At 72.3% G+C, this 55864-nt stretch carries 55 protein-coding genes (1 of these 55 cut by a window edge); 41 read left to right on the top strand and 14 right to left on the bottom strand.

Going from position 1 to position 55864, the window contains the following annotated elements:
* Nucleotides 1-176 carry the 5' end (the start) of an amino acid deaminase/aldolase gene (locus tag ACFXDJ_RS17140; RefSeq protein WP_384651309.1) on the bottom strand. 1027 nt of this gene lie to the left of the window's left edge, so the window shows 176 of its 1203 coding nt (coding positions 1-176); it begins with the start codon at nt 174-176; its stop codon lies beyond the left edge, outside the window.
* Between the two features lie 230 nt (nt 177-406).
* Between ACFXDJ_RS17140 and ACFXDJ_RS17135 the strand changes: the two genes are divergently transcribed.
* The 4 genes from ACFXDJ_RS17135 to ACFXDJ_RS17120 all read left to right on the top strand — a co-directional run bounded on the left by ACFXDJ_RS17135 (nt 407) and on the right by ACFXDJ_RS17120 (nt 3698).
* Nucleotides 407-829 (top strand): hypothetical protein, encoded by a 423-nt coding sequence (locus ACFXDJ_RS17135; RefSeq protein WP_384651307.1) that lies wholly within the window; start codon nt 407-409, stop codon nt 827-829.
* Between the two features lie 114 nt (nt 830-943).
* Entirely contained in the window at nt 944-1717 is a 774-nt protein-coding gene (locus ACFXDJ_RS17130; RefSeq protein WP_384849376.1) for a hypothetical protein, read from the top strand.
* Nucleotides 1714-2943, top strand: coding sequence for a type VII secretion-associated serine protease mycosin (mycP, locus tag ACFXDJ_RS17125; RefSeq protein ID WP_384849373.1), 1230 nt, complete (start codon nt 1714-1716; stop codon nt 2941-2943). The genes ACFXDJ_RS17130 and mycP overlap by 4 nt, the downstream gene beginning before the upstream one ends.
* A 2-nt stretch (nt 2944-2945) precedes the next feature.
* Nucleotides 2946-3698 (top strand): SseB family protein, encoded by a 753-nt coding sequence (locus ACFXDJ_RS17120; protein ID WP_384849371.1) that lies wholly within the window; start codon nt 2946-2948, stop codon nt 3696-3698.
* On the opposite strand, the gene ACFXDJ_RS17115 is transcribed toward ACFXDJ_RS17120, so the two are convergent.
* Nucleotides 3676-4047 carry a DUF1844 domain-containing protein gene (locus tag ACFXDJ_RS17115; protein ID WP_371615064.1) on the bottom strand — a complete coding sequence of 124 codons (372 nt, stop codon included), beginning with the start codon at nt 4045-4047 and terminating at the stop codon, nt 3676-3678. The genes ACFXDJ_RS17120 and ACFXDJ_RS17115 overlap by 23 nt on opposite strands.
* A 322-nt stretch (nt 4048-4369) precedes the next feature.
* Here ACFXDJ_RS17115 and infC point away from each other — a divergent pair, with 322 nt between their 5' ends.
* The 9 genes from infC (at nt 4370) to ACFXDJ_RS17070 (ending at nt 14410) form a co-directional block, all read left to right on the top strand.
* Nucleotides 4370-5137: a translation initiation factor IF-3 gene (gene infC, locus ACFXDJ_RS17110; protein WP_330295527.1), complete on the top strand. Its 768-nt coding sequence runs from the start codon at nt 4370-4372 to the stop codon at nt 5135-5137.
* A 102-nt stretch (nt 5138-5239) separates the two neighbouring features.
* The gene (gene rpmI / locus ACFXDJ_RS17105; RefSeq protein ID WP_030157249.1) at nt 5240-5434 is read left to right on the top strand and encodes a 50S ribosomal protein L35; all 195 of its coding nucleotides are present in this window, start codon (nt 5240-5242) and stop codon (nt 5432-5434) included.
* Between the two features lie 103 nt (nt 5435-5537).
* Nucleotides 5538-5924 (top strand): 50S ribosomal protein L20, encoded by a 387-nt coding sequence (gene rplT / locus ACFXDJ_RS17100; RefSeq protein WP_330295526.1) that lies wholly within the window; start codon nt 5538-5540, stop codon nt 5922-5924.
* A 125-nt stretch (nt 5925-6049) separates the two neighbouring features.
* On the top strand, nt 6050-6910 hold the full coding sequence (locus ACFXDJ_RS17095) for a TrmH family RNA methyltransferase (RefSeq protein WP_384650361.1): 861 nt from the start codon (nt 6050-6052) through the stop codon (nt 6908-6910).
* Between the two features lie 55 nt (nt 6911-6965).
* A complete protein-coding gene (locus tag ACFXDJ_RS17090; protein ID WP_384650359.1) occupies nt 6966-8189 on the top strand; it encodes an ATP-binding protein in 1224 nt (407 codons plus the stop codon).
* A gap of 153 nt (nt 8190-8342) precedes the next feature.
* The gene (pheS, locus tag ACFXDJ_RS17085) at nt 8343-9470 is read left to right on the top strand and encodes a phenylalanine--tRNA ligase subunit alpha (protein ID WP_384650357.1); all 1128 of its coding nucleotides are present in this window, start codon (nt 8343-8345) and stop codon (nt 9468-9470) included.
* A complete protein-coding gene (gene pheT, locus ACFXDJ_RS17080) occupies nt 9470-11998 on the top strand; it encodes a phenylalanine--tRNA ligase subunit beta (RefSeq protein WP_384650355.1) in 2529 nt (842 codons plus the stop codon). Before pheS ends, pheT begins: the two co-directional genes overlap by 1 nt.
* A 490-nt stretch (nt 11999-12488) precedes the next feature.
* Nucleotides 12489-13826, top strand: a complete 1338-nt coding sequence (locus ACFXDJ_RS17075) for a transcriptional regulator (RefSeq protein ID WP_384650353.1) — start codon at nt 12489-12491, stop codon at nt 13824-13826.
* Nucleotides 13827-13888: 62 nt separating this feature from the next.
* Nucleotides 13889-14410 (top strand): NUDIX hydrolase, encoded by a 522-nt coding sequence (locus ACFXDJ_RS17070; RefSeq protein ID WP_384650351.1) that lies wholly within the window; start codon nt 13889-13891, stop codon nt 14408-14410.
* A 33-nt stretch (nt 14411-14443) separates the two neighbouring features.
* Here ACFXDJ_RS17070 and ACFXDJ_RS17065 read toward each other — a convergent pair whose 3' ends face one another.
* The gene (locus ACFXDJ_RS17065) at nt 14444-15340 is read right to left on the bottom strand and encodes a 3-hydroxybutyryl-CoA dehydrogenase (RefSeq protein ID WP_384650349.1); all 897 of its coding nucleotides are present in this window, start codon (nt 15338-15340) and stop codon (nt 14444-14446) included.
* A gap of 151 nt (nt 15341-15491) precedes the next feature.
* On the opposite strand from ACFXDJ_RS17065, the gene ACFXDJ_RS17060 reads away from it, so the two are divergent.
* Entirely contained in the window at nt 15492-16793 is a 1302-nt protein-coding gene (locus ACFXDJ_RS17060; RefSeq protein WP_384650347.1) for a glycoside hydrolase family 10 protein, read from the top strand.
* A 19-nt stretch (nt 16794-16812) separates the two neighbouring features.
* Here ACFXDJ_RS17060 and ACFXDJ_RS17055 read toward each other — a convergent pair whose 3' ends face one another.
* Nucleotides 16813-17010 (bottom strand): DUF1918 domain-containing protein, encoded by a 198-nt coding sequence (locus ACFXDJ_RS17055; RefSeq protein ID WP_384650345.1) that lies wholly within the window; start codon nt 17008-17010, stop codon nt 16813-16815.
* Nucleotides 17011-17068: 58 nt separating this feature from the next.
* A complete protein-coding gene (locus ACFXDJ_RS17050) occupies nt 17069-18004 on the bottom strand; it encodes a DMT family transporter (RefSeq protein WP_384650344.1) in 936 nt (311 codons plus the stop codon).
* Here ACFXDJ_RS17050 and ACFXDJ_RS17045 point away from each other — a divergent pair.
* Genes ACFXDJ_RS17045 through ACFXDJ_RS17035 form a run of 3 tightly spaced genes read left to right on the top strand, consistent with a single transcriptional unit; the run spans nt 18003 to nt 20918 of the window.
* Nucleotides 18003-19445: a PLP-dependent aminotransferase family protein gene (locus ACFXDJ_RS17045; protein WP_384650342.1), complete on the top strand. Its 1443-nt coding sequence runs from the start codon at nt 18003-18005 to the stop codon at nt 19443-19445. The genes ACFXDJ_RS17050 and ACFXDJ_RS17045 overlap by 2 nt on opposite strands.
* A gap of 31 nt (nt 19446-19476) precedes the next feature.
* The gene (locus ACFXDJ_RS17040; protein ID WP_384849367.1) at nt 19477-20052 is read left to right on the top strand and encodes a histidine phosphatase family protein; all 576 of its coding nucleotides are present in this window, start codon (nt 19477-19479) and stop codon (nt 20050-20052) included.
* A 41-nt stretch (nt 20053-20093) separates the two neighbouring features.
* Entirely contained in the window at nt 20094-20918 is an 825-nt protein-coding gene (locus tag ACFXDJ_RS17035; RefSeq protein ID WP_384650339.1) for a GNAT family N-acetyltransferase, read from the top strand.
* Here the strand turns inward: ACFXDJ_RS17035 and ACFXDJ_RS17030 are convergent.
* Both ACFXDJ_RS17030 and ACFXDJ_RS17025 read right to left on the bottom strand, forming a co-directional pair.
* Nucleotides 20876-21451 carry a chitin binding peritrophin-A domain-containing protein gene (locus ACFXDJ_RS17030; protein WP_384650337.1) on the bottom strand — a complete coding sequence of 192 codons (576 nt, stop codon included), beginning with the start codon at nt 21449-21451 and terminating at the stop codon, nt 20876-20878. The genes ACFXDJ_RS17035 and ACFXDJ_RS17030 overlap by 43 nt on opposite strands.
* Before the next feature lie 113 nt (nt 21452-21564).
* Nucleotides 21565-22344, bottom strand: a complete 780-nt coding sequence (locus tag ACFXDJ_RS17025; RefSeq protein ID WP_384650335.1) for a LysR family substrate-binding domain-containing protein — start codon at nt 22342-22344, stop codon at nt 21565-21567.
* A 58-nt stretch (nt 22345-22402) separates the two neighbouring features.
* On the opposite strand from ACFXDJ_RS17025, the gene ACFXDJ_RS17020 reads away from it, so the two are divergent.
* From ACFXDJ_RS17020 to ACFXDJ_RS16990, 7 genes are all read left to right on the top strand, one after another.
* The gene (locus ACFXDJ_RS17020; RefSeq protein WP_384650333.1) at nt 22403-22807 is read left to right on the top strand and encodes a DUF5997 family protein; all 405 of its coding nucleotides are present in this window, start codon (nt 22403-22405) and stop codon (nt 22805-22807) included.
* A gap of 105 nt (nt 22808-22912) precedes the next feature.
* Complete coding sequence (locus ACFXDJ_RS17015) at nt 22913-23350, top strand: helix-turn-helix transcriptional regulator (protein WP_384650331.1); 438 nt, start codon at nt 22913-22915, stop codon at nt 23348-23350.
* 101 nt (nt 23351-23451) lie between these two features.
* Nucleotides 23452-24480, top strand: coding sequence for an N-acetyl-gamma-glutamyl-phosphate reductase (gene argC / locus ACFXDJ_RS17010; protein ID WP_384650329.1), 1029 nt, complete (start codon nt 23452-23454; stop codon nt 24478-24480).
* Nucleotides 24477-25634 carry a bifunctional glutamate N-acetyltransferase/amino-acid acetyltransferase ArgJ gene (gene argJ, locus ACFXDJ_RS17005; protein ID WP_384650327.1) on the top strand — a complete coding sequence of 386 codons (1158 nt, stop codon included), beginning with the start codon at nt 24477-24479 and terminating at the stop codon, nt 25632-25634. Before argC ends, argJ begins: the two co-directional genes overlap by 4 nt.
* Nucleotides 25631-26539 carry an acetylglutamate kinase gene (gene argB, locus ACFXDJ_RS17000; protein ID WP_384650325.1) on the top strand — a complete coding sequence of 303 codons (909 nt, stop codon included), beginning with the start codon at nt 25631-25633 and terminating at the stop codon, nt 26537-26539. Before argJ ends, argB begins: the two co-directional genes overlap by 4 nt.
* Nucleotides 26536-27765, top strand: a complete 1230-nt coding sequence (locus ACFXDJ_RS16995; RefSeq protein ID WP_384650323.1) for an acetylornithine transaminase — start codon at nt 26536-26538, stop codon at nt 27763-27765. The genes argB and ACFXDJ_RS16995 overlap by 4 nt, the downstream gene beginning before the upstream one ends.
* A gap of 22 nt (nt 27766-27787) precedes the next feature.
* Complete coding sequence (locus tag ACFXDJ_RS16990; protein WP_384849364.1) at nt 27788-28324, top strand: arginine repressor; 537 nt, start codon at nt 27788-27790, stop codon at nt 28322-28324.
* Nucleotides 28325-28354: 30 nt separating this feature from the next.
* Here ACFXDJ_RS16990 and ACFXDJ_RS16985 read toward each other — a convergent pair whose 3' ends face one another.
* The 3 genes from ACFXDJ_RS16985 to ACFXDJ_RS16975 are packed head-to-tail and all read right to left on the bottom strand — an operon-like array spanning nt 28355 to nt 31258.
* The gene (locus tag ACFXDJ_RS16985; RefSeq protein ID WP_384650367.1) at nt 28355-29023 is read right to left on the bottom strand and encodes a L,D-transpeptidase; all 669 of its coding nucleotides are present in this window, start codon (nt 29021-29023) and stop codon (nt 28355-28357) included.
* 33 nt (nt 29024-29056) lie between these two features.
* On the bottom strand, nt 29057-29638 hold the full coding sequence (locus tag ACFXDJ_RS16980; protein WP_384650319.1) for a pyridoxamine 5'-phosphate oxidase family protein: 582 nt from the start codon (nt 29636-29638) through the stop codon (nt 29057-29059).
* A 42-nt stretch (nt 29639-29680) separates the two neighbouring features.
* Nucleotides 29681-31258 carry a hypothetical protein gene (locus tag ACFXDJ_RS16975; RefSeq protein WP_384650317.1) on the bottom strand — a complete coding sequence of 526 codons (1578 nt, stop codon included), beginning with the start codon at nt 31256-31258 and terminating at the stop codon, nt 29681-29683.
* Nucleotides 31259-31418: 160 nt separating this feature from the next.
* Between ACFXDJ_RS16975 and ACFXDJ_RS16970 the strand changes: the two genes are divergently transcribed.
* From ACFXDJ_RS16970 to ACFXDJ_RS16950, 5 genes are all read left to right on the top strand, one after another.
* Nucleotides 31419-32612, top strand: a complete 1194-nt coding sequence (locus tag ACFXDJ_RS16970; RefSeq protein WP_384650315.1) for an argininosuccinate synthase — start codon at nt 31419-31421, stop codon at nt 32610-32612.
* A gap of 92 nt (nt 32613-32704) precedes the next feature.
* Nucleotides 32705-34135, top strand: a complete 1431-nt coding sequence (gene argH, locus ACFXDJ_RS16965) for an argininosuccinate lyase (protein WP_384650313.1) — start codon at nt 32705-32707, stop codon at nt 34133-34135.
* 304 nt (nt 34136-34439) lie between these two features.
* Nucleotides 34440-34991 carry a TetR/AcrR family transcriptional regulator gene (locus tag ACFXDJ_RS16960; protein ID WP_384650311.1) on the top strand — a complete coding sequence of 184 codons (552 nt, stop codon included), beginning with the start codon at nt 34440-34442 and terminating at the stop codon, nt 34989-34991.
* Nucleotides 34988-36532 carry an MFS transporter gene (locus ACFXDJ_RS16955; RefSeq protein WP_384650309.1) on the top strand — a complete coding sequence of 515 codons (1545 nt, stop codon included), beginning with the start codon at nt 34988-34990 and terminating at the stop codon, nt 36530-36532. Before ACFXDJ_RS16960 ends, ACFXDJ_RS16955 begins: the two co-directional genes overlap by 4 nt.
* 70 nt (nt 36533-36602) lie before the next feature.
* Nucleotides 36603-38090 (top strand): membrane-associated oxidoreductase, encoded by a 1488-nt coding sequence (locus ACFXDJ_RS16950; RefSeq protein ID WP_384650307.1) that lies wholly within the window; start codon nt 36603-36605, stop codon nt 38088-38090.
* Between the two features lie 23 nt (nt 38091-38113).
* On the opposite strand, the gene ACFXDJ_RS16945 is transcribed toward ACFXDJ_RS16950, so the two are convergent.
* Nucleotides 38114-38746: a lysophospholipid acyltransferase family protein gene (locus tag ACFXDJ_RS16945; protein ID WP_330295495.1), complete on the bottom strand. Its 633-nt coding sequence runs from the start codon at nt 38744-38746 to the stop codon at nt 38114-38116.
* A gap of 300 nt (nt 38747-39046) precedes the next feature.
* Between ACFXDJ_RS16945 and ACFXDJ_RS16940 the strand changes: the two genes are divergently transcribed.
* From ACFXDJ_RS16940 to ACFXDJ_RS16930, 3 genes are all read left to right on the top strand, one after another.
* Nucleotides 39047-40210 (top strand): glycerophosphodiester phosphodiesterase, encoded by a 1164-nt coding sequence (locus tag ACFXDJ_RS16940; RefSeq protein ID WP_384650305.1) that lies wholly within the window; start codon nt 39047-39049, stop codon nt 40208-40210.
* An 82-nt stretch (nt 40211-40292) separates the two neighbouring features.
* Nucleotides 40293-40844 carry an RNA polymerase sigma factor gene (locus ACFXDJ_RS16935; protein ID WP_384650303.1) on the top strand — a complete coding sequence of 184 codons (552 nt, stop codon included), beginning with the start codon at nt 40293-40295 and terminating at the stop codon, nt 40842-40844.
* Nucleotides 40845-40881: 37 nt separating this feature from the next.
* Nucleotides 40882-41388, top strand: coding sequence for a GNAT family N-acetyltransferase (locus tag ACFXDJ_RS16930; RefSeq protein WP_384650301.1), 507 nt, complete (start codon nt 40882-40884; stop codon nt 41386-41388).
* A gap of 17 nt (nt 41389-41405) precedes the next feature.
* On the opposite strand, the gene ACFXDJ_RS16925 is transcribed toward ACFXDJ_RS16930, so the two are convergent.
* Both ACFXDJ_RS16925 and ACFXDJ_RS16920 read right to left on the bottom strand, forming a co-directional pair.
* Complete coding sequence (locus ACFXDJ_RS16925) at nt 41406-41780, bottom strand: hypothetical protein (protein WP_384650365.1); 375 nt, start codon at nt 41778-41780, stop codon at nt 41406-41408.
* Between the two features lie 73 nt (nt 41781-41853).
* A complete protein-coding gene (locus ACFXDJ_RS16920; protein ID WP_384650300.1) occupies nt 41854-42222 on the bottom strand; it encodes a hypothetical protein in 369 nt (122 codons plus the stop codon).
* Between the two features lie 68 nt (nt 42223-42290).
* Here ACFXDJ_RS16920 and ACFXDJ_RS16915 point away from each other — a divergent pair, with 68 nt between their 5' ends.
* The 9 genes from ACFXDJ_RS16915 (at nt 42291) to ACFXDJ_RS16875 (ending at nt 54235) form a co-directional block, all read left to right on the top strand.
* Nucleotides 42291-42992 (top strand): HAD-IA family hydrolase, encoded by a 702-nt coding sequence (locus ACFXDJ_RS16915; protein ID WP_384650298.1) that lies wholly within the window; start codon nt 42291-42293, stop codon nt 42990-42992.
* Nucleotides 42993-43380: 388 nt separating this feature from the next.
* Complete coding sequence (locus ACFXDJ_RS16910; RefSeq protein WP_384650296.1) at nt 43381-44424, top strand: methionine ABC transporter ATP-binding protein; 1044 nt, start codon at nt 43381-43383, stop codon at nt 44422-44424.
* A complete protein-coding gene (locus ACFXDJ_RS16905; protein WP_384650294.1) occupies nt 44421-45089 on the top strand; it encodes a methionine ABC transporter permease in 669 nt (222 codons plus the stop codon). The genes ACFXDJ_RS16910 and ACFXDJ_RS16905 overlap by 4 nt, the downstream gene beginning before the upstream one ends.
* A 106-nt stretch (nt 45090-45195) precedes the next feature.
* Complete coding sequence (locus tag ACFXDJ_RS16900) at nt 45196-46059, top strand: MetQ/NlpA family ABC transporter substrate-binding protein (protein ID WP_384650292.1); 864 nt, start codon at nt 45196-45198, stop codon at nt 46057-46059.
* Between the two features lie 215 nt (nt 46060-46274).
* On the top strand, nt 46275-46994 hold the full coding sequence (locus ACFXDJ_RS16895; RefSeq protein ID WP_384650289.1) for a GNAT family N-acetyltransferase: 720 nt from the start codon (nt 46275-46277) through the stop codon (nt 46992-46994).
* 76 nt (nt 46995-47070) lie between these two features.
* Nucleotides 47071-48279 (top strand): precorrin-6y C5,15-methyltransferase (decarboxylating) subunit CbiE, encoded by a 1209-nt coding sequence (gene cbiE / locus ACFXDJ_RS16890; RefSeq protein WP_384650287.1) that lies wholly within the window; start codon nt 47071-47073, stop codon nt 48277-48279.
* 316 nt (nt 48280-48595) lie between these two features.
* Nucleotides 48596-51814 (top strand): nicotinate-nucleotide--dimethylbenzimidazole phosphoribosyltransferase, encoded by a 3219-nt coding sequence (gene cobT, locus ACFXDJ_RS16885; RefSeq protein WP_384849360.1) that lies wholly within the window; start codon nt 48596-48598, stop codon nt 51812-51814.
* Between the two features lie 295 nt (nt 51815-52109).
* Nucleotides 52110-53330, top strand: coding sequence for a uroporphyrinogen-III C-methyltransferase (gene cobA / locus ACFXDJ_RS16880; RefSeq protein WP_384650283.1), 1221 nt, complete (start codon nt 52110-52112; stop codon nt 53328-53330).
* 92 nt (nt 53331-53422) lie between these two features.
* Nucleotides 53423-54235 carry a TrmH family RNA methyltransferase gene (locus ACFXDJ_RS16875; RefSeq protein ID WP_384650281.1) on the top strand — a complete coding sequence of 271 codons (813 nt, stop codon included), beginning with the start codon at nt 53423-53425 and terminating at the stop codon, nt 54233-54235.
* A gap of 66 nt (nt 54236-54301) precedes the next feature.
* On the opposite strand, the gene ACFXDJ_RS16870 is transcribed toward ACFXDJ_RS16875, so the two are convergent.
* Nucleotides 54302-55528: a serine/threonine-protein kinase gene (locus tag ACFXDJ_RS16870; protein ID WP_384849357.1), complete on the bottom strand. Its 1227-nt coding sequence runs from the start codon at nt 55526-55528 to the stop codon at nt 54302-54304.
* Nucleotides 55529-55864 lie beyond the last annotated feature (336 nt).

Here is a 55864-nt window from a genome sequence, read left to right as displayed (position 1 = left end):
AGCAGCACGCGGCACCGTACGGACTTGCTCGCCACCCGGATCGGCTTCCCGCCGGCGCGCCGCACGAGGTCGTCGGCGTTGGCGTCGAACGCCTCCAGATCCACGAGGGCGAGCGGGGCGTCGAGGTGCGCGGTGGCCCGGTCGTATCGGGCCCGGTCGGCGGCGGGGGAGTTCATGGGCGGCAGCCTGCCAGATGGGTGTACCCGTGGGTAGGGGGCTGAGCGGGGTTCACAGGTTCCCGGGTTCCCGGCCAGGTCAGAGGCTCCAGGTGACGGACTGGTCAATGTTTGGTCTCGACCAGCGGATGCCCCATTTTGGCCGTTGAGACAGCCGTTCGAATGTGAGTACCCTCGCCCGTCCCCGGCCGACGTCCGGCGGGGAGTCACTATTCAGGGGGAAGCGCCAGATGGCGATCCGTAAGTCCACCATGCAGGAGCAGGTCGCACAGGCGATTCGCGAGATCGAGCCGACCGACCGTCCGGTGGTCACCTTCCACACCATCACCGGCCCGAGCCCCTGGCTGATGAACGAGCTCGGCCTGATCGGCCAGCTCTTCGTGAAGTACTACTTCGTCACGCTGACCGAGCAGGTCGTCGTCGTCCACCGCGCCTCCCGGGTCAGCAACCGCCCCAAGGAGCTCGTGCACGTCATCCCGCTCGCCGAGGCCCGCGACAAGGTCACCGACGTGAACCGCAACACCCTGTGGAGCTCCCTGCGCTTCCTCTTCCCGGGCGACGAGAAGCCGACCCGCCTGAACATCAACCGGTACTGGCGCAACGAGCTCGACCAGTTCGTACCGGCGCTGAGGGGCGATCAGGTCACCCAGTAGCAGACCACTCCGTGAGACCGTCCGCCCCCGCGGGCCCGCGCAGGCGGGTACGCGGGGGCGGACGCGTAAGGTTGGGGGCAGGCAGCCGTACGGAACGGGGGGCGGAGCCGCCGGATGAGCACGTCCACACCGCACGGCGAGGTCCTGTCCGCGCCCGACCGGCCCCCTGCCCCGCCCCGGCGGCGGCCCGGAAGGGTGTTCGCCGCCCTCGTGTGCGGGCTCCTGGGCCTCGGCCTCACCGGAGCCGCCGGCTACACCTCCGTCGCCGAACACCGTGCCGAGCAGCGGCCCCTGGCCGCCGGGGCCGCCTACCGCAAGGCCGCCTCCCTCTGGCACGACACCCCCGTCGACACCCTCTTCCCGCCGGTCCTCACCGGAGAGGACGCCGGGCCCGGCGGCGCCGACCGCACGTGGACCCGCATCGCGCTGGCCCCCGACGCCGGCTGCCCCGCCGCACTCGCCGCCGACTGGCAGGCCCTGCTCGCCGGAGCCGGCTGCACCCGCGTGCTCCGGGCCACCTACACCGACGCCACCCGCAGTTCGCTGGTCACCGTCGGCATGGTCTTCACCCCTGGCGACGCCGCCGCCATGAACGCCCTGCGCGGCCGGCTCACCCCGCCGCCCGGCTACGGATTCCCCGACGACCGGCGCGCCGCCTGGACCGCCTCCGTGCTCCCCGAGGCACCCGTCGTCGTCTACGGGGTCTCCGCGTTCGCCGACGGCCGGATCCTGGACGCCCCCCGCCCCGCCGAGGACACGATGGCCAAGGACGCCACCGGAGCCGTGGCCCAGGCGGGCCTCGGCCACGAGGCCATGGCCGTCGCCGACCAAGTGGCGCGCGGCGTACGGGCCCTCGCGGCCCCGCCCGCGCCGGAGCCGGGCCGATGAGCCGCGCGGGAGCCCGGCTGGTGAGCCGCGCGGGAGCCGGGCCGCTGCGGCGGCGGGGCGCCGCCGGCGCGGGGATCGTCCTCGGAGCCCTCCTCGTCGCCGTCGCCGTGCCCCCGGCCGCCGCCGACACCATCCGGGACCGCCAGTGGGGCCTGATGGCCCTGCGCGCCGAGGAGGCCTGGGGCACCACCCGGGGCAACGGGGTCACCGTCGCCGTCCTGGACACCGGGGTCGACTCCACCCACCCCGACCTGGCCGGCCAGGTCCTCGACGGAACCGACCTCGTCGGCATGGGCGCGGGCCGCGGCGACCGCGCCTGGGCCCGGCACGGCACCGCCATGGCCGGGATCATCGCCGGACACGGTCACGGCCCCAACCGCCGCGCGGGCGTCCTCGGCATTGCCCCCCAGGCGAAGATCCTCCCGGTCCGCGTGATCCTGGAGGAGGGCGACCCCGGCCGGGCCAAGGCCCGCGACAGCAAGGGCGGCGCCCTCGCCGAGGGGATCCGCTGGGCCGCCGACCACGGCGCCGACGTGATCAACCTGTCCCTCGGCGACGACAGCAGTTCCGCCCACCACGAGGCGGGCGAGGACGAGGCCGTCCAGTACGCCCTCGCCAAGGGGGTGGTCGTCGTCGCCTCCGCCGGCAACGGCGGCGAGCAGGGCGACCACGCCTCCTACCCGGCCGCCTACCCCGGGGTCATCGCCGTCGCGGCCGTCGACCGCAACGGCAAGAAGGCCTCCTTCTCCACGCGCAGCTGGTACGCCACCGTCAGCGCCCCCGGAGTCGACGTGGTCATCGCCGACCCCGACCGCTCCTACTACGAGGGCTGGGGCACCAGCGCCGCCTCCGCCTTCGTCTCCGGCGCGGTCGCCCTGGTCAGGTCCGCCCACCCCGGGCTGTCCCCGGCGCAGATCAAGAAGCTGCTGGAGAGCACCGCCTCCGACTCCCCGGCCGGCGGCCGCGACGACTCCCGCGGCTTCGGCCTGGTGGACCCGGCGGCCGCCCTCCAGGCCGCCGAGTCGCTGTCCGCCGAGCCGCCGCTCCCCGTGGCCGTCCCGGCCGGGCACCCCTACTTCGGCCCCGGCCCCGACCCGGTGCGCGGCCCCGAGCGCGGCGCCCGCCTCGGCGCCCCGGCGGGAGCCGCCGCGGGGCTGGCGCTGCTCGCGGTGGCCGCCGTACTGGCCCGGCGGCCCCGGGCCGCGCGGGGGGATAGGGTCGGGTAACTGTGGCGAACAAAAACATTCCGGACCCAGGCTTCTCCGACGACGACGGCTCCGCCGACCCCCGGCTGAGCGCGGCCCTGGCCGCCTGGGCCGAGGACAGGAGCACGGAGCCCGAGGTGCTGGCCGCCCTGAAGGGCGCCCGCCTGCTGGTGCCCGTCGTCGCCGTCCTCGGCGAGGTGGAGACCGACCCCGAGACCGGGCTGGGGCGCGAGAAGACCAGCGACATGGCCGTCCCCACCCTGCGCGCGGGGGACCGGCGGGCGCTGCCCGCCTTCACCTCCATCGCCTCGCTGGCCCGGTGGGACCCGGCCGCCCGCCCCGTGGCCGTCCCGCTGCACCAGGCCCTGGCCGCCGCGGCCCACGAGAAGGCCGACACCGTCGTCCTCGACCTGTCCGGGCCGGTCACCTACCAGCTCACCGGCCCGGCGCTGCTCGCGCTGGCCGAGGGCCGCACCGACGCCGGGCCGCTGGCCGACCCCGCCGTGCGCGAGGCGGTACGGGCCGTCGTGGCCGCGGAGCCGGCCGTGCTCGGCGCCCACCTGGGCCCCGGCGGCGAGGACGCCGACGGCACCCTGGCCATCGTGCTGGCCGCGGGGCCCGGGGCTCCGGCCGCGGCCCGGCGGGTCGCGGAGGCCCTCGCCGGTGACCGGACCCTGCGCGCACGCCTCGTAGGAGGGCTGGACCTGGCGCTGCTCCCGGAGGGGGCGCCGGTTCCGCCGTTCTACGGGATGGTTACGAGTACACGGGCCCCGTGAACTTCTCGCCCGGCCCCTGGCCCGGCTCGTCCGGCACCAGCGAGGCCTCGCGGAAGGCGAGCTGGAGGGACTTCAGGCCGTCGCGCAGCGGGGCGGCGTGGAAGGAGCTGATCTCGGTGGCGCTCGCGGTGACCAGGCCGGCCAGGGCGTTGATCAGCTTGCGGGCCTCGTCGAGGTCCTTGTGTTCGGAGTCCGGCTTGTCCAGGCCCAGGTTGACCGCCGCCGCACTGAGCAGGTGGACGGCCACCGTGGTGATGACCTCGACCGCCGGCACGTCCGCGATGTCGCGGGTCATGTCGTCGTAGTCGGGGGATTCGTGAGTGGAACCGGAGGGCGTCGCGTCAGTCATGTGCCACACGATATGCCGTGCGGCAGGCTTGCAACGCGGGTGCTAGTATGTACTTCGACCGGCCGGACACTTATGTGCACGGCCCACAAGTGGAGGCTCCGATTCTCCCACCCGACCACCCTCACGGGAGGCGGGTCACCGGTCAGGTGGCATCCATCGTTCCGTACGGACGATGGAAAGCTGCCCGAGTCTGCGCCCCGCGGTTCGCACGCGACGGTGCTCCGGTTGTATTGGAGCCCCCGCCTGTGCCCGGCGGGGCTTTTTTCATTCCCGCCGCGGTCGGTCTGACGGAAAAACGTCAGCGGCTGTCCTCCAGGCAGCCGTGTGGTGCTACCGAGGAGGATCCATCAGCACCGAGCCCCGCATCAACGACCGGATTCGCGTTCCCGAGGTACGACTCGTCGGCCCGAGCGGCGAGCAGGTCGGCATCGTGCCGCTTGCCAAGGCGCTCGAACTTGCGCAGGAGTACGACCTCGACCTGGTCGAGGTCGCGGCGTCCGCACGCCCGCCGGTCTGCAAGCTCATGGACTACGGCAAGTTCAAGTACGAGTCGGCCATGAAGGCCCGTGAGGCGCGCAAGAACCAGGCGCACACGGTCATCAAGGAAATGAAGCTCCGGCCGAAGATCGACCCGCACGACTATGACACCAAGAAGGGTCACGTCGTTCGGTTCCTCAAGCAGGGCGACAAGGTCAAGATCACGATCATGTTCCGTGGTCGCGAGCAGTCCAGGCCGGAACTCGGCTACCGACTGCTGCAGCGCCTCGCTTCGGACGTCGAGGACCTCGGGTTCATCGAGTCGAACCCGAAGCAGGACGGCCGAAACATGATCATGGTTCTCGGTCCGCACAAGAAGAAGACCGAGGCGATGGCCGAAGCCCGCGAGGCGCAGGCCGCCCGCAAGGCCGAGCGCCAGGGTGTCGCGGTCAGCGACGAGAGTGGCGACGAGGCTGCTGCAGCCGACGCCGCGCTCGAAGCCGAGAACGCGGCCCTCGAAGCCGAGGACGTGGACGCCGAGGACGCCTCCGACGAGGCGACCGACGCCCCCGACGAGGCAGCTGCCTCTCACGAGGCTCCTGCCGAGGCCTGATTCCGAGGCAGCCCGTCTCGGATCACCGACACAACATGACGCTCCCGAGCCGGTCCCGAGCAGGACCGGTGGGGACGTTACCGACGAGGAGATAACGGCGCTATGCCGAAGAACAAGACGCACAGCGGGACCAAGAAGCGCTTCAAGATCACCGGCTCCGGCAAGGTGCTCCGCGAGCGCGCCGGCAAGCGCCACCTGCTCGAGCACAAGTCGTCCCGTGTCACCCGTCGCCTCACCGGCACCGCGGAGATGGCCCCCGGCGACGCCGCGAAGATCAAGAAGCTTCTCGGCAAGTGACGCCTCTCCGCTCCCCGTTCGCGGGAGCGGGACGTCACGACCGGGACCCCATCGAATTCGGGCCGTGTGAAGAACACCACGGCCCCGCTACAAGGAGTTAAAAGTGGCACGCGTCAAGCGGGCAATCAACGCCCACAAGAAGCGCCGGGCAATCCTCGAGGCGGCCAAGGGCTACCGCGGTCAGCGTTCGCGCCTGTACCGCAAGGCCAAGGAGCAGGTCACCCACTCGCTGGTCTACAACTTCAACGACCGCAAGAAGCGCAAGGGCGACTTCCGTCAGCTGTGGATCCAGCGCATCAACGCTGCTGCCCGCCAGAACGGCATGACGTACAACCGCCTCATCCAGGGTCTGAAGGCCGCCAACATCGAGGTGGACCGCAAGATCCTCGCCGAGCTGGCCGTCAACGACGCCAACGCGTTCGCCGCGCTGGTCGAGGTTGCGCAGAAGGCCCTTCCGGCCGACGTCAACGCCCCGAAGGTCGCTGCCTAAGCAGCACGCCTTCAAGGCCGCAGTAACGCAGTAACTTGCCCGGACCCGCAGGCCTCGCGCCTGCGGGTCCGGTGCGTTGTCCGACGAGTTCCACCCGCAGTACGCACGGAAGCGAGCCGACCGCCATGGGCACCCCCGCCGAGCTGATCTCCCCCCGGTCCACCCGGGTGGCCGCCGCCAGGCGACTGGCGCGCCGCAACTTCCGCACCAAGGAACGCCGGTTCATCGCCGAGGGCCCGCAGGCCGTGCGCGAGGCCGTCGAGCACCGGGGCGCCGGGGGCGCCTCGACCCTGATCGAGCTGTTCGCCACCGTCGAGGCCGCCGAGCGCTACTCCGACATCGTCGACGCCGCGCTCGCCGCCGGGGCCCGCGTCCACTACGCCTCCGACGAGGTGCTCGCCGAGGTCTCGCAGACCGTGACCCCGCAGGGCCTCGTGGGCGTCTGCCACTTCCTCGACTCGCCCTTCGAGGAGATCCTCAAGGCCGGGCCGAAGCTGGTCGCCGTCCTCGCGCACGTCCGCGACCCCGGCAACGCCGGTACGGTGCTGCGCTGCGCGGACGCCGCCGGAGCCGACGCGGTGGTGCTGACCGACGCCTCCGTGGACCTGTACAACCCCAAGTCCGTACGGGCCTCCGTGGGCTCCCTCTTCCACCTCCCGGTGGCCGTCGGCGTGCCCGTCGAGCAGGCCGTGGAGGGGCTGCGCGCGGCCGGTGTGCGGATCCTCGCCGCCGACGGGGCCGGTGACGAGGACCTCGACGCCGAGCTGGACGCGGGCACCATGGGCGGGCCCTCGGCCTGGATCTTCGGCAACGAGGCCTGGGGCCTGCCCGAGGAGACCCGGGCGCTCGCCGACGCGGTGGTACGGGTCCCGATCCACGGCAAGGCCGAGAGCCTGAACCTCGCGACGGCCGCCGCCGTGTGCCTCTACGCCTCCGCTCGTGCACAGCGGGCGCCCGGAGGGTGCCGCTCTGTGACCCCCAGCTAGTAATGTGGCGGCCCGGGGGCCCACTGCGGTACTCGGAGATGTGGGGTACGGGGACATGACCGTCGGTACGAACAGCTCGCCGGGGTCCGCCAAGGCGGCCGGCACACCGGTCCTGGCGGCCGTGCCCCAGCGGGCCGAGACGGCCCGGGTACCCGCCCAGCCCGCGCACGCACGCCCCGTAGGCGTAGGCGAGGTGCCCGGGGAGTTCGCCGTGCTCGGGATCGACCCCGACGATCTGCCCGACGGGCTCGTCATCGCCGATGCCACCGGCCGGGTGGTCTGCTTCAACTCCGCCGCCGCGCGCATCACCGCCCTCCCGGCGGACGAGGCCATCGGGGCGGGCATCGAGCAGGCGCTCCCGCTGGAGGACCTCGAAGGCCGCCGCTGGTGGGCGCTGACCGACCCCTACGGGGGGCTGCTGACCCGGCGCGGACAGCCCGAGCGCAACCTGCTGCTCCCCGGCGGCCGCGAGGTGCTGGTCTCCGCCCGGTACGTGCGCACGCACCCCAGGGGCCCGCTGAGCCGCCTCGTGGTCACCCTGCGCGGCACCGAGGCCCGGCGGCGCACCGAGCGCAGCCACGCCGAGCTGATCGCCACCGTCGCGCACGAGCTGCGCTCCCCGCTGACCTCGGTCAAGGGGTTCACGGCGACCCTGCTCGCCAAGTGGGAGCGGTTCACCGACGACCAGAAGCGGCTGATGCTGGAGACCGTCGACGCCGACGCCAACCGCGTCACCCGGCTCATCGCCGAGCTCCTCGACATCTCCCGCATCGACTCGGGCCGGCTGGAGGTCCGCCGCCAGCCCGTCGACATGGCCACCGCGGTCGGCCGGCACGTCCAGGCGCTCATCGCGAACGGTCAGGTCCCGGAGCGATTCCTCATGAGTGTGAGCCGCCCGCTACCCGATCTGTGGGCGGACCCGGACAAAATTGACCAGATCCTCGGTAACCTGCTCGAAAATGCGGTGCGACACGGCGAGGGAACGGTCACCATCGACGTAGCGCCGACCAGCTTCGCGAACGCCGCGGGGAAGACCGAGAAGGGAACCGCCGTCACCGTGACCGATGAGGGCCCCGGGATCCCCGAGGAGTCGATGGGCCGCGTCTTCACCCGCTTCTGGCGGGGCAGCAAGCGCGGCGGCACCGGCCTGGGCCTGTACATCGTCAAGGGGATCGTGGAAGCCCACGGCGGCACCATCAGGGTCGGCCGCGGCCCCGGCGGCGGGGCCGAGTTCCGATTTATCCTGCCCGTCGCCGCCCCGGCGTACCTCACGCAGTAGACCTGCGGAGCGTCTCACCGGGAAGCCCGACGGGCCCCTTCACCCCCAGCGGCCTTTAGACTCGACCTTTGGCACCTTTGTGTCCTTGTGCCGAGCGCGTCGTGCGTGTCGCGCGGGGGACCCACCAGCCAGCCATCGGAAGTACGGGAAGAGATGTCGGCACCGAACAAGTCGTACGACCCTGTTGAGGTCGAGGCACTGAAACCGGAAGAGATCGAGCGCATGCGGGACGAGGCGCTCGCCGCCTTCGCCTCCGCCGGTGACCTCGACGAGCTCCGCGAGGCGAAGACGGCGCACATGGGCGACCGCTCGCCCCTGGCGCTCGCCAACCGTGAGATCGGCGCGCTCCCGCCACAGGCCAAGGCCGCGGCGGGCAAGATCGTGGGCCAGGCCCGCGGTGCCGTGAACAAGGCCTTCGGGGCCCGCACGGTCGCGCTCGAAGCCGAGCGGGACGAGCGGGTGCTGGTCGAGGAGGCAGTGGACGTCACGCTGCCCTACGACCGGGTTCCGGCCGGCGCCCGGCACCCCCTGACCACGCTGATGGACCGCATCGCGGACATCTTCGTGGCCATGGGGTACGAGGTCGCGGAGGGCCCCGAGGTCGAGGCGGAGTGGTTCAACTTCGACGCCCTCAACTTCACGCCCGACCACCCGGCACGCCAGATGCAGGACACCTTCTTCGTCAAGGGCCCCGAGGGGACCGAAGGCGACGAGTCCGGCGTCGTGCTGCGCACCCACACCTCCCCGGTGCAGGCGCGCTCGCTGCTGGAGCGCAAGCCCCCCGTCTACATCGTCTGCCCGGGGCGGGTGTACCGCACCGACGAGCTCGACGCGACGCACACCCCGGTCTTCCACCAGGTCGAGCTGCTCGCCGTGGACGAGGGCCTGACCATGGCGGACCTCAAGGGCACCATGGACCACATGGTCCAGGAGCTGTTCGGCGAGGGCACCACCACGCGCCTGCGCCCGCACTTCTTCCCCTTCACCGAGCCGTCCGCCGAAATGGACATGCAGTGCTACGTGTGCCGGGGCGAGTCGGTGGGCAACCCCGACCGTCCGTGCCGCACCTGCTCCAGCGAGGGCTGGATCGAGCTCGGCGGCTGCGGCATGGTCAACCCCAAGGTGCTCATCGCCTGCGGTGTGGACCCGGAGAAGTACAGCGGGTTCGCCTTCGGGTTCGGCATCGAGCGGATGCTGATGTTCCGCCACAACGTCGAAGACATGCGAGACATGGTCGAGGGTGACATCCGTTTCACCCGGCCGTTCGGGATGGAGATCTGATGCGGGTCCCGCTTTCTTGGCTGCGGGAGTACGTCGACCTCCCCGCGGGTGAAACCGGTCGCGACGTCGCGACGAAGCTCGTCGACGCCGGCCTCGAGGTCGAGACCGTCGAGCAGCTCGGCGGCGGGCTCAAGGGCCCGCTCGTCGTCGGCCAGGTGCTGACCATCGAGGAGCTCGAAGGCTTCCGCAAGCCGATCCGCTTCTGCACGGTGGACGTCGGCCAGGCCAACGGCACCGGCCTGCCGCAGGAGATCGTCTGCGGCGCCCGGAACTTCTCCGTCGGCGACAAGGTCGTCGTGGTCCTGCCCGGCGCGGTGCTGCCCGGCGACTTCGCGATCGCCTCGCGCGAGACCTACGGCCGCACCTCGCACGGCATGATCTGCTCCGGCGACGAGCTGGGCATGGGCGACGACGGCACGCACGGCATCATCGTGCTGCCGCACGAGCACGAGGTCGGCACCGACGCGATCAAGCTCCTGGAGCTGGTCGACGAGGTCCTCGACATCGACATCACCCCGGACCGCGGCTACTGCATGTCCATGCGCGGTGTGGCCCGCGAGGCCGCCACCGCGTACGGCCTGCCGCTGCGCGACCCGGCGCTGCTCGACGTGCCCGCGCCGAACTCGTACGGCTACGCCGTGAAGATCGACGACCCGCAGGGCTGCGACCGCTTCACCGCGCGCACCGTGACCGGTCTCGACCCCGAGGCGCGCTCCCCGATCTGGCTCACGCGCCGCCTCCAGAAGGCGGGCATGCGCCCGATCTCGCTCGCCGTCGACATCACCAACTACGTGATGCTGGAGCTCGGCCAGCCGCTGCACGCCTACGACCGCTCGCGCATCGACGGCGCCATCGGCGTCCGCCGTGCCGAGCAGGGCGAGAAGTTCACCACCCTCGACGGGGTCAAGCGCACGCTCGACGCCGAGGACCTGGTGATCACCGACAACAGCGGCCCGATCGGGCTCGCCGGTGTCATGGGCGGCGCCAACACCGAGATCGCCGACTCCGTCACCGACCCGGCGACCGGCGTGGTCACCGGCACCACCGAGGTGGTCGTGGAGGCCGCGCACTTCGACTCCGTGTCGATCTCGCGCACCGCCCGCCGCCTCAAGCTGTCCTCCGAGGCCTCCAAGCGCTTCGAGCGCGGTGTGGACCCGCAGGCCGCCGCCGCGGCCGCGCAGCGCACCGTGGACATGCTCGTCCTGCTCGCCGGCGGTACCGCCGAGGCCGGGGTCACCGAGCTCACCGCCCCGGGCGCCCCGCGCACCATCGCGATGAGCGCGGACCACCCCGACCGGGTCGCCGGCATGGAGTACGGCCGCGAGACCGTCGTACGCCGCCTCCAGGAGGTCGGCTGCGACGTCTACGGCCAGGACGAGCTCGTCGTCACCGTCCCCTCGTGGCGGCCCGACCTCGCCGAGCCCAACGACCTCGCCGAAGAGGTCATCCGGCTGGAGGGCTACGGGAACCTCCCGTCCACCCTCCCGCAGGTGCCCTCCGGCCGCGGTCTGACCGCCCGGCAGCAGCTGCACCGCCGGGTGGGCCGCGCGCTGGCCGGCGCGGGCTACGTGGAGGCGCTCAGCTATCCCTTCATCGGGGAGGGCGTCTTCGACCAGCTCCAGCTGTCCGCGCACGACGCTTCCCGCCAGGTCGTCAAGCTGGTCAACCCGATCTCCGACGAGGAGCCGGCGCTGCGCACCACGCTGCTGCCGGGTCTGCTCGGCGCGCTGCGCCGCAACGACAGCCGGGGCAGCCACGACCTCGCCCTCTTCGAGACCGGCTCGGTCTTCCGGGCCGCCGCTCAGCCGGGCGTCGCCGTACGGCTGCCCGTCGACCGGCGTCCCACGGACGAGGAGATCGCCACCCTGAACGCGGCCCTGCCCGCGCAGCCGCGCTACGCCGCGGTCGTGCTGGCCGGGGCCCGCGAGCAGGCCGGCTGGTGGGGCAAGGGCCACCCGGCCGACTGGGCCGACGCGGTCCAGGCGGCGCGCTCGCTGGCCGTCGAGGCCGGTGCGGAGCTGGTGGTCCGCCAGGGCCAGTACGGCCCCTGGCACCCGGGCCGCTGCGCCGAGCTGATCGTCACCCTCGACGGGGTGGAGACGGTCATCGGCCACGCCGGTGAACTCCACCCGCGCGTGGTCAAGGCGATGGGCCTGCCGGCCCGCACCAGTGCGATGGAGCTCGACCTGGACCGCCTCGCGGCGGCCGGCGGCGAGGCCCTCCAGGCGCCCCGGATCTCCTCCTTCCCGGTGGCGACCCAGGACGTGGCGCTGATCGTCGACGCGTCGGTTCCGGCCGCCACGGTCGAGGCGGCGCTGCGCAAGGGCGCCGGTGAACTGCTGGAGTCGCTGCGGCTGTTCGACGTCTTCGAGGGCGAGCAGGTGGGCGAGGGCAAGAAGTCCCTGGCCTATGCGCTGCGCTTCCGGGCGGCCGACCGCACGCTGACCGCCGAGGAGTCCACGGCGGCCCGTGACGCGGCGGTTGCCCTGGCCGGTGAGCGGACGGGAGCCGTGCTGCGCGGAGCGTAGCCGCTCCTCAGTAGCGCCGAGGGGGTGCATCCCGATCACGGGGTGCACCCCCTCACCCGTTCCACAGGTGGCTGGGCTGCCCTGCGGGGCTGGATTCGGAGGGGGCGCGGACGTCCGCGCGGCTGGGTCGTGGGCGTCCGCGCCCTGTGAAGGGACCACGCGGGCCGGGCCCGGTGGGTGGGCCCGGCGCGCGTTCGGTCCGGCTCGGCGGGGTCCGGCGACCAACCGGGCCCCGGCGGAGCCGAAGCGCGCCGCCCGCCTGCCGTGGAGTGTCGGGCAGACAACAGGACGGGCGGCGCGGTTTGCGGGTCGTCGCACTGTACGAGGGGGAGCCGACGACCCGGGCTACCTCTTGGCGAGGCCCTTAAGTGAAGCGCCCGGACGGGCCCGCGCGGCAGGGTGCGTATCGCATTTATGCGCGTACTCCGTTCGCACCCCGTGTGAAGCACGCACCCACTAGCCTGGGGACGACGAGCCCTTGGAGCGGCCCATGCAGCCCAATGCCCTGCTCGACGCCCTCCTCGCCGAGGCGGGAATGTCCCACGCAGGACTCGCCGCGCACGTGAACCAGGCGGGCCGTACCCGCGGACTGGCCCTGCGCTACGAACACACCGCCGTGACCCGGTGGTTGAAGGGGCAGAGGCCCCGCGGCCAGGTCCCCGACCTGATCTGCGAGGTGATCGGGGGCCGGCTGCGGCGCTCGCTCTCCCTCGACGACGTGGGGTTCGGCGTGCCCGGCCAGGGCGCCGATCCGCACGGGTCCCCCCTTAGCGGGTTCGTCGACCGTGCGGCCGCCCTGTGGCGTTCCGACGGCAACGGCCGTCAGTGTACCGACGCCGGAGCCGTCACCGGTACGCCCGCCGTGATCCCGGTGTGGGAGTGGGAGAACCCGCCGGAGGACGCCGACGTGTCCCGCGAGGGGCCCACCCGGGTCGGACCCGAGCACATCGAGATCCTGCGGGCCGCCCGCGCGCACTACGAGCTGATGTACCGCCGGGCCGGCGGCGTGGCCACCCGTGACCGGATCGTCCGCTTCCTCGGCACCGAGACCGCCCCGATGCTGCGCGGCAGTTACTCCGACGGCCTCGGCCGCAGCCTGCACCGGGCGAGCGGTTCCCTGGTGGCGGTGGCGGGGATCTGCGCGTACGACTCGGACGCGCACGGGCTGGCCCAGCGGTACTTCCACCAGGCCCTGCGCCTCGCCAAGGCGAGCGGGGACCGGGGGCTGGGGGCGTACGTGATCGCGCTGATCGTCAACCAGTCCCTGCACCTGCGGGAGTTCCGCCAGGCCGTGGCCTTCGCCGAGGCCGCCCTGCGCGCGGCGGGCGGGCACACCACCCCGGCGCTGGCCGCCGATCTGTACGCCATGCAGGCCAAGGCGTACGCCCAACTCGGGGACACGGCCGCCGCGTTGGCCTGCATCCGCAACGCCGAGGCGGCCGCGGAGCGGATCCGGCCCGGCACGGAGCCCGACGAGACGGGGTACGTGCAGCCCGGGCTGGTCAACGTACAGGTGGCCGAGGCGCTGCTGGGGATGGGGGACCTTCGGGCGGCCCACGAGCAGGCCGCGGCGGCGGTGGGAACCCCCGCGCACGACCGGGGCCGCGTGCACCGCCTCGCGATGCTGTGCGAGATCCAGTTGCGCCAGGGCGAGGCCGACCAGGCGGTGGCCTCGGCGGCGGAGATGGCCGAGAGGGCCAAGGGGATGGAGTCGCTGCGGCTGCGCGACCGGCTGCGCGCGGTCCGCGAACAGCTGCTGACCAGCGGTTGTGCGGGCGCGGAGGAGACCGCGGAGCTCATCGACGGAGCGCTGCGCGTTCCCCTGTGACCGGGTGAACTGCTGCCATGTTGCCACCTACTCGATCGGAAGGTGGCAGAACCGTGCAGTGGATGAACCTGAGTGAGCAAACCGTGTATGCGAACCGCTGGTTCGACGTGAACCTCGCCGATGTGGAACTCCCCGACGGCCGGCACCTGGACCACTTCGTGATCCGGCTGCGCCCGGTCGCCGTCGCCACGGCGGTCAACGAGGCCAACGAGGTGCTGCTGCTGTGGCGCCACCGCTTCATCACCGGCAGCTGGGGCTGGGAACTGCCCGCCGGGGTGGTCGAGGACGGGGAGGACATCGCCGCCGCGGCCGCCCGGGAGATGGAGGAGGAGTCGGGCTGGCGGCCCGGCCCGCTCCGCCACCTGATGACCGTGGAGCCGTCCAACGGGCTGACCGACGCCCGCCACCACCTCTACTGGGCGGACGGAGCCACGTACATCGGCCACCCCGAGGACGACTTCGAGTCCTCGCGCCGCGAATGGGTCCCGCTCAAGCTGGTGCCGGACATGATCGCGCGCGGCGAGGTCCCGGCCGCCAACATGGCGGCCGGGCTGCTGCTGTTGCACCACCTGCGGCTCGGGTAGCCGCCGCCCGTACGGCGGCCGGCCTTACGGGTATCAGCCGTACGGGTAGAAGCCCGAGCCGGTCTTGCGGCCGAGGCGGCCGGCGTCGACCATCCGCTGGAGCAGCGGGGGAGCCGCGTACAGGGGCTCCTTGAACTCCGCGTACATCGAGTCGGCCACCGAGGCCACCGTGTCCAGACCGATGAGGTCCGCGAGCTTCAGCGGGCCCATCGGGTGGGCGCAGCCCAGCTCCATGCCGTTGTCGATGTCCTCGCGGCTCGCGATGCCGGACTCGAACATCCGGATCGCGGACAGCAGGTACGGGATGAGGAGCGCGTTGACGACGAAGCCGGAACGGTCCTGGGCGCGGATCGCGTGCTTGTTCAGCACGCCCCCGACCAGGGCCTCGGCCCGCTTGATCGTCTCGTCGCTGGTGGTCAGCGCCGGGATCAGCTCGACAAGCTGCTGCACCGGGGCCGGGTTGAAGAAGTGGATGCCGATGACCTGGTCGGGCCGCGAGGTCGCGACGGCCAGCTTGACCAGCGGGATCGAGGAGGTGTTGGAGGCGAGGATCGCGTCCGGGCGGGTGATCACCTGGTCGAGGACCTGGAAGATCTCCGTCTTGACCTGCTCGTTCTCGACGACCGCCTCGATGACGAGGTCGCGGTCGGCGAACTCGCCGAGGTCGGTGGTGAACGACAGGCGGGCCAGGGTCGCGTCCCGCTCCTCCTCGCTGATCTTGCCGCGTTCGGCGGCCCTCGTCAGCGAGGTGTGCAGGCGGGTCCGTCCGAGCTCCAGGGCCTCGCCGGTGGTCTCGGCGACCATCACCTGGAGACCGCTGCGGGCGAACACCTCGGCGATGCCCGCGCCCATCTGGCCACAGCCCACCACGCCGACGCGTGAGATGTCGTCTGGGAGGTCCGTCACATCGTGCCTTTCGCTGCTCTCCATCGCGGGTCCCCCGTACTCGTGCAGTGGTAACTGCGTTCCGGCGCCCGCCACGCCCCCCGACGTTACCCCCGTCCTTGCCCGGCGTGTCGGGCCGGGGCGGGCATGCTGGGCGGACACGAGGCATTGTCACGGAGCGGAACGGAGTCGTCACATGGCGCACATCGGGAGGCGGGAGATGCTTGCCGGAGCGGCGGGGGTGCTGGCGGCGGCGGCGACGGCCGCCCCGGCGAAAGCGCTGCGGGGATCCGAGGAGGCCGCGGCGGAGCGGGGGCTGGGGAAAGCGGCGGCGGCCGAGGCGGTCAAGGAGGCCGGGGAGACCGAGGCGGCCACGACCGAGTTCCGCGGGGTGTGGGCCGCCTCCGTGTCGAACGTGGACTGGCCCTCCGAGAGCGGACTCTCCGCGACCGAGCAGCGCGCCGAGCTGCTCCACCTGCTGGACCGGGCCGTTGCCCGCCGCCTCAACGTGGTGATCCTCCAGGTCCGCCCGACCGCCGACGCGATGTGGCCCTCGACGCACGAGCCGTGGTCCCAGTGGCTGACCGGTGAGCAGGGAGTGGATCCCGGCTGGGACCCGCTCGGCACCGCCGTCACCGAAGCGCACGCCCGGGGGCTCCAGCTGCACGCCTGGTTCAACCCGTACCGGGTGGCCAACCACACCGACCCCAGCCTGCTCGTCCCCGGGCACCCGGCCCGCCGCAACCGCGGCTGGACCGTCCCCTACGGCGGCAAGCTGTACTACAACCCCGGGCTGCCCGAGGTGCGCCGCTTTGTACAGGACGCCATGCTCGACGCGGTCGCCCGCTACCCCCTCGACGGGGTCCACTGGGACGACTACTTCTACCCGTACCCCGTCGAGGGCCGCGACTTCGACGACGACGCCGCGTACGAGAAGTACGGCCGCTCCTTCGCCACCCGCGCCGACTGGCGCCGCCACAACACCGACACCCTGGTCCACGAGATGTCCGGGCGGCTACGGGCGCTGCGACCCGGGACGCGCTTCGGCATCAGCCCCTTCGCCGTCTGGCGCAACTCCGACCGCGATCCGCTCGGGTCGCCGACGCGGGCGGGCGTGGCCACGTACGACGACCTGTACGCGGACACCCGCAAATGGGTGCGCGAGGGCTGGATCGACTACATCGCGCCGCAGGCCTACTGGCAGATCGGCCACCCGACCGCCGACTACGCGGCCATCGTGCCCTGGTGGGCGCGGACCGTGGCCGGCACCCGCGTCCAGCTCTACGTGGGGGAGGCGCTCTACCGCTGCGACGCCGACAGCTCCACCGCGGCCTGGCGCGATCCGCGGGAGCTGTCGCGGCACGTGCGCTTCGCCCGCGGATACCCGGAGGTCCGCGGCCACGCCTACTTCTCGGCGAAGCAGGTGGACGCGGACCCCAACGGGGCGATGGCCAGGGTGGTTGCCGACCACTACCCGACGGCGGTGGCGCCGTACTGAGCGTTCCGACCGTACTGGTTCAGCGGTCGTGGTCGGCGGGGTGCTTCACGACGCAGTCGGGGCCGGGGGACATGACGGCCTCGTGCCCGTCCGTGAAGCGGACCCGGTAGGGAGGGGTGCCGTTCTCTCCCAGGACCTGGGTGATCTCTCCGACCTTGTCATGCTGGCCCACGATCCTGCCGTGCTGAACCAACTGGTCGCCCTCGGTCGCGCGCATAGCTGACCTCCTACGGTGGCGGTCCGATCCGGTGCTAGCAGTTTAGGTCGTTTCCATGCTATTTGACCCGTTGGGTCACGGCGATGCAGATCAGGACCGCACCGGCGGCGACGGGCGCGGCGGGGGACAGCTCCTCGCCGAGCAGCACCACCGACCACACCAGGGTCAGCAGCGGCTGCGCGAGCTGTAGCTGGCTCGCGCGGGCCGCGCCGATCTCGGCCATGCCCCGGTACCAGAGGTAGAGGCCGAGGAAGGAGGAGCTGACCGAGACCCAGACGAGCCCGGCGAGCCCGTGCCAGTTCAGGTGGGCCGGTTCGTACGCGAGCGCGAGCGCGGAGCCGGCCGCGCCGATCGGCAGGCACAGCACCAGCGCCCAGGCGGCCACCTGCCAGCCGGGCATCAGGCGGGCCAGGCGGCCGCCTTCGGTGTACCCGGCGGCGCACACCAGCAGGGCGGCGAAGAGCAGGCCGTCGCCGGCCGAGAGGGAGCCGCCGCTCTGGGACACGGTGAAGCCGAGGACCACGGCGGCCCCGGCGGCGGCCGCCACCCAGAACCGCCGCGAGGGCCGGGCCCCGGTGCGCAGCGAGGAGATGGCCGCGGTGGTCAGCGGCAGCAGGCCGACCACGACGGCGGCGTGCGAGGTGGTGGAGGTCTGGAGCGCGAGGGTGGTGAGCAGCGGGAAGCCGATGACCGTGCCGCCCGCGACCACCGCGAGGCCCATCCAGTGCGCGCGGTCCGGGAGCGCCACGCGCCCGGCCAGCAGACAGCCCGCGGCGACCAGGCCGGCGAGCAGGCAGCGCAGCGCGAAGAGGGACCAGGGGCCGAAGCTCTCCAGGCCCCAGGCGGTGCCGGGGAAGGTCAGCGAGAAGGTGACGACACCGGCCGCGGCGAGGACGGTGCCTCCGCCGAACCGGCTGCCGGTGGCCGATCCGTCAGTGGCCGGGGTCCGAACTGCTATCGCCTTGGGGAGAGTAGCGCTATTCTGTGCTGTCATGTACGAGCGTAGCAGTGTGGCAGAGCTGGTGGAATCCCTGAGGGCGGAACTGAACCGCTACCCGTTGGGTGGAAAACTCCCGTCAAGTCGGGCCCTCGTCGAGCGCTACCGCGTCAGTCCCGTCACCGTGACCAGGGCCCTGGCGCAGCTCGGCGCCGAAGGCCTGGTGGTCACCCGCCCCGGAGCCGGCGCCTTCCGCGCGCAGCCCCGTACGCAGGCACCCGCGCCCGGAGACACCTCCTGGCAGGCCGTCGCGCTGAGCGCCGAAGGGGCGGGCGAGGTGGTCCCGCGCTCCGTCGACGCCTCCGGGGTGCTCGCCACCCTGGCCGTGCCGCCGACCGGGGTCATCGAGCTCAACGGCGGCTACCTGCACCCCACCCTCCAGCCCGAGCGGGCCATGGCCGCCGCTCTGGCCCGCGCCGGGCGGCGGCCCGGGGCGTGGGGGCGGCCTCCGGTGGAAGGGCTGGCGGAGCTGCGGGACTGGTTCGCGCGGGAGATCGGCGGACCGGCCGGGACCGTCCGGGCCGCGGACGTCCTGGTGACGGCGGGCGGGCAGAGCGCGCTCACCACCGCCCTGCGTGCGCTCGCCCCGCCCGGGGCGCCGGTCCTCGTCGAATCCCCGACCTACCCGGGGATGCTGGCCATCGCCCGGTCCTCCGGCTGCCGGCCCGTGCCGGTCCCGGTGGACGCGGACGGGGTCCGGCCGGAGCTGCTGGCCGCCGCCTTCGAGGCGACCGGGGCGCGGGTGTTCGTATGCCAGCCGCTGTTCCACAACCCGACCGGGGCGGTGCTGTCCGAGGAGCGGCGGGGCGAGGTGCTGCGGATCGCGCGCGCCGCCGGGGCGTTCGTGGTGGAGGACGACTACGCGCGTTTCCTGGTCCACGAGGACTCCGGCCCGCCGCCCGCGACCCTCGCCTCCCAGGACACCGACGGGGTGGTCGTGCACCTGCGCTCACTGACCAAGATCGCCTCGCCCAGCCTGCGGGTGGGCGCGCTGACCGCCCGGGGACCGGTACGGGACCGGCTGCGCGCGATCCAGGTCGTGGACAGCTTCTTCGTGCCCCGGCCGCTCCAGGAGGCCGCCCTGGAACTGGTCGGCGCACCGGCCTGGCCCCGCCACCTGAAGGCCCTGGCCGGCGAGCTCCGCCACCGGCGGGACACCCTGCTGGGGGCCCTGCGCAGGGAGCTGCCGGAGCTGGAGGTGCCCTGCCCGCCGCGCGGCGGGTACCAGGTCTGGGCCCGGACCGGCGGGGGCCTGGACGACGCGGCCTTCACGGCGGCCGGGCTGCGCGCCGGGGTGCAGGTTGCCCCCGGCCGGCCGTTCTTCTGCGCGGAACCGCCCGCTCCGTACGTCCGGATGAGTTTCGCCGGGGTGTCCGGCGCGGGCGAACTGACCGAGGCGGTCAGGCGGCTGCGGTCGGGGCTCGGTCCAGACGCTTGACCCCGTGGCACATGCGGCTCACCATCGCCGCATGCATGTTCGGGTTTCGCTAGTCGCAGCAGCCCGTAGTACCTCGCTGCTCGCAGAGCGCTTCGACGACGACCGCCCCATCGACGTGGACGGTTGGCGCGCGGTGGAGTCCGCCGCGCGCGGGCTCGTACCGCTGGGCTCGGCCGACCTCCGCTACTGCTCGCCGACCTCGCGCAGCCGGGCCACCGGCGCGGCCCTCGGGTACGCGCCCATGGCGCAGCCCGCGCTGCGCGAGTGCGACATGGGCCGCTGGCGCGGGCTGACCCTGGCGGAGGTGGCCGCCCGGGAGCCGGCCGCCGTGGACCTCTGGCTCGCGGACCCCCGGGCCGCCCCGCACGGCGGGGAATCCCTGCTCGCCTTCATCGCCCGGATCGGCGGCTGGCTCGACACCCGGCCGGCGGACGACGGGGGAGCGATCGTGGCGGTGGCGGAGCCCTCGGTGGTCCGGGCCGCGCTGGTCTACGCCCTGAACGTGCCCCCGTCGACCTACTGGAGCCTGGACGTCCGCCCCCTGTCCACGGTCACCCTGGCCGGCTGGCCGCGACGCTGGCACCTCTCCCTCCAGGCGCCGGTCTAATCCGGTTGAGGGGCGCCGGGGACCCCGCATAGCCTGCGGCCATGCACGAAAAGGACGCAGACGGAACCGGGATCCGGATCACCACGATCGCGGAGCGGCCCGAACTGGCCGACGCCCTCTGGGGGATGGCGGACTCCTGGCCCGCGTTCGCCTCGCAGGACTCGATCGCGTGGCTGCTGTACCCGAGGATGGTGACGGAACTCCCGGAGTACGTCTTCGTCGCGACCGACGAGGCCACCGGCGAGGTGGTCGCCAGGGCCTACAGCGTGCCGTTCGCCCTCCACACGGCGGGCCGGGACGGGAAGTTGCCGGCGCAGGGCTGGGACCGGGTGCTGATGTGGGCCTTCTCGGACCTGCGGTGCGGGACGAAGCCCGACACGGTCAGCGCCATCGAGATCAGCGTCCGGCCGGACCGGCAGGGCCGGGGCCTGTCGGGACGGATGCTCACGGCCATGCGGGAGACCGCCCGCGCGCACGGGTTCACGGAGGTCGTGGCCCCGGTCCGGCCCAGCGGGAAGCCCGCCGAACCGGACGCCTCGATCCACGAGTACGCGTACCGCGTCCGCGAGGACGGCCTGCCCCACGACCCGTGGCTACGGGTGCACGTGCGGGCGGGCGCCGTCATCGAGTCGGTGGCCCCGCTGTCGATGACGATCACCGGCTCGCTGGAGCAGTGGCGCGAGTGGACCGGCCTCCCCTTCGACACGGCGGGCCCGGTCCGCGTACCCGGAGCCCTGAACCCGGTCCGCTGCGAACCGGAACAGGGCTACGCGGTATACGTCGAGCCGAACGTCTGGGTCCGGCACCCGCTCGGCGGGGCTGCTCAGAGCAGCGAGACGGGGGCGGTGGCGGAGGAGCCGAGGTAGATCCCGCCGATGCCCGCGTAGTTCGCCCGGTAGCCGCGCAGGATCTCGTCCAGCGGGATCGTGAGCCGGGCCGGGGTGTCACAGCGGGCGGCGCCGAACTGGTCGGTGACGGCGGTGCAGAGGGTCCGGCCGCCGAGGGTGGTGAAGGTGACCGGTACGCCGTCCAGCCCGGCCGGGGCGTCCGCGATGCGCACGGTGGCGCTGAGGTTCTTGACGCCGAACAGCAGTCCGTTCAGCTTCGCCGGGCCGGCCGTCGCCGCCACCGCGGCGGTGGCCACGGCGGGGCGGACCCGCTCGGGGTCGTCGCAGAGCTGGCGCTCGGGGGCGTACACCTGCCCGGTGGGGCAGGCCAGCACGGTGGCGATCCCGCCCCCGCACTGCACGTAGAACCGCTGGTCCTGCACCCTCGGCAGCCGCCCGGTGACCCCGCCCGCGCACGAGCCCTCGGCGGCGCTCGCGGGTGCGACCCCCGCGCCCAGGGCGAGGACCGCCCCGGCGGCCAGTGCGGCGAGTCCCTTGACGATGCGTAACACCCTTGCCCCCAGATTGCTCACTGTGACGTAATGAATACGAAGTGACCATAGGGATGGGCGTGCGCCGGGCGCAACGCATTCCGGGGACTGCCCAAGCGTTCGAATGTATGGGTCTAGCGGCCGCGGGGCTTGCCGCGCTTGCCGGTGGACTTGGCCGTCGCCTTGCCGCCCTTGGGGGCGCCGCCGCGCGGGTTCTTGGCCGCCGGCTTGCCGCCCGTACGGGGGGCCGGCTTGCGCGCCGGCTTCGCCTTCTTCGGCTCGGGCTCGGGCTGGGTGCGGCCGCGGCCGCGCGAGCTGTTGACCGTCCGCCCGCGCACGATCCCGATGAACTCCTCCACCAGGTCGGGGGTCTCGTCCTCCTCGGCCCAGGACAGCGCGACGCGCGAGGCGGGGGCGTCGAGGAGCGTGCGGTACGTCAGGTCCTTGCGGTGGTGCAGACGCGCGAGCGACTGCGGTACGGCGAGCACCCCGATCCCCGCCGCCACCAGCTCGATCGCGTCGGCGGTGGTCTCGGGGCGCTGCAGCGCGGGCTTGCCCGGCAGCTGCTCCCAGTCGAGGGTGTCGTCGAGGGGGTGGAGCACGATCTCGTCGGCCAGATCCGCGAGCGGGACCTCCTCGGCCGCCGCCAGGAGGTGGTCCTTGGGGATCACGACGACCGTGGTCTCGGTGTAGAGCGGGATCGCGCTGAGGCCCGTACGGTCGATCGGCAGCCGGACGAATCCGGCGTCGGCGCCGCGCTCCCGCAGCAGGGCGGGGGCTTCGGCGGGAGTGATCTGGACCAGGGTCAGCGGGACGTCGGGCAGCCGCTCCTTCCAGACCCGGACCCACTTGGTGGGCGTCACCCCGGGTACGTACGCGAGCTGGAACGACGGGGGTGTCCGGGTGTCTGTCACCCGGCCAGATTACCGGCCGTGGTCGGAGGGGGCGCACACGCTCTATACCCTTGACACCATGACGTCGCAGCAGAACGCCCAGACCATGAAGCCCGCGACCGCGGCGAAGAAGCTGGGTGTGTACCTAGAGGCCACCCCCGCAGAGTTCCAGGAGGGTGTCGTCTCGCGCACCGAGCTGGCCGCCCTCCAGGCCGAGCCGCCCCAGTGGCTGCAGGACCTCCGGAACAACGGCCCGCACCCCCGTCCGGTGGTCGCGGCGAAGCTCGGGATCTCCATCTCCGGCCTGGCGCGCGGCGGTGTCACCGAGGCGCTCACCACCGAGCAGATCGAGGCCCTGAAGGCGGAGGCGCCCGAGTGGCTCGCCAAGGAGCGCGCCATCCAGGCCGATGTCCGCAAGGAGACCGTCCGCATCAAGCAGATGCAGGCCGAGAAGGCGGAGAAGGCGGAGAAGGGCGAGAAGTAGCCCCGCTCCCGCTGTTCCCCTGAACCGGGCCCCTGTGCGGGGCCCGGTTTTTCGCGCTACCGGACGGCCTCCGTCCGCCACCCCTGCCGTGCCATGCTGGTGCACGTGATGCTTGAGGATCTGGTACGGCTGCGCCGTGCCCGCGATGCCATGGACCGCGACTACGCGAGCCCGCTGGACGTCGCGGCGCTGGCGGACATCGCCCTCATGTCGGCGGGGCACTTCTCGCGGAGTTTCCGCGCGGCCTTCGGCGAGACCCCGTACAGCTACCTGATGACCCGCCGCGTCGAGCGGGCCAAGGCGCTGCTGCGCCGGGGCGACCTGACGGTCACCGAGGTCTGCTTCGCGGTCGGCTGTACCTCGCTGGGGTCGTTCAGCTCCCGCTTCACCGAGCTGGTCGGCGAGAGCCCCAGCGCCTACCGGGCCCGTTCCCACGAGGCGGGCGCCGCCATCCCGGCCTGCGTGTCCAAGATCCTCACGCGCCCGGTCAGGAACCCCCGGCCGGCCGGGCCCTCGGCAGCCCTCCCCGACACCGCTTTGTAGCGCCGCGCTCCCGGTTCTGCCGGAGAGTGGGGATAAGAGCGGAAGTCTTTGCATAAAACTGCGGAGATACGTATAGTCATGCCATCGAGGAGGAGGGTCCGATGGTGGTACGTGTAGCGGTGGCCGGTGCGAGTGGATACGCGGGCGGAGAAGTGCTGCGTCTGCTCCTGGCCCACCCCGAGGTCGAGATCGGCGCGCTGACCGCGAACTCCAACGCCGGGCAACTGCTCGGCTCGCTCCAGCCGCACCTGGTGCCGCTGGCCGGGCGGACCCTGGAGGCGACCACGCCCGAGGTGCTCGCCGGGCACGATGTCGTCTTCCTGGCGCTGCCCCACGGGCAGTCCGCCGCCGTCGCCGCCCAGCTCGGCGAGGACGTCCTCGTCGTGGACATGGGCGCCGACCACCGGCTCAAGGACTCCGCCGACTGGGACAAGTTCTACGGGGCCCCGCACGCCGGGACCTGGCCCTACGGCCTCCCCGAGCTGCCGGGAGCCCGCGCCGCGCTGGCGGGCAGCAAGCGCATCGCCGTGCCCGGGTGCTACCCGACCGCCGTCTCGCTCGCGCTCTTCCCCGCCTACGCCGCACAGCTCGCCGAGCCCGAGGCCGTGATCGTCGCCGCCACCGGCACCTCCGGCGCCGGCAAGGCGCTCAAGCCGAACCTGCTCGGCTCCGAGGTCATGGGCTCCATGAGCCCGTACGGGGTCGGCGGCGGCCACCGCCACACCCCCGAGATGGTGCAGAACCTCAGCCCCCTCGCGGGTGAGCGGGTCTCCGTCTCGTTCACGCCGATGCTGGCGCCCATGCCGCGCGGCATCCTCGCCACCTGCTCCGCGAAGGCGCTCCCCGGCACCACCGCCGACGCGGTCCGCGCCGCGTACGAGAAGGCGTACGCCGACGAGCCCTTCGTACACTTGTTGCCCGAGGGGCAGTGGCCGGCGACCGCCTCCGTCTACGGTTCCAACGCCGTTCACATCCAGGTCGCGTACGACGAGGCCGCCCAGCGGATCATCGCGATCAGCGCCATCGACAACCTCACCAAGGGCACCGCCGGCGGCGCTGTCCAGAGCATGAACATCGCCCTCGGCCTCCACGAGGGCCTGGGTCTTTCCACGATCGGAGTCGCACCGTGAGCGTCACGGCAGCACAGGGATTCACGGCCGCGGGCATCGCCGCCGGGATCAAGGCGAACGGCAACCCGGACCTCGCACTCGTCGTCAACAACGGCCCGCGTCTGGCCGCCGCCGGCGTCTTCACCTCCAACCGTGTCAAGGCCGCGCCCGTCCACTGGTCCGAGCAGGTGCTCCGGGGTGCCGCCGTCAGCGCGGTGGTCCTGAACTCCGGCGGCGCCAACGCCTGCACCGGCCCCAAGGGCTTCCAGGACACCCACGCCACCGCCGAGAAGGTCGCCGCGGCCCTCGGCGGAGAGGTCAACGCCGGTGAGGTCGCCGTCGCGTCCACCGGCCTGATCGGCGTACTGCTCCCCATGGACAAGCTGCTCCCCGGTGTCGACACCGCGGTCGCCGCGCTCTCCGCCGACGGCGGCGAGGCCGCCGCCATCGCCATCAAGACCACCGACACCGTGCACAAGACCGCCACGGTCAGCCAGGACGGCTGGACGGTCGGCGGCATGGCCAAGGGCGCGGGCATGCTCGCCCCGGGCCTGGCCACCATGCTCGTCGTCCTCACCACCGACGCCGACCTGGACAGTGCCACCCTCGACAAGGCGCTGCGCTCCGCGACCCGCACCACCTTCGACCGGGTCGACTCCGACGGCTGCATGTCCACCAACGACACCGTGCTGCTGCTCGCCTCCGGCGCGTCCGGCCAGGTGCCGGAGTACGGGGCCTTCGCGGAAGCCGTACGCACCGTCTGCGACGACCTGGCCCGCCAGCTGATCGGCGACGCCGAGGGCGCCAGCAAGGACATCCGCATCGAGGTCATCGGCGCGGCCACCGAGGAGGACGCGGTCGAGGTCGGCCGGTCCATCGCCCGGAACAACCTGCTCAAGTGCGCCATCCACGGCGAGGACCCGAACTGGGGCCGCGTCCTGTCCGCGATCGGCACCACGAAGGCAGCCTTCGACCCGGACCGGCTCAATGTGGCCATCAACGGCGTCTGGGTCTGCAAGAACGGCTCGGTCGGCGAGGACCGCGACCTGGTGAGCATGAAGGACCGCGAGGTGCGCATCACCGCCGACCTGTCCACCGGCTCCGAGTCCGCGGTCATCTGGGCCAACGACCTGACGGCCGAGTACGTCCACGAGAACAGCGCGTACTCGTCATGAGCACCGCACGCAAGCACACCGCGCTGCCCAAGGCCCAGATCCTCATCGAGGCCCTGCCCTGGCTGACCCGCCACAACGGCAAGATCGTCGTCATCAAGTTCGGCGGCAACGCCATGATCGACGAGGAGCTGAAGGCGGCCTTCGCCCAGGACGTGGTCTTCCTGCGCCAGGCCGGCCTCAAGCCGGTCGTCGTGCACGGCGGCGGCCCGCAGATCAACGCCCAGCTGGACAAGCAGGGCCTGGTCAGCGAGTTCAAGGCGGGTCTGCGCGTCACCACGCCGGAGGCCATGGACGTCGTACGGATGGTCCTGGCGGGGCAGGTCCAGCGCGAGCTGGTCGGGCTGCTCAACCAGCACGGGCCGCTCGCCGTGGGCATGACCGGCGAGGACGCCCACACCATCACCGCCACCAAGCACACCCCCGAGATCGAGGGCGAGCTCGTGGACATCGGGCGGGTCGGCGAGATCACCGCCATCGACACGGGCGCGATCGAGGCCCTGCTGGCGGACGGCCGGATCCCGGTCATCTCCTCCATCGCGCGCAGCGCCGACGACCACCACGTGTACAACGTGAACGCCGACACCGCCGCCGCGGCGCTCGCCGCCGCGCTCGGCGCCGAGACGCTGATGGTCCTCACCGACGTGGAGGGGCTCTACGCGGACTGGCCCAACAGCGACGAGGTCATCAGCCGGCTCACCGTCAGCGAGCTGGAGAAGCTGCTCCCCGAGCTGTCGAGCGGGATGGTCCCGAAGATGGAGGGCTGCCTGCACGCCGTCCGCAGCGGGGTGACCACCGCCCGGGTGATCGACGGCCGGGTCCAGCACTCGATCCTGCTGGAGATCTTCACGGACGAGGGAATCGGCACGATGGTCGTGCCCGACGCACAGGGAGGGGACCCCGCATGACCGCCACCCAGGAGACCAGCGGCCAGGCCACCGGCAACCAGCACTACGCGGCCCGCTGGCAGGGCGCGCTGACCAACAATTACGGCACCCCCGCGCTGGCCCTCGTACGCGGCGCCGGCGCCCAGGTCTGGGACGCGGACGGCAAGCAGTACACCGACTTCGTCGGCGGCATCGCGGTCAACGCCCTCGGCCACGCCCACCCGGCGATCGTCTCCGCCGTGACCGAGCAGGTCTCCACCCTCGGCCACGTATCCAACCTCTACGCCTCCGAGCCGGTCCTCGCGCTCGGCGAGCGGCTGCTCCAGCTCTTCGGCCGCGAGGGCAGGATCTTCTTCTGCAACTCGGGCGCCGAGGCCGTCGAGGCCGCCTTCAAGATCGGCCGGCTGACCGGGCGGACCCACATGGTCGCCACCGACGGCGGCTTCCACGGCCGCACCATGGGCGCCCTCGCGCTCACCGGCCAGCCCAAGAAGCAGGACCCCTTCCTGCCCCTGCCCGGCGATGTCACGCACGTCCCGTACGGTGATGTGGAGGCCCTGCGGGCCGCCGTCACCGAAGAGACCGCGCTCGTGATCATCGAGCCGATCCAGGGCGAGAACGGTGTGGTCGTACCGCCCGCCGGCTATCTGACGGCCGCCCGCGAGATCACCCGCGCCACCGGCACCCTGCTCGTCCTCGACGAGGTGCAGACCGGCATCGGGCGCTGCGGCCAGTGGTTCGAGCACCAGGCCCACGAGGGCGTCGAGCCCGACCTCGTCACGCTCGCGAAGGGTCTCGGCGGCGGACTGCCGATCGGGGCCGTGGCCGCCTTCGGCCCGGCCGCCGGCCTGCTCCAGCCCGGCCAGCACGGCACCACCTTCGGCGGCAACCCGGTCGCCTGCGCCGCCGGCCTCGCCGTCATCGACACCATCGCGGCCGAGGGGCTCCTCGGCCGGGTCAAGGAGCTCGGGGAGCACCTGCGGAGCGGAATCGAAGGATTCGCACACCCGCTCGTCTCGCATGTCCGTGGTGCGGGGCTTCTGCTGGGTATCGTGCTGACCGAGCCGCTCGCACCGCAGGTGCAGCGCGCGGCTCAGGACGCCGGCTTCCTGGTCAACGCGCCCGCCCCCGACGTCGTACGGCTCATGCCCCCGTACGTGCTCACCGAGGCCGAGGCGGACGCGTTCCTCCAGGCCCTGCCCGGAGTGCTGGACGCGGCGAAGGCCGCCGCGGACGTGGACGGATGATCAATCGGGGAATGGGACGACGATGAGTCAGGCGCAGGAACACGAAGGAAACGGGCAGTCCGTTCCGCAGACTCGCACGGCCCGCCACCGCAGGATCGTGGACATCCTCAACCGGCAGCCGGTCCGCTCCCAGAGCCAGCTGGCCAAGCTGCTCGCCGACGACGGGCTGAGCGTCACCCAGGCGACGCTCAGCCGCGACCTCGACGAGCTCGGTGCGGTGAAGATCCGCAACACGGGCGGCGAGCTGATCTACGCGGTCCCCAGCGAGGGCGGTTTCCGCACCCCGCAGGCACCGCTGGGCGAGTCGGCGAAGGAGGAGCGCATGCGGCGCCTCTCCGGGGAACTGCTGATCTCGGCGGAGGCCTCCGCGAACCTCGTGGTCCTGCGCACCCCGCCGGGTGCGGCCCAGTTCCTCGCCTCGGCGATCGACCAGGCCGAACTCCAGGCGATCCTCGGCACGATCGCGGGCGACGACACACTGATGCTGATCAGCCGCGACCCGGCGGGCGGCCAGGCGCTGGCCGACCACCTGCTGCGGCTGGCCCAGAAGGAGAGCTGACCCGGAGCCGCCAGAGCCGACCCGGCGCCCTCAGTAGCGGGTGACCGCCAGGTCCCCCGACTCCGTGCCGATCGCGATGTGCGGGTGCCTGCGCGGGTTCGCCCAGCGCAGGATCTCCCGCATGGCCCGCTCCGGGACCGAGACGCAGCCGGCCGTCGCGCCCTTGCCGTTGACGTGCAGGAAGATGCCCGCGCCCCGGCCCCGTACCGGCCGGTCGTAGTTGAAGGCGATGACCAGCGCGTGCGCGTACTGCGCGGCGTACCCGGCCAGGTGCTCGGCCTCGCCCGGCGCGCAGTCCGCGGGCAGCGGCTCCACCCAGCGGTTGTAGCTGCCCGAGGCGTTGTCCTGGCACCACCAGGAGGCGGGAGTCACCCGCCGGTAGCCGACCTCGGTCCCGGCCGGGGCGTGGGCGATGCCGAAGGCGTACGGGAGCGCGTACAGGCCGGCCGGGGTGGTGTCCGTGCCCTGGGTGCGGGTCGCACCCTCGGTCAGGCCCTTCGCCCCGAAGCGGGCCGGCGCGCCGCCGGCCTCGTACCAGCGCCCCGCCCGCCGGTCCCACCAGGTCACCCGTCCCGTAGTGGAGCCCGGCGCGGGGGCCACCGCGGTGATCAGCTGGCTGCCGCCGCCGGTGTCCGCGAGCAGGGCGGCCAGCGGCGGGGAGCCGTGGGGGCCTTGCGGGATCAGGGTGGTGACGGTCAGTGAGGCGACGAGGAGCGCGGTACGCAGCACATCTCAGACGGTACGGGGCGGAAGGGGCAGCGGCAGCGCAGGCAGGCCGTCGACGCTCACCCCGATGAACTCCTTCTTCTCGCAGTACTCGTTGAACTCCTCGTCCGTCTTGCGGCCGAAGTACTCCGCGTGGAGGGTGCGCTCGCCCTGGTACTCCATGAACGGGATGGCGTAGCCGCACACGTCCGCGATCCGGCGGGCCTTGACGAGGATGACGGCGCGCGCCGCCGGCCCGTCGGCCTCCCCGAACAGCTCGACCAGCCCGTCCCAGCGCGGGTCGTCACGGAAGACGGCCTCGCCCTCACCGTGGATGCGCACGATGTTCGGCGGCCCGCTGAACGCGCACCACATCAGCGTGATGCGGCCGTTCTCGCGGACGTGGGCGATGGTCTCGGCGCCGCTGCCGCCGAAGTCCAGGTAGGCGAGGGTCTGCTCGTCGATGACGACGAGGGTCCCGGCGCGGCCCTTGGGGGAGAGGTTGATGTGCCCGTCACCGGACAGCGGGGCGGTCGCGGTGAAGAAGATCGGCTGCTCCTCGATGAACTTGCGCAGCCGGCCGTCGATACGTTCGTAAAGCTTTCCCATGATCGGATTATCCATCGTGCGCCGGGGCCGACGGCGGGAATTTCAGTCGGTGAGACCGAGCCGGGAGCGGTGCAGCCGTATGCCGGGTTTGTGGAGGAAGTGCTCCGAGCGCGTGAGCAGTGAGGCCAGTTCGGGGAGGTCCGCCTCTCCGGTGCGCCAGGTGAATTGCCAGTCCCAGCCGATCACGATCCCCTGGGCCGCCCGGCGCAGGAACGGGTCGGGGTCCTTCGACAGGGTCACCGCGGCCCGCAGCTCATGGATCCCGCCCCGTGCGCGCAGCAGCCGGAAGGCGGCCCGGCGCACGTGCACGGGCCGTTCGGGCCGGATGCGCTCGGCCAGGTGACGGTGGTCCAGCCGCTCCGTCACCTGGAGCAGGCTCAGGCAGGCCTCGCGGGCCACCGAGGCCGAGGGGTCGTCCAGCAGGGGGATCAGGAGCGCGTCGTCGGTGGCGTCGTCCAGCCGGCGCAGCCCGGCCACGGCGGCGGCCCGCACCGGGCCGGAGGGGTGACCGAGCAGGTGGTGCAGCAGCGGTGCGTCCGCGTGCTTCGCGCACTCGGCGAAGCCGGTCACCGCGTGCGGGGAGATCGGCCCGGGGGCCGTGACCAGGTCGAGGCAGTGCTCGTACGGGTCCCCGCCGTCCTGCTTGACCAGCCAGCGCGCGCAGGCCCGTACGAGGCCGGACCGGTCGGTGAGGTACCGCTCGGCCTCGGCCGCCCGCCCGGCTCCGCGCAGGGCGGTGACCCCGCTGGCGCGGACCATCGGGAGGCGCCCCGTCAGCAGGGCGTCGACCGCCGCGTGGTCCGGCCCGTCGGCAGCCATGGCCCGCAGCGCGGCGTCGGTCCACAGCCGGGCCGTGGCCGGATCCAGTTCGCAGGCGGCCAGCAGCGCGAGCTCCCGTACGCCCAGCCGGCCGGTCTCCACGGACAGCCGGGCGGCGAACCGCCGGGTCGGCAGGTCGGGCCGCTCGCACAGGCGGTCCAGGATGTCCGTGCGCTGGGCCGGGGTCAGCGAGTTCCAGCTCCAGGTCGTCGAGGGCCGCCCGGGGCGCCACCACGCGGCGAGGAGGGAGTAGCGGCCGGTCAGGGCGGCCTCCAGCTGCTCCACCGCCCAGGCTCCGTGCTCGCGCCGGCCCAGTCGCAGGACGAGCGGGGTGAGGTGGACCAGCCACTCGACGGGGTTCTTGGCCACCATCCGGCCGAGCACCCGCCGGGCGCGCCCGCGGACCGGCGGGGCCCAGTCGGCACACCGGATCAGGACGAGTTCGATCGGCGGGTACGTGGCGGCGGCCCGGTGGAGCACCAGCCGGATGCGTCGGCGCACCGGCGGGATCCAGGCGACCCACGTGAGCAGGAGGAGTTCGAGCGGCGGGAGCCACCACGCGTGGAGGGCGGACGCGCGGACCCGCCCGTCGGGGTCGCACAGCCGGGCCTCGATCCGCTTGCCGCGCAGCGGTTCGCAGGAGCGGCGGCCGATGCGGCGCACCTCCTCGTCGAAGGAGGTCCAGGCCTCGGGCCCGCTCTGGGCGAGCAGGCGGGAGACGGGGGCCCGCTCGCGCCCCTTCAGCAGGTCCACCGCGGCCCCCTGGCCCCACAGAACGTCCCGCCGTACACCGGCTCCCATGGTGCCCCTCCCCGAGTCCTCCGCCGATGGTAGGCGGCCGTGGGCGGCCGGCGCCTCCGATATACGTGCTGGTCAGCTGGGTCGGCGGGGCGCAATTGACGAAACATACGGAGTAGTGCATAGTTATGCCTGTCGTTGAATGCACCGTAAGGAGAAACCCGTGACCGAGCGCGTCGTACTCGCCTACTCGGGCGGCCTGGACACCTCCGTCGCCATCGGCTGGATCGCCGAGGAGACGGGCGCCGAGGTCATCGCCGTTGCCGTGGACGTCGGCCAGGGCGGCGAGGACCTGGACGTCATCCGCAAGCGCGCGCTCGACTGCGGTGCGGTCGAGGCCGAGGTCGCCGACGCCTCTGACGAGTTCGCCAATGAGTACTGCCTCCCGGCGATCAAGGCGAACGCCCTCTACATGGACCGCTACCCGCTGGTCTCGGCCCTTTCCCGGCCGGCCATCGTCAAGCACCTGGTCGCCGCCGCCAAGAAGCACGGCGCCACGACCGTCGCCCACGGCTGCACCGGCAAGGGCAACGACCAGGTCCGCTTCGAGGCGGGCATCGTCGCCCTCGCCCCGGACCTCAAGTGCATCGCGCCGGTCCGCGACTACGCGATGACCCGGGACAAGGCCATCGCCTTCGCCGAGAAGGCGAACCTGCCGATCGCCACCACCAAGAAGTCCCCGTACTCCATCGACCAGAACGTCTTCGGGCGCGCCGTCGAGACGGGCTTCCTGGAGGACATCTGGAACGCGCCGATCGAGGACATCTACGAGTACACCTCGAACCCGGCCCTGCCGCGCGAGGCCGACGAGGTCGTCATCTCCTTCAAGGAGGGCGTCCCGGTCGCCATCGACGGCAAGCCCGTCACCGTGCTCCAGGCGATCCAGCAGCTCAACGACCGCGCCGGCGCCCAGGGCATCGGCCGGATCGACATCGTCGAGGACCGCCTCGTCGGCATCAAGTCCCGTGAGGTGTACGAGGCTCCCGGCGCGATCGCCCTGATCACCGCCCACCAGGAGCTGGAGAACGTCACCGTCGAGCGCGAGCTGGCCCGCTACAAGCGGCAGGTCGAGCAGCGCTGGGGCGAGATGGTCTACGACGGCCTGTGGTTCTCCCCGCTGAAGCGGGCGCTGGACGGCTTCATCAACGAGGCCAACCAGCACGTCACCGGTGACATCCGGATGACCCTGCACGGCGGCCGCGCCGTCGTCACCGGCCGCAAGTCCGAGGAGTCGCTGTACGACTTCAACCTCGCGACCTACGACTCGGGCGACACCTTCGACCAGTCGAAGGCCCAGGGCTTCATCGAGATCTTCGGTCTGTCCGCGAAGATCGCGGCGCGCCGCGACCTCGCCTGATCCCACACGCTGTACAAACGGCCTCCCCGTTACCTCCGCGGCGGGGAGGCCGACGCACATCCAAAGTCATGCAGTCATGAGGAGCAGTAGCTGTGAGCAGCAACAACGGTGGTGACGTCCGGCTCTGGGGCGGCCGGTTCGCCGACGGTCCCGCCGAGGCCCTCGCGAAGCTGTCCGCGTCGGTCCACTTCGACTGGCGCCTCGCGCCGTACGACATCGCCGGCTCCCGTGCCCACGCGCGCGTGCTCGCCAAGGCGGGCCTGCTCACGGCCGAAGAGCTCGACCGCATGATCGACGGCCTGGACCGGCTCGAAGCCGATGTGGCGGACGGCTCCTTCGTCGGCACCATCGCCGACGAGGACGTCCACACCGCCCTGGAACGCGGTCTGCTGGAGCGGCTCGGCGCCGACCTCGGCGGCAAGCTGCGTGCCGGCCGGTCCCGCAACGACCAGGTCGCCACCCTCTTCCGGATGTACCTGCGCGACCACGCCCGGACCATCGGCGGACTGATCGCCGATCTCCAGGACGCGCTGGTCGGCCTGGCCGAGGTGCACGCCGACGTGGCCATGCCGGGCCGCACGCACCTCCAGCACGCGCAGCCGGTGCTGTTCGCCCACCACGTACTGGCCCACGTGCAGTCGCTGTCCCGGGACGCGGAGCGGCTGCGCCAGTGGGACACCCGGACCGCGGTCTCCCCGTACGGCTCGGGCGCCCTGGCGGGGTCCTCGCTCGGCCTGGACCCGGAGGCGGTCGCCGCCGAACTGGGCTTCGAACGCGGCTCGGTCGGCAACTCCATCGACGGGACGGCCTCGCGCGACTTCGTCGCCGAGTTCGCCTTCATCACCGCGATGATCGGGATCAACCTGTCCCGGATCGCGGAGGAGATCATCATCTGGAACACGAAGGAGTTCTCCTTCGTGACCCTGCACGACGCCTTCTCCACCGGGTCGTCGATCATGCCGCAGAAGAAGAACCCGGACATCGCGGAGCTGGCGCGGGGCAAGTCGGGGCGCCTCATCGGCAACCTGACGGGCCTGCTGGCCACGCTGAAGGCCCTTCCGCTGGCCTACAACCGCGACCTCCAGGAGGACAAGGAGCCGGTCTTCGACTCCTGCGACACCCTTGAGGTCCTGCTCCCCGCCTTCACCGGCATGATGGCGACCCTCACGGTCAACCGGGAGCGGATGGAGGAGCTGGCTCCGGCCGGCTTCTCGCTCGCCACCGACATCGCCGAGTGGCTGGTCAAGCAGGGCGTGCCGTTCCGGGTGGCGCACGAGGTCGCGGGCGAGTGCGTCAAGGAGTGCGAGGGGCTCGGCATCGAGCTCGACGAGCTCACCGACGAGCAGTTCGCGAAGATCTCGGAGCACCTGACCCCGGAGGTCCGTACGGTCCTCAACGTCAAGGGCGCGCTGGCCTCCCGCGACGGCCGCGGCGGCACCGCCCCGTCGGCGGTCGCCGTCCAGCTCACGGAGCTCAAGGCCGACCTGGTCATCCAGCACGCCTGGGCGACCCACAAGCAGTAGTCCGCCGCGTCCGCAGGGGCGGTCGGAGCCTTCGGGCCCCGGCCGCCCCTGCGGCGTTACGCCGCCCAGTCCGCCAGCGCGTCGAAGTCGGCCCGGACCAGGCCGATCCGCCTCGTCCTTCCAGGTGGTCGCCCAGACGAGGTCGTACGAGTCCGCGAGCGCGAGCAGCTCCGCGCCGTGGCCCGGATTCAGTCAGACCCGCATCGGCTTCGGATTCATTTCGGCAGGATTCCTTTCGGGGCCGGTAAGGGCAGCTCATTTATTCAATGAGACAGCGACGTCTCATTCGGGGTATGCTCGTCTCATGGCCATGGATCGTGATCAGGTGCTCCGCGCCGCCGCCGCCCTGCTCTCCCGTAAATCGACCGCCACGATGGACGAGGTCGCGAGGGCGGCGGGCATCGGCCGCGCGACCCTCCACCGGCACTTCGCCGGGCGCGACGCCCTCGTGCGGGCGCTCGAAGAGCTCGGCATCCGGGAGTTCGAGGCGGCGTTCGACAACGCCCGCCTCGGCGAGGGGCCGGCCCCGGAGGCGCTCAAGCGCCTCGTCGCCGAGGCGGAGCCCAACGGCGAGCTGCTGGCCTTCCTCGTCACCGAGAACCAGCTCTTCGAGGGCGACCAGGTCAACGAGGGCTGGGCCCGGCTCGACGCCCGCGTCGGCGACCTCTTCCGGCGCGGCCAGCAAGAGGGCGACATCCGGATCGATCTGAGCCCCGCATGGCTCACCGAGGCCTTCTTCGGCCTCGTCGGCACCTGCGCCTGGGCCGTCATGGACGGCCGGGTCGCGACCAAGGACTTTCAGTACATGATCACCGAGTTGCTGCTCGGTGGCGCAAGACGGAGTGTGGAGAAATGAGCCGAATCGAACAGCTGACGCAGGTGAAGGGGGCGGAGGGGAAGAGGCGAGGGCGCTGGCTGGCGCTCTCCGTGCTCGTCCTGGCCGTCCTGCTGGTCGCGGTCGACGCCACCGTGCTCGGTCTCGCCACGCCCTCCCTCAGCGAGGACCTCAAGCCGTCCGGCACCCAGCTGCTGTGGATCGGCGACATCTACTCCTTCGTCATCGCCGGTCTGCTCGTCTCCATGGGCTCCCTCGGCGACCGCATCGGCCGCAAGAAGCTCCTGCTCGTCGGCGCGACCGCCTTCGGCGCCGTCTCGGTCCTGAACGCCTACGCGACCAGCCCCGAGATGATGATCGTCGCCCGCGCCCTGCTCGGCGTGGCCGGCGCGACCCTGATGCCGTCCACCCTCGCGCTGATCCGCAACATCTTCCACGACCCCAAGGAGCGCAGCCTCGCCATCGGCATCTGGGGCGCCACCGCCTCCGCCGGTGCGGCCGTGGGCCCGGTCGTCGGCGGAGCCCTGCTCCAGCACTTCTGGTGGGGTTCGGTCTTCCTCATCAACCTCCCCGTGATGATCGTCCTGGTCATCGTCGGCATCAAGCTGCTGCCCGAGTCCAAGAACCCGGTCTCGGGCCCCTGGGACCTGCTCAGCGTCGGCCTCTCCCTCGTCGGCATCATCGGCGTCGTCTACGCCGTCAAGCAGGTCGCCACGCACGGCATGGGCTGGGAGGTGTGGGCGGCCGCCGCCATCGGAGCGGGCGCGCTCTACACCTTCGTACGCCGTCAGTTCACCCTGACCGCCCCGCTCCTCGACATGCGGCTCTTCAGGCACCGCGGCTTCTCCGGCGCGGTCCTCGCCGACCTGCTCACCGTCTTCGGACTGTCCGGGCTGGTCTTCTTCCTCTCGCAGTTCCTCCAGCTCGTCCAGGGCCGCCAGCCGCTCGAAGCCGGCCTGGCCGAACTGCCCGCCGCCATCGGCGCGGTGGTCACCGGCCTGGTCGCGGGCACGTACGCCCGCAAGTACGGGGTACGGGCCATCGTGACCGGAGGCCTCGCGGCCATCGGCATCGCCCTGGCCGCGCTCACCGTCATCCACAAGGAGACCGGCTACCCGCTGCTCGGCGCGGCCCTGCTCATCGTCGGACTCGGCGCCGGGTTCTCCTTCACCGTCACCGCCGACGTGATCCTCTCCAGCGTGCCCAAGGAGCAGGCCGGTTCGGCCTCGGCCGTCTCCGAGACCGCGTACGAACTCGGCGCCGCCCTCGGCATCGCCCTGCTCGGCTCGGTCGTCACCGGCGTCTACCAGAGCTTCACCGCCCCGGCCTCCGTCTCCGCAGCCGTGGCCGACGCCGCCCACGAATCCCTCGGCGGCGCCGTCGAAGCCGCCAAGTCGCTGGACCCGGAGACCGCGCACCGGATGGTCGGCGCTGCCCAGGACGCCTTCGTGGACGGCCTGAGGCTGGCCTCCGGCGTCGGCGCGGCCGTCCTGCTGGCCACCGCGGTGGCCGCCTGGTTCCTCCTCAAGGGCCAGGAGCTCCAGGACGGCATCGAGCACTGACGTTCACGCCAAGGGGTGGTGTCCGGAGCGGAGTTGACAGTCCGTCGACGCACAGGACACCATCCCGGCGATGGAGATCACCGATCTGACCCCGGCCGAACGCCGCGTATGGGACGCCTTCCCCCGCGGTGAGGGCGTCGACTTCCTGGAGGCACCGGGGGAGAACGGCTCCGCCGGCGCCGACTGGGGGCCCGAGCGGACCGTACGCGCCGAGGTCCTCACCGCGCTGCTGCTGGGCGGCCCCACCGCCGAGGGGCAGGTCGCCGGACTCAACGTCCGGGGCGCCCGGATCACCGGCAAGCTGAACCTCAAGTACGCCGTCGTGGAGCACCCGATCCGGTTGCGCGCCTGCTGGTTCGAACGCAAGCCCATGCTCTACGGGGCCCAGTTGCGGACCTTCGTGGCCAACGACTCCACGCTTCCCGGCCTGACCGCCGACGCCGTCCGCGTAGACGTCGCGCTCAAGCTGTCCTGCTGCACCATCACCGGCCCCGTCCGGCTCGCCGGTGCCCGGATAGCCGGCGGGCTCTTCATCCGCCGCGCGGTCATCGGCACGCCCGTGACCGGCGAAGAGGACCCGGACGAGCCGCGGGAGCCCGTACTCCAGTTCAACCACGCCGACATCGGCACCGACGTCATCGCCATGGAGCTCACCGTCCACGGCCAGACGCGCATCAACGGCACCACCGTCGGCGGCCAGATCAACCTCGACGACGCCCGCCTCCTCGCCCCCGGCAGCACGGCCCTGCACGCCGAGACCCTCACCGTCGGCACGGACCTGCGGGCCATGCGCGCCGAGCTGCGCGGCCGGGTCAACCTCACCGGATCCCGGATACCCGGCCAGCTCAACCTCGCCTACGCCCGGCTCATCAACCCGGGCGGCGTCGCCCTGCGCGCCTCCAGCTGCGCGGTCGGCGAAGTCTGGCTGCGCTCCTGCCCGACCATCCAGGGCGCGGTCAACCTGCGCCGCTCCCACGTCGACATGCTGCACGTCACGCCCGTCACCCTGCCGCAGGAGATCCGCTTCGACGGCCTCACCTACCGCACCCTCATCCCGCACCTGCCCGCCGAACAGCGGCTGCCCGCACTGGAACGCGAGGCGGCGGGCTACCTCCCGTACGCCTACGAACAGCTCGCGGCGGCCTACCGCACGGTGGGCGACGAGGCGGCCGCGCGCGCCGTCCAGCTGGCCAAGCTGCGCCGGCACCGGCGGACCCTGCCCCGGCACGCCCGCCTGTGGGGGCTGCTCCAGGACACCACCGTCGGATACGGGTTCAGGCCGCTGCGCGCGGCGGGCTGGCTGATGGCACTGGTGCTGACGGGGACGATCGCCTACCAGCTCCACCCGCCCCGGCCGCTGAAGGTGGGGGAGGCCCCGGAGTTCAACGCGGTGTTCTACACGATCGACCTGATGCTGCCGATCATCGGCTTCGGCCAGGAGGCGGCCTTCGCGCCGGACGGCTGGTACCAGTGGCTGTCGTACCTGCTGATCGTGACCGGCTGGGTCCTCGCCACGACGACCGCGGCGGGCGTCAGCCGGTCACTCCAGCGACAGTAGGAGCGCTACGGGCGCTACGAGTGCTACGCGGCTTCCTTGGCCTTGGTCGCGTACATGTCCACGTACTCCTGACCCGAGAGCCGCATGACCTCGGCCATCACCGAGTCGGTGACGGCGCGCAGCACGTAGCGGTCGCGGTCCATGCCCTCGTAGCGGGAGAACTCCATCGGCTCGCCGAACCGGACGGTGACCCGGCCCGGGCGCGGCATGCCGGCGCCGCCGGGCTGGAGCTTGTCGGTGCCGATCATCGCGAAGGGGACGACGGGCGCGCCGGTCATCAGGGTCAGGCGGGCGATGCCGGTGCGGCCGCGGTAGAGGCGGCCGTCGGGGGAGCGGGTGCCCTCGGGGTAGATGCCGAAGATCTTGCCCTCTTCGAGGATGCGGCGGCCGGTCATCAGGGCGGCGACGCCGCCGTTGGCCCCGTCGCGGTCGACGGGGATCATCCCGGCGCCGGTGAAGAACCAGGCCATGGCCCGGCCCTTGATGCCCTTGCCCGTCACGTACTCGTCCTTGCCGATGAAGTGGACCGTGCGGTCGCACACCAGCGGCAGGATCATCGAGTCGATGAAGGTCAGGTGGTTGCCCGCCAGAATCACCGGCCCGGTGCCCGGGATGTTCTCGATGCCCTCCACACGGGTGCGGATGATCAGGCGCATGACGGGTCCGACTGTGGCTTTGATCAGGCGCGTACGGAACAACGTGGGCCCTCCGGCATCGAAAAGCGGTTCGCACCCACCACACGGCGGTAGTGCAGGTGAGGACGATACTCGTGGGTCAGCTCTGATCGCACATCGGGTTCACGAGGTGGATACGCAGTGTTGACGCACGTTTCCGCCATGTTCCGCCCGCGCACCCCCGCCCGCCACCACCCCTTGCCTACCATCGGCACGCGGATTCGGGCCGTAGGACCCGGAGATCCCGGGATCCCGGCCCTTGTCGGATGGGGAGTGGCACTCATGACGCAGGGTGGGGCAGCACGGCGCACGGTACTGGGAGCGGCCGTCCTGGCGGCGGGCGGCGCCGCAACCGGTCTCACGGTGGGCGCCGGAACGGCGGCGGCCGCGACGAACGGCCGTGACGGAGGCTACCGGGACCTGCCTTCGCCGACGATCATCGGACACCGGGGCACCGCCGGGTACCGGCCGGAGCACACGTTCGGTTCCTACCAGCTCGCGCTCGAACTCGGCGCGGACGTGATCGAGCAGGACCTCGTCCCCACCAAGGACGGCCACCTGGTGTGCCGTCACGAGAACGAGATCGGCGGCACCACGGACGTCGGCGACCACGCCGAGTTCGCCTCCCGCAAGACCACCAAGACGGTCGACGGGGTCGCGGTCACCGGCTGGTTCACCGAGGACTTCACCCTCGCCGAGCTGAAGACCCTGCGTGCGAAGGAACGCATCCCCGCCGTCCGCCAGCGCAACACGCTCTACGACGGACGCTGGTCCGTCCCCACCTTCGAAGAGGTGCTCCGCTGGGCCGACCGCGAGGGCCGCAAGCGCGGGAAGAAGATCTGGCTGCACGTCGAGACCAAGCACCCCAGCTACTTCCGGGCCCTGGGCCTCGGCCTGGAGGAGCCCCTCGCCAAGCTGCTGCGCCGCTACGGGCGCGACGGGCGAGGCGCCCCGCTCTTCCTGCAGTCCTTCGAGCCCTCCAGCATCCAGCGGCTCTCCCGGCTGGTCTCCGCCCCGCGCATCGTGCTCCTCTCGGCCGCGGGCACCCGCCCGTGGGACTTCGAACTGGCCAAGGACCCCCGTACGGTCGCCGACCTCGTCAAGCCCGAGGGGCTGAAGTGGATCGCCGGCTTCGCCCAGGGCATCGGGCCGACCATGGACCTGATCCTGCCGCGCGACGCGGCGGGCAGGCTCGGCGCCCCGACCACCCTGGTCGCGGACGCCCACGCGAAGGGGCTGATCCTGCACCCCTACACCGCGCGCAACGAGAACAGCTTCCTGCCGGCCGAGTACCGCAAGGGCACCGACCCGAACGCGTACGGCGATGCCTTCGGCGCCTTCAAGAGGTACTTCGAACAGGGCATCGACGGCATTTTCACCGACCAGGCCGACACCGGACTCCTCGCGGCCGAGGCCTTCCGTCCGGGCCGGGGCGTCAACCCGTAGCCAGAGCTTCTCGTACGAGTGGGCCGCGCCCGGCGGGGAAACCGCCCGGCGCGGCCTTCGCGTCCCGCCCGGCATGGACCTGATGAAGGCTGACCTTCTCGACAAGCTCCGTCCGCTGCTCTCCGCCGAAGCGGCCGCGGAAGCCGCCGGCACCGGGGTGGACGCCGCCGATCTCGAACAAGCCGTCTGGGTCAGGCTGCTGGAGCACCGGCACACCCTCGCGGAGCCGGCGGACTGGCTGCGCCGGGCGGTGCGGGCGGAGGGCCGCCGGGCGCGGCGCCGGGCCCGGCGCGAAGTCCCGTACGACCACCGCCAGCACTCCGTGGGCGGCCAGCGCCACCACTCCGGGGCCGACGGCGCCGGTACCAGCTCGGGCGCGGAACCGGAAGACGCCCTTCTGCACGGCGAGGAGAACCGGGCCCTTCGATCGGCGGTCGCCCGATTGCCCGGAAGGTGTCCGGAGCTCCTGAGGGCACTTCTTTCGCCCAGGGACCTCACCTACCGTGAAATCGCAGGAGAGTTGGGTATCTCACAAGGAAGTTTGGGGCCCGTCCGTTCCCGTTGCCTGGGATGTCTGCGCAGAATGCTGGCCGTAGAGGTTGAGGCTCCCGACCTGCGGGGAATGGAGCGGTAGACCAAAAGGCCACCAGGTGAGCGGGAGGCATGCGCACATGGGCATGAGCGTGACCATTTCGGCGGCAACTGCCGAGGATGCCGAGCAGATCATCAAGTTGCAGTACCTGGCGTTCCAGAGCGAAGCCGAGCTGTACGGCAACTACCTCATCCAGCCGCTCACCCAATCCCTGGACTCCCTCAAGGCGGAGCTGGCCTCGGACACCGTCCTGGTGGCACGGCTCGGCGACGAGATCGTCGGGGCCGTGCGCGGCAACGTGGACGACGAGGGCACCGGCAAGATCGCCAAGCTCTGCGTCCACCCCCGGCTCCAGGGCCACGGCCTCGGCGCCCGGCTCCTGAAGGCGGTCGAGGCCGCCCTCTCCGGGCTCGACGGGACCACCCGCTTCCGGCTGTTCACCGGCCACAAGAGCGAATCGAACCTGCGCCTCTACCGCAAGGCCGGCTACACCCAGGTCGGCGGGCGCACCGCGTCCGACGGCGTACGCCTGGTGATCCTGGAGAAGGAGGCCAAGGAGGCCACCGACTTCGCGGTCAGCGCCTAGCGGTCAGCGCCTGGCGTTCAGCGCTTCGCCCGGAGCCAGAGCATTCCGGTGATCGGCAGGATCACCGGAATGAACAGGTAGCCCATCCCGAAGTCCGACCACACGGTCGAGTCGGGGAAGGACTCCGGACGCACCAGGGTCCAGGTGCCCACGACGAGTACGCCGGTCAGCTCGGCGGCGCAGCAGATCCTCGCCGCCTTGCGGGCCGTCTCCCCGCCGCGCACCAGCGAGTACGTGATGAAGCAGTAGACGAGTGCGGCCAGGCCGGTCAGCGTGTAGGGCAGCGGGGCCTGGTCGAACTCGGTGGAGATCTGGTAGACCGAGCGCGAGACCGCGCCGACCGTGATCACCCCGTAGACCCAGAGCAGCAGCACCCCCGGCCCGGTGACCAGGCGCTTGCGCTCGGCGGGCGGCGGCGTGGTGCCGGTGCCGGTGCCGCTGTCCGTGTCCGTGTTCGCGTTCGTGTCAGGCACCGGTGTTTCCCCAGATGTCGTAGAGCCGTACTTCGAGCACCGCGAGGACGACCGCGCCCGCGGCCACCGTCACCGAGCCCCACTTGGTCCGCTCGGTCAGCGAGAGCATCCCGGCGGCCGGGATCGTGGCGAAGGCGCCCACCAGGTAGGCCACGAAGAGCACCGTGCCCTGCTCGGGCTTCTCGCCGCGGGCGAGCTGGACCAGGCCGACCACCAGCTGCGCGAGGACCAGTACGGTCACCACGGCCATGCCGATGAAGTGCCAGTCCTTGGTCGGCTGGTCCCGCCAGGCGGCGAAACCGCACCAGGCGGCGAGAGCGAGTGCGGCCACGCCGATGGCGACCGTCAGGGCGTCGAGCATGCAGCGAGGGTATTACGGGCCGAAAGACCCGATGCGCTCACCCCTGCCCGGGGGCTTTCCTGGAAGGCATGAAGCTGAAAGGGACGCACGGAAAGCTGCAAGGGAAGCACGGCCCGCATTTCGACGCGCTGCTGTTCGACAACGACGGCACGCTCGTCTCCTCGATGGAATCGGTGCACCGCTGCTGGGCCCGCTGGGCCCGGGAGTACGGGATCACCGAGGAGGCCTTCGCCGCCGTCGAACTGCACGGTCGGCCGGCCGCCGAGATCATCGCGGACCTCCTCCCCGAGCTCCCCGAGGGGGCCCGGGCCGGGGCCCTCGCCCGGATCGAGGCCCTGGAGGTGGAGGACGTGCCCGGCGGGGTCGTCCTGCTCCCCGGCACCAAGGAGCTGCTGTCCGCGCTGCCGCCCGGCCGATGGGCCGTGGTCACCTCGGCCACCCGGCCGCTCGCCGGGGCGCGGCTGCGCGAGGTGGGCATCGACTTCCCCGAGATGGTGGCCGCCGACGACATCACCCGGGGCAAGCCCGACCCGGAGCCCTTCCTCCTGGCGGCCGCCCGGCTCGGCGTGGACCCGGCCCGCTGCGTGGTCTTCGAGGACGCCCCCGCCGGACTGGCCGCGGGCCGCGCGGCCGGGATGACGACGGTGGCCTTGACCACAACGCACACCGCCGCCGAACTCGAAGCCGACGTGGTCGTACGGGACCTTTCGGCCGTGTCCGTGCTGGTCGGGGCCGATGGGATGACGGTCGAGACGGAGGATTGGGCCTGACCGGGCTTGTCCGCTATGCGGCCGAAATCCGTCCGCTATGCGGACGCCTTTGATCGGTCACGGGGATCGTCTGGTTTACTGGGCCCATGACCACGACGAGCAGCCGCACCCTTGCGACCGAGGCGACGATGACGCCCGGTGCTCGTTGTATGTGTCGAATGCGCGCCTTCTGAGGGCCCCCTTCCCCGCATGTCTCGCGCCCCGAAGCGAGACCGGCCGAGCTCCATCCGCGCCCCGCATTCCATGTGAACCCGGATCGCTCCTGCCCCGCGCACGCGCCGACACCGCCGTTTTCAGACGGTTCGGCCCGTATCGCGTCCCCAGATGTTTGCCCCGTGCCCGGCACCCGCACCCGCTGCGCCGTGCACTCGACAGCGACGGAAATCCTGTGATCACCACATCGGGCCTCACGAAGGTCTACCAGTCCCGTGGCCGCGAGGTCACCGCCCTGGACGGCGTCGACCTGCACGTCCGCGAGGGCGAGGTCTACGGAGTCATCGGCCAGAGCGGCGCCGGAAAGTCCTCCCTGATCCGCTGCGTGAACCTGCTGGAGCGCCCCACCACCGGCACCGTGACCGTGGACGGCGTCGACCTCACCGCGCTCACCGGCCGGGGCCGCCGCGCCGGCAAGGAGCTCCGCGAAGCCCGCAGCCGCATCGGCATGGTCTTCCAGCACTTCAACCTGCTGTCCTCGCGCACCGTCCAGGGCAACATCGAGCTGCCCCTGGAGATCCTGGGGATATCCGGCCGCGAGCGGTCCCGCAAAGCCGCCGAACTCCTCGACCTCGTCGGCCTCTCCGACAAGGCCAAGTCCTACCCCGGCCAGCTCTCCGGCGGCCAGAAGCAGCGCGTCGGCATCGCCCGCGCCCTGGCCGGCGACCCCAAGGTGCTGCTCTCCGACGAGGCCACCAGCGCCCTGGACCCCGAGACCACCCGCCAGATCCTCCAGCTGCTGCGCGACCTCAACCGCCGGCTCGGGCTGACCGTGCTGCTCATCACGCACGAGATGGACGTGGTCAAGTCCGTCTGCGACTCCGCCGCCCTGATGAAGCAGGGCCGGATCGTCGAGTCCGGCACCGTCACCGAGCTGCTGGCCACCCCCGGCTCCGAGCTCGCCCACGAACTGTTCCCGTTGACCGGTTCCGCGACCACCGCGGAGCACACGGTCATCGACGTCACCTTCCACGGCGAGACCGCGACCCGGCCGGTCATCTCCCAGCTGGCCCGCACCTACAACATCGACATCTCGATCCTCGGCGCCGCGATGGACACCGTCTCCGGCCGCCAGGTCGGCCGCATGCGCATCGAACTGCCCGGCCGCTACGAGGACAACGTCGTGCCCGTCGGATTCCTGCGCGAGCAGGGGCTCCAGGTGGACGTGGTCGAGGCCGAAACGGAACTCGCCGAGCTGGTCAAGGAAGGTGCGAAGTGACCTGGTCCGAAATGCAGCCGCTGCTCACGCAGGGCACGTTCGACACCCTCTACATGGTGCTGTGGTCCACCCTGGTGACCATCCTCGGCGGCCTGCCCATCGGCATCCTGCTGGTCCTCACCGACAAGGGCGGCCTGCTCCAGAACCGCCCGGTCAACAAGGTCCTCGGCGTGATCGTGAACATGGGCCGCTCGCTGCCCTTCATCATCCTGCTGATCTTCCTGATCCCGGTCACCACGGCGATCGTCGGCACCTTCATCGGCCCCACCGCCATGATCGTCCCGCTCGCCATCGGCGCCATCCCCTTCTTCGCCCGGCTCGTCGAGACCGCCGTCCGCGAGGTGGACCACGGCCTCGTCGAAGCCGTCGAGTCCATGGGCGGAGGCATCCCGACCCTCGTCGGCAAGGTGCTCCTCCCGCAGGCCCTGCCCTCCCTGATCGCGGCCGTCACCACCACCGTGATCACCCTGATCGGCTACTCCGCCATGGCCGGCGCGGTCGGCGGCGAAGGCCTCGGCTCCAAGGCCATCACGTACGGCTTCCAGCGCTTCGAGACCGGCTTCATGGTCGCGACCGTCGTGGTCCTGATCCTGCTCGTCACGGTGATCCAGCTCGTCGGTGACGGCGTGGTACGCCTCCTCGCGCGCCGGGGTCGGACAGCCTGATCCGGGCCCGAGCCGGACGATCCAGAACTTTTTTCCCCAAGAAAAGCCCGCACTTGTCGTGCTTGGGCCGTCACCCGCAATGCAAGAAGCAAGAAAGGCACTCTTCGTGCGTAAGAACATCAAGCTCACCGCCCTCGCCGCCACCGCCGCCGCGCTGACGCTCTCCCTGAGCGCCTGCGGCAGCTCCTCGGACCCGTCCTCCACCAAGGCCGACGGGGGCAAGGTCGACGAGAGCAAGCCGCTGGTCATCGCGGCCTCCCCGACCCCGCACGCCGACATCCTGAAGTTCGTCAAGGACAACCTGGCGGCGAAGGAAGGCCTCAAGCTGGAGGTGAAGGAGTTCACGGACTACGTCCTGCCGAACACCGCCACCCAGCAGGGCCAGGTCGACGCGAACTACTTCCAGCACGTGCCGTACCTGAACGACTTCAACAAGAAGAACGGCACGGACATCGTGCCCGTCGTGAACGTGCACCTGGAGCCGCTGGGCCTCTACTCCAAGAAGGACAAGGGCCTCGACGACATCAAGGCCGGCCAGACCATCGCCGTCCCCAACGACCCCACCAACGAGGGCCGCGCGCTCCAGCTGCTCGCCGCGAACAAGCTCATCACCCTCAAGGAGGGTGTCGGAACCGGCGCCAAGCTGTCCGACATCACCGACAAGAAGGGCCTGGAGTTCAAGGAGCTGGAGGCCGCCACGGTCCCGCGCGCCCTGAACGACGTGGACGCCGCCGTCATCAACGGCAACTACGCCATCGAGGCCAAGCTCGTCCCGGCCAAGGACGCGCTCGTGCTGGAGAAGGCCGAGGGCAACCCGTACGCCAACATCCTCGCGGTCAAGAACGGCAAGCAGGACGACCCCCGGATCCAGAAGCTCGCGAAGCTCCTGAACTCCGACGAGGTCAAGAAGTTCATCAACGACAAGTACCAGGGCTCGGTCATCCCGGCCTTCGGCAAGCCGACTTCCTGATCCGCTTCCGGATCCGCTTCTTGATCCACCAGCTCGACCGGCCCCGTACACCCCAACGGTGTACGGGGCCGCGCGCTGCCCGCTTCCGGGCAGCCCGGCCCTGCACATCCCCAGGCCGATGCTGCATGCTGTGGCCTACGGCCCGCACAAACGGTCCCGCACCACCGGTCGCAACGCATCACGGTCGCACCAAGGTCACAGGCATGGAGCTGCGCATGACTACCACCTTCCCGGACGTCACCATCAGCACGGACCGGCTGGTGCTGCGCCCCTTCGAGGAAGAGGACGTCACCGCGCTCATCGAGATGATGAACGACGAGCACGTCACCGCCTGGACCTCGGTCCCGCACCCCTACACCCGGGCCGACGCGCTCACCTGGGCCACCCGCACCGCCCACGCCGAGCGCACCGAGGGCCGCGGCATCGTCTTCGCCGTCACCGAGTTCCTCACCCACCGCCTCGTCGGCATCGTCCACCTCCAGGGCACCAACTGGCGCACCCGCACCACCGAAGCCGGCTACGTCACCGCCCCCTGGGCCCGCGGCGAGGGCTACGCCAGCGAATCCGTGTGCGCCGTCGCCCGCTGGCTCTTCCGCGAACAGCGCTTCGAACGCATCGAACTGCGCACCGCCGCCGACAACACCGCCTCCCAGCAGGTGGCCCAGAAGATCGGGTGCATCAGCGAAGGCGTCCTGCGCAGCGCCTGCATAGTGCGCACCCAGAACCCCGACGGCTCCTGGTCCGACGCCCGCAGCGACCTCATCGTCTGGGGCCTGGTCCCCGAGGACCTCGACGACGAGGCCGACGGCTACTCCGACGACTACTCCGACAACTACTCGGACAGCTACGCGGACAACCGCTCCGGCGGTTACGACGGCTACGGGATCCACCCGTCCGACGCGAACGGCTACGCGGTGTCGTCCGACTGGAACTGACCCGATGACCAGGTAGTCTCACCGTGCCCGACCCCATGGAAGCTTCGCCCGCCCCCACCCCAGGAGACTGACGACGATGGCCGACCGGGTCACGGTGATCGGCTGGGACGGCTCCCCCCTGACCGCGGCCGCCCGGTCCGCGCTCTCCGCGGCCACCCTGGTGGCCGGCGCCGCCCACCACCTCGCGCTCCCCGAAGTCCCGCCCACCGCCGAGCGCATCCGCCTCGGCAGCGTGGGCCTCGCCGCCGGCCGGATCGCCGCCCACCGCGGCACCGCCGTGGTCCTCGCCGACGGCGACCCCGGGTTCTTCGGTGTCGTACGCGCCCTGCGCGCCCCGGAACACGGCCTGGAAGTCGAAGTCGTACCGGCCGTGTCCGCCGTGGCCGCCGCCTTCGCCCGCGCCGGGATGCCCTGGGACGACGCCCAGGTGGTCGTCGCCCACCGGCTCACCCTGCGCCGCGCGGTCAACGTCTGCCGCGCCCACCCCAAGGTCGCCGTCATCACCTCGCCCGGCGCCGGGCCTGCCGAACTCGCCCTGCTGCTCGAAGGGGTCCACCGCACCTTCGTCATCTGTGAGGAACTGGGCACCGACAAGGAGCAGGTGACGGTCCTCACCTCCGACAAGGCCGCCGACCACAGCTGGCGCGACCCCAACGTGGTCATCGTCATCGGCGGCCAGAGCGCCGCCACCGACCCCACCTGGCTCCTCGGCCAGAGCGCGGCCCAGACCTCCGGCCGTGGCTGGGCCCGCCCGCAGATCGACGTGGGAGAAGGGGAGTCGGCGCAACTGCGCGCCGCCCAGCTCGCCCGCCTCGGACCGCGCACCGGCGACCTCGTCTGGGACATCGGCTCCGGCTCCGGAGCCCTCGCCGTGGACGCCGCCGCACTCGGCGCCGCCGTCATCGCCGTCGACGCGGACCGGCACGCCTGCGAACGCGCCGCCACCGCCGCCCGCGCCCGGGGCGTACAGCTCCAGGTGGTCACCGGCCGCGCCCCGCACGTACTGGAGACCCTGCCCGAGCCCGACGTGGTCCGCGTCGGCGGCGGGGGAGCCGAGGTCGTCGCCGCCGTCGCCGACCGCCGTCCCGAACGGATCGTCACCCACGCCTCCACGCGCGACGAGGCGGAGGCCATCGGCCGGGTCCTCGCCGAGGGCGGGTACGCCGTCGAGTGCGCGCTGCTCCAATCCGTCGGCCTCGACACCCGGACCTGGACCGAACAGCAGCGTTCCGTGGTGTTCCTGCTGGCCGCCGAACGCCCCGTCAGCCGCCCGGACCGGTCTTAGGACCCCTCGTCAAACTGCCGTAAGCCGCCCGGACAGGCCCTTGCCGCGAGCCCGGGGTAGGCTGGCCGACCGTCGCACCGCCCGGACGATTCGGGCATGCGGGACCGGCAGGACGCGGGACGTGGCGTAGTCCACAGAGGACCGTGGCGGTTATGGCCGCCATGATGGCGAACGGGCACGACAATACTTACTGGTTGTCGTGCAGGCGTATGTGAGGCGAAACCGCCCCACGGCAATCCGGCACGGCATCAGCGCTCGGCGGGCTCGTGGTCGACCGGGCGGTAGAAGAGGCAACACCGATGGGCGAGGGGTACGCATGACTGACACCGGCCAGGTTCCGGGCGAGGGTCTCCCGGACAACACGGGCATGGTGGATCAGCCGGGCATCCCCGCCCCGGTTCCCATGCCGTCCCCCGCGACCGGGGGCTACGCCTTCCAGGACCTCGTGGACGACCCGGCCGAGCCGGAGGACGAGGAACTGCTGCTGATGCCGAGCAGCCAGGGCGCGTGGAGCGACCCGCAGGTCGTTCCGCAGATGCCCGTCTTCCCCGAGCCCACGGCGTACGCGGACGCTCCGTACACCGAGTACGCCGGGCCCGCCGAATACGCCGAGCCCCCCGTGTACTCCGAGTACCAGCACCCGGCCGCCCCCGCCCCGATGGCCTACGAGCCCTACCCGCAGCCCGGCTTCCCCGAGCAGTCCTATCCCGACCCGGCCTCCTACAGCGCGGGCGCGCACGAAGCCGGCGGCCGGGACTCCGGAGCGCTGGACCTCGGCGGCCTCGTGGCCCCGCAGGGCCAGGGCCAGACTCAGGCGGCCCCCGTCGCCCCCGCCCCCGTACGGCGGCCGCTGCACATGGGCCCGCCCGTGCCCGAGGCCACCGGGGGAGTCGTACGCTCCCTCGCGGACCGGGGCCCGGCCGCTACGCCGGCTCCGGCGCAGGCGCAGGTCCAGGCCCAGGTTCCGGCCCAGGTTCCGGCCCCGGCTTCCTCGCAGGTGCCGGCTCCGCAGGTCCCCGCGGCTTCCGAGCCCCTGGCTCCCGCGTCCGAGGCGTCCGAGCTGAGCACCCCCGCACTGAACACCCCCGCTGTGGCGGTCCCGGTGCGCCAGCCCGGTCCGCCGACCACGGGACCCGAGTACCTGGACATCCCGCACCCGGAGGCCGTCGCTCCCGGCGCCCCGCAGCCGGCCGAGATCCCGGTCCAGGCCGGGACCCCGTGGACGGTGGAGCAGGCTCCCGAGTCCGTGGCAGAGGTTCCGGCCGAGCAGCCTCCGGTCGAGCTTCCGGTGGAGGCCGCACCGGCGGTCGCCGCCGTGGCGGAGCCGGTCATCGCCGAAGTCCCCGTAACCGTGCCCGCCCCTGTCGCCGTCGCGGAGCCCGAGCCCGCCGCTGTCGTCGTCGCGGCGGAGCTCGCTCCCGAGCCCGTGGCGGCCCCCGAGCCCGAGCCGGTCATGGCCGAAGCGGTGGCTGCGGCCTCGCCGGAGCCGGAGCAGCAGCCCGTCCCGGCCGCCGAGCCCGAGCCCGTCGTCGTGGCCCAGCCGGAGCCCGTGGTGGCCGTGGCCGAGGCCGAGCCGGTCGCCGTCGTGGAGCCCGAGCCGCAGCCGGAGCCGGAGCCCGTGGCGGTTCCCGAGCCCGAGCCGGTCGCCGCCGCGCTGGAAGACGTACCGGCGCAGCCCGAGGCGCAGCCGGAGTCCGAGCCCGCGGCAGCGGCCGACGACGCGACCGCCCCCGTGGCGGAGACCGCGCCCGAGGACGAGCGGGAACCCGAGCAGGAGGCCCCGGCCGCCGAGGCGGCCACGGAGCCGCCGGCCCCGGCGTACGCCGACGCCGAGCGCGAGGCCGTGCTGCGCGTCATGCGCGAGCGCCGCGACATCCGCAAGGGCTTCCGCACCGACCCCATCCCGCACGAGGTGCTGCTCCGCGTCCTGGAGGCGGCCCACACCGCGCCCAGCGTCGGCCACTCGCAGCCGTGGGACTTCGTCGTCATCAAGTCCGCCGAGACCCGCCGGACGATGCACGAGCTCGCCGAACGCCAGCGCGAGGCCTACGCGAAGTCGCTGCCCAAGGGCCGTGCCAAGCAGTTCAAGGAACTCAAGATCGAGGCCATCCTCGACACCCCGGTGAACATCGTGGTCACCGCCGACCCCACCCGCGGCGGCCGCCACACCCTCGGCCGGCACACCCAGCCGCAGATGGCCCCGTACTCCTCGGCCCTCGCCGTCGAGAACCTCTGGCTCGCCGCGCGCGCCGAAGGCCTCGGCGTCGGCTGGGTCAGCTTCTTCGACGAGCGCGAGATGGTCCGCGCGCTCGGCCTGCCGGAGCACCTGGAGGTCGTCGCCTACCTGTGCGTCGGGTACGTGGACGAGTTCCCCGAGGAGCCCGAGCTGATGCAGGCCGGCTGGTCGCAGCGGCGTCCCCTGGCCTGGGTCGTGCACGAGGAGACGTACGGGCGCCGCGCGCTGCCCGGCGAGGAGCCGCACGACCTGCTCTCCGAGACGGTCGCCAGCATCCGCCCGCTCGACGCGAAGGCGCTCGGCGAGGCCTGGGAGCGGCAGAAGCGCATGACCAAGCCCGCCGGGGCGCTCGGCATGCTCGAAATCATCTCGGCGCAGCTGGCCGGACTCTCCCGGGTCTGCCCGCCGCCGATCCCGGAGCCGGCCGCGGTCGCGATCTTCGCGGGCGACCACGGCGTGCACGCCCAGGGCGTCACCCCGTGGCCCCAGGAGGTCACCCTGCAGATGGTGGCCAACTTCCTGGGCGGCGGGGCGGTCTGCAACGCGTTCGCCAACCAGGTCGGCGCCGAGGTCTGCGTGATCGACGTGGGCGTCGCGGGCGACCTCCCGGCCACGCCGGGCCTGCTCCCGCGCAAGGTCCGCCCCGGCACGGCCGACCTGTCCGTCGGCCCCGCGATGACCCGCGAAGAGGCCGTCGCCGCCATCGAGGTGGGCATCGAAACGGCCCGCGACCTGGTCGCGGCCGGCAACAAGGCACTCCTCACCGGCGAGATGGGCATCGCGAACACCACGGTGTCGGCGGCCCTGATCTCGGTCTTCACCGGAGTCGACGCTGCGGAGGTCACCGGCCGCGGCACCGGCATCAACGACGAGACGCACGCCCGCAAGGTCGAGGTCGTACGCCGCGCCCTGGAACTGCACCAGCCCGACCCGGCGGACCCGATCGGCGTCCTGGCGGCGATCGGCGGCCTGGAACACGCGGCGATCGTCGGCCTCCTCCTCGGCGGCGCCTCCCTGCGGACGCCGGTCATCCTGGACGGCGTCAGCGCCGGCGCGGCCGCCCTGGTGGCCCGCGCCATCGCCCCCGAGTCCCTCTCCGCCTGCATCGCGGGCCACCGCAGCGCCGAGCCCGGCCACGTGGCGGCCCTCAACAAGCTCGGCCTGCGCCCCCTGGTCGACCTGGACCTGCGCCTGGGCGAGGGCACCGGCGCCCTCCTGGCCCTCCCGCTGGTCCAGAGCGCGGCCCGCGCGATGCACGAGGTCGCCACCTTCGACTCGGCCGGAGTCACGGAGAAGTAATGCTTCGTCGCCGGGCGGGAAAATCCAGCCCGCCCCGGCTATTTGGGGACCGGCGCCGAGCGCACGGGAGGGGGCCGGGCCCACCCCCGGGTTTGGGGATGGGGGGGGTGGGGGAATCCGCCCGCAGGGCACCGCCCGCGCCCCCGCCCCCACCGGGCCGTATCGTGGACCCGCACGAGAACCCGCACGTCAGCACCACGCGACGCACCGGACCATCCAGCCGCACACCCACCGCCGCTCCAACGCCGCAGCGGCAAGACAGCACGACGACCGCCGCATCAGGAGCCGCACCGCCATGGCTGAACACCCCGCGTACCCCGTCGGCCTGAGACTCGCGGGCCGCCGCGTCGTCGTCATCGGCGGCGGCCAGGTCGCCCAGCGCCGCCTCCCCGCGCTCATCGCGGCCGGCGCCGACGTCCTGCTCGTCTCCCCCTCCGCCACCCCCTCCGTGGACGCCATGGCGGAGACCGGCGAGATCCGCTGGGAGCGCCGCCGCTACGAGGCCGGCGACCTGGCCGGCGCCTGGTACGCCCTCATCGCCACCCGGGACCGCGCGGCCAACGACGCCGCCTCCGCCGAAGCCGAGCGCGAGCGGGTCTGGTGCGTCCGCGCCGACGACGCCGAGGCCGCCACCGCCTGGACCCCGGCCACCGGCCGCGTGGAGGGCGTCACCGTCGCCGTGCTGACCGGCAACGACCCCCGCCGCTCCGCCTCCGTCCGCGACGCCGTCGTCGAGGGCCTGCGCGACGGCAGCCTCGCCGCCCCCGGCCACCGCCACCACACCCCCGGCGTCTCCCTCGTCGGAGGCGGACCCGGCGACCCCGACCTGATCACGGTCCGCGGCCGCCGCCTGCTCGCCGAGGCCGACGTGGTCATCGCCGACCGGCTCGGCCCCCGTGACCTCCTCGACGAGCTTCCGCCGCACGTGGAGGTCATCGACGCCGCGAAGATCCCGTACGGCCGTTTCATGGCCCAGGAGGCCATCAACAACGCCCTCATCGAGCACGCCAAGGCCGGCAAGGCCGTGGTCCGGCTCAAGGGCGGGGACCCGTACGTCTTCGGGCGCGGCATGGAGGAGCTCCAGGCCCTCGCCGAGGCCGGTATCCCCTGCACGGTGGTCCCCGGCATCTCCAGCTCCATCTCCGTGCCCGGCGCGGTCGGCATCCCGGTCACGCACCGCGGGGTGGCGCACGAGTTCACCGTGGTCAGCGGCCACGTCGGCCCCGACGACCCGCGTTCCCTCGTGGACTGGGCTTCCCTCGCGAAGCTCACCGGCACCCTGGTCATCCTCATGGGCGTGGACAAGATCGGCCTGATCGCCGAGGCGCTGGTCCGCCACGGCCGCCCCGCCGACACCGCGGTCGCCGTCATCCAGGAGGGCACGACCGCCTCCCAGCGCCGCGTGGACGCCACCCTGGCCACGGTCGGCGAGACCGTGAAGGCCCAGGACGTGCGCCCGCCCGCCGTCATCGTCATCGGCGACGTGGTCAAGGTGCACAGGCCCGCAGCCGAGTAGGGCCGCACACCCGGCACCCGCCGCCCCGGGCGGCAACCGCACAACCCAGCAGAGCCGTTGGCACCGCACCCAGGACAAGGCAGTATCAACCTGTGGCTGATCTCATCACCGTCGAGGACCCCGACGACCCGCGCCTGCGCGACTACACGGGCCTGACCGACGTAGAACTCCGGCGCCGGCGCGAGCCCGCGGAAGGTCTCTTCATCGCCGAGGGCGAGAAGGTGATCAGACGCGCCAAGGACGCCGGGTACGAGATGCGCTCGATGCTGCTCTCCGCCAAGTGGGTCGACGTCATGCGCGACGTCATCGACGAGCTCCCGGCCCCGGTCTACGCCGTCACTCCGGAGCTCGCCGAACGCGTCACCGGCTACCACGTGCACCGCGGCGCCCTCGCCTCGATGCAGCGCAAGCCGCTGCCCACGGCCGAGGACCTGCTCGCCACCACCCGGCGCGTGGTCATCATGGAGGCGGTGAACGACCACACCAACATCGGCGCCATCTTCCGCAGCGCCGCCGCCCTCGGCATGGACGCGGTGCTGCTCTCGCCCGACTGCGCGGACCCGCTCTACCGGCGCTCCGTCAAGGTCTCCATGGGCGCGGTGTTCTCCGTGCCCTACGCCCGCCTGGAGGCCTGGCCCAAGAGCCTGGACTCGGTCCGCGAGGCCGGTTTCAAGCTCCTGGCGCTCACCCCGCACCAGAAGGCCTCGCCGATCGACGAGGCCGCCCCGCAGACCCTGGAACGCGTCGCGCTGATGCTGGGCGCGGAGGGGGACGGGCTGTCGACCCAGGCCCTGGTCGCGGCCGACGAGTGGGTACGGATCCCGATGGCGCACGGCGTGGACTCGCTGAACGTGGGCGCGGCCGCGGCCGTCGCCTTCTACGCGGTGGCGAGCGGCCGCCCGTAGACCCGGCGGCCGCGCGGGACCGAGGTGTCGGGCGGCGCGGGCCGGGCAAGATCCGAAAGAGACGGCCTAGAGCTTCTGGGCGAGCGCGATGCCCAGCGCCACGATCAGCGTCACCACGACGAAGACGATCAGGCGCTGGCGCATCAGCTTCGGGTCCGGCCGCGAAGGCCGCCGCCCCGTGCCCGTCGTACGGGGTGCCGGGCGGCCGCCCGTGCGCCCGGCGGTGGAGCCGGGGCCCCGCGAGCCGGTGCCACGGGAGCCGGTGCCCCGCGCGGACGAGGGCCGCGAGTGCGGCCCGCTCTGCGGTCCCTGGCCGCCCTGGCCCTGCGACGGCCCCGGGCCCTGGGGCTGCGGCGTGGGGTGGCCGCCGGTACGGCGCTCCGCGCGCTGGTCGGCGTACCCCTCGGCGAGGCGCCCCGTCGGCCGCTCGGTCCGGGCCCGCTGCGCCGGCGGACGGCTCTCGCCCAGCCCGTGCGCCTCGCGGGCCGCGATCTCCTTGAGCCGCATCGACAGTTGGAGCGTGGTCGGCCGTTCCTCGGGGTCCTTGGCCAGGCAGGCCCGTACGAGGGGCGCGAGCGCGTCCGGGACACCCTGGAGGTGCGGTTCCTCGTGCACCACGCGGTAGAGCATGACCTCGGAACTGCCGTGCCCGAAGGGGGAGTCGGCGGTGGCCGCGTAGGCGAGGGTGGCGCCGAGCGAGAAGACGTCCGTGGCCGGGGTGACGGCGGCGCCGCGCACCTGCTCGGGCGCCAGGAACCCGGGGGAGCCGACGGCCGTTCCCACGTGGGTCAGCGTGCTCGCGCCGGTGGCCCAGGCGATCCCGAAGTCGATGATGCGCGGGCCCTTGGGAGACAGAAGAATGTTCGAGGGCTTGAGGTCGCGGTGGACGACCCCCGCCTCGTGGACGGCGACCAGCCCTTCGGAGAGCGCGGCGCCGATGGCGGCGATCTGCGCGGCCGTCAGCGGCCCTTCCTCGGCCACCTTGTCGTGCAGGGAGGGCCCGGGCACGTACTGCGTGGCGAACCACGGCCGCTCGGCCTCCAGGTCCGCCGCCACCAGGCGCGCCGTGCACCCGCCACGGATCCGCCGGGCGGCGGACACCTCGCGGGCGAAGCGGGAGCGGAACTCCTGGTCCTCGGCCAGATCGGGCCGGATCACCTTGAGCGCGACGCGCTGTCCGCGCCGGTCGGAGCCCAGGTAGACGACACCCATGCCGCCGGCGCCGAGGCGCCGGTGCAGCCTGAACGAGCCGACGACACGCGGGTCCTCGCGCCGGAGCCGCATCATCGCCATGTCCACCCCGCTGACCGGTCGTCCTGTTGACTCGCCACAGCTTACGGACCATCCGGCATGCGCGCTCAGAGGCCGCGCCCTCGCCGGGAGATTCGATAGTCAGTACGGGGCAGTCCACTTGAGGGATCCTCAGGCCACCGGTCGGACGCATGTGCGGGGCCGGGTGCCACGGCCAAACGGTGCGCGGCCCAAGGGAATTGGGGTGACGGGCCGGGTATCCGCGGGGTGGGGCGCGGGGGGGGGGGGGGGGGCCGCCGGGGGGGGGGGGGTGGGGGGGGGTGGGGGGGGGGGGGGGTGTGGGGGGGGTGTGAATATTGTAGATAAACACACCACCCG

Source organism: Streptomyces sp. NPDC059443 (genome assembly GCF_042750105.1).
Classification (GTDB): Bacteria; Actinomycetota; Actinomycetes; order Streptomycetales; family Streptomycetaceae; genus Streptomyces.
The sequence above is the reverse complement of the archived record's forward strand: the minus strand, read 5'-3'. Positions and strand labels throughout refer to the sequence as shown.

Coding starts and splice junctions, on each gene's coding strand:
- ACFXDJ_RS17135 (WP_384651307.1), top strand. CDS start 407: ATGGCGATCCGTAAGTCCACCATGCAGGAGCAGGTCGCACAGGCGATT.
- ACFXDJ_RS17130 (WP_384849376.1), top strand. CDS start 944: ATGAGCACGTCCACACCGCACGGCGAGGTCCTGTCCGCGCCCGACCGG.
- mycP (WP_384849373.1), top strand. CDS start 1,714: ATGAGCCGCGCGGGAGCCCGGCTGGTGAGCCGCGCGGGAGCCGGGCCG.
- ACFXDJ_RS17115 (WP_371615064.1), bottom strand. CDS start 4,047: ATGACTGACGCGACGCCCTCCGGTTCCACTCACGAATCCCCCGACTAC.
- rpmI (WP_030157249.1), top strand. CDS start 5,240: ATGCCGAAGAACAAGACGCACAGCGGGACCAAGAAGCGCTTCAAGATC.
- ACFXDJ_RS17095 (WP_384650361.1), top strand. CDS start 6,050: ATGGGCACCCCCGCCGAGCTGATCTCCCCCCGGTCCACCCGGGTGGCC.
- ACFXDJ_RS17090 (WP_384650359.1), top strand. CDS start 6,966: ATGACCGTCGGTACGAACAGCTCGCCGGGGTCCGCCAAGGCGGCCGGC.
- pheS (WP_384650357.1), top strand. CDS start 8,343: ATGTCGGCACCGAACAAGTCGTACGACCCTGTTGAGGTCGAGGCACTG.
- pheT (WP_384650355.1), top strand. CDS start 9,470: ATGCGGGTCCCGCTTTCTTGGCTGCGGGAGTACGTCGACCTCCCCGCG.
- ACFXDJ_RS17075 (WP_384650353.1), top strand. CDS start 12,489: ATGCAGCCCAATGCCCTGCTCGACGCCCTCCTCGCCGAGGCGGGAATG.
- ACFXDJ_RS17070 (WP_384650351.1), top strand. CDS start 13,889: ATGAACCTGAGTGAGCAAACCGTGTATGCGAACCGCTGGTTCGACGTG.
- ACFXDJ_RS17065 (WP_384650349.1), bottom strand. CDS start 15,340: ATGGAGAGCAGCGAAAGGCACGATGTGACGGACCTCCCAGACGACATC.
- ACFXDJ_RS17060 (WP_384650347.1), top strand. CDS start 15,492: ATGGCGCACATCGGGAGGCGGGAGATGCTTGCCGGAGCGGCGGGGGTG.
- ACFXDJ_RS17055 (WP_384650345.1), bottom strand. CDS start 17,010: ATGCGCGCGACCGAGGGCGACCAGTTGGTTCAGCACGGCAGGATCGTG.
- ACFXDJ_RS17045 (WP_384650342.1), top strand. CDS start 18,003: ATGTACGAGCGTAGCAGTGTGGCAGAGCTGGTGGAATCCCTGAGGGCG.
- ACFXDJ_RS17050 (WP_384650344.1), bottom strand. CDS start 18,004: ATGACAGCACAGAATAGCGCTACTCTCCCCAAGGCGATAGCAGTTCGG.
- ACFXDJ_RS17040 (WP_384849367.1), top strand. CDS start 19,477: ATGCATGTTCGGGTTTCGCTAGTCGCAGCAGCCCGTAGTACCTCGCTG.
- ACFXDJ_RS17035 (WP_384650339.1), top strand. CDS start 20,094: ATGCACGAAAAGGACGCAGACGGAACCGGGATCCGGATCACCACGATC.
- ACFXDJ_RS17020 (WP_384650333.1), top strand. CDS start 22,403: ATGACGTCGCAGCAGAACGCCCAGACCATGAAGCCCGCGACCGCGGCG.
- argC (WP_384650329.1), top strand. CDS start 23,452: ATGGTGGTACGTGTAGCGGTGGCCGGTGCGAGTGGATACGCGGGCGGA.
- argB (WP_384650325.1), top strand. CDS start 25,631: ATGAGCACCGCACGCAAGCACACCGCGCTGCCCAAGGCCCAGATCCTC.
- ACFXDJ_RS16995 (WP_384650323.1), top strand. CDS start 26,536: ATGACCGCCACCCAGGAGACCAGCGGCCAGGCCACCGGCAACCAGCAC.
- ACFXDJ_RS16990 (WP_384849364.1), top strand. CDS start 27,788: ATGAGTCAGGCGCAGGAACACGAAGGAAACGGGCAGTCCGTTCCGCAG.
- ACFXDJ_RS16980 (WP_384650319.1), bottom strand. CDS start 29,638: ATGGGAAAGCTTTACGAACGTATCGACGGCCGGCTGCGCAAGTTCATC.
- ACFXDJ_RS16975 (WP_384650317.1), bottom strand. CDS start 31,258: ATGGGAGCCGGTGTACGGCGGGACGTTCTGTGGGGCCAGGGGGCCGCG.
- ACFXDJ_RS16960 (WP_384650311.1), top strand. CDS start 34,440: ATGGCCATGGATCGTGATCAGGTGCTCCGCGCCGCCGCCGCCCTGCTC.
- ACFXDJ_RS16955 (WP_384650309.1), top strand. CDS start 34,988: ATGAGCCGAATCGAACAGCTGACGCAGGTGAAGGGGGCGGAGGGGAAG.
- ACFXDJ_RS16950 (WP_384650307.1), top strand. CDS start 36,603: ATGGAGATCACCGATCTGACCCCGGCCGAACGCCGCGTATGGGACGCC.
- ACFXDJ_RS16945 (WP_330295495.1), bottom strand. CDS start 38,746: ATGCGCCTGATCATCCGCACCCGTGTGGAGGGCATCGAGAACATCCCG.
- ACFXDJ_RS16940 (WP_384650305.1), top strand. CDS start 39,047: ATGACGCAGGGTGGGGCAGCACGGCGCACGGTACTGGGAGCGGCCGTC.
- ACFXDJ_RS16935 (WP_384650303.1), top strand. CDS start 40,293: ATGAAGGCTGACCTTCTCGACAAGCTCCGTCCGCTGCTCTCCGCCGAA.
- ACFXDJ_RS16930 (WP_384650301.1), top strand. CDS start 40,882: ATGGGCATGAGCGTGACCATTTCGGCGGCAACTGCCGAGGATGCCGAG.
- ACFXDJ_RS16920 (WP_384650300.1), bottom strand. CDS start 42,222: ATGCTCGACGCCCTGACGGTCGCCATCGGCGTGGCCGCACTCGCTCTC.
- ACFXDJ_RS16915 (WP_384650298.1), top strand. CDS start 42,291: ATGAAGCTGAAAGGGACGCACGGAAAGCTGCAAGGGAAGCACGGCCCG.
- ACFXDJ_RS16895 (WP_384650289.1), top strand. CDS start 46,275: ATGACTACCACCTTCCCGGACGTCACCATCAGCACGGACCGGCTGGTG.
- cbiE (WP_384650287.1), top strand. CDS start 47,071: ATGGCCGACCGGGTCACGGTGATCGGCTGGGACGGCTCCCCCCTGACC.
- cobT (WP_384849360.1), top strand. CDS start 48,596: ATGACTGACACCGGCCAGGTTCCGGGCGAGGGTCTCCCGGACAACACG.
- cobA (WP_384650283.1), top strand. CDS start 52,110: ATGGCTGAACACCCCGCGTACCCCGTCGGCCTGAGACTCGCGGGCCGC.
- ACFXDJ_RS16870 (WP_384849357.1), bottom strand. CDS start 55,528: ATGGCGATGATGCGGCTCCGGCGCGAGGACCCGCGTGTCGTCGGCTCG.